Source organism: Limimaricola variabilis (assembly GCF_034371605.1).
GTDB classification, from domain to species: domain Bacteria; phylum Pseudomonadota; class Alphaproteobacteria; order Rhodobacterales; family Rhodobacteraceae; genus Limimaricola; species Limimaricola variabilis.
The window spans coordinates 1436378-1493029 of record NZ_CP139691.1; the positions used below are offsets into that span (position 1 = coordinate 1436378).

General features: G+C 68.0%; 55 protein-coding genes and 1 tRNA gene (2 of these 56 only partly in view). 26 read left to right on the forward strand and 30 right to left on the reverse strand.

All coding sequences use genetic code 11. The features are described 5' to 3' along the window. Positions 1–419, reverse strand: the beginning of a protein-coding gene (coxB, locus tag T8T21_RS07055) for a cytochrome c oxidase subunit II (protein ID WP_322337333.1). 439 nt of this gene lie to the left of the window's left edge; the window shows 419 of its 858 coding nt (coding positions 1–419); the start codon lies at positions 417–419; the stop codon falls past the left edge of the window. A gap of 180 nt (positions 420–599) precedes the next feature. Between coxB and tldD the strand changes: the two genes are divergently transcribed. From tldD to T8T21_RS07085, 6 genes are all read left to right on the forward strand, one after another. Beyond that, positions 600–2033 (forward strand): metalloprotease TldD, encoded by a 1434-nt coding sequence (gene tldD, locus T8T21_RS07060; protein WP_322337334.1) that lies wholly within the window; start codon positions 600–602, stop codon positions 2031–2033. A 69-nt stretch (positions 2034–2102) separates the two neighbouring features. After that, positions 2103–3245 (forward strand): DNA-processing protein DprA, encoded by a 1143-nt coding sequence (gene dprA / locus T8T21_RS07065; protein ID WP_322337335.1) that lies wholly within the window; start codon positions 2103–2105, stop codon positions 3243–3245. 91 nt (positions 3246–3336) lie between these two features. Next, positions 3337–6012 (forward strand): type I DNA topoisomerase, encoded by a 2676-nt coding sequence (gene topA / locus T8T21_RS07070; protein ID WP_322337336.1) that lies wholly within the window; start codon positions 3337–3339, stop codon positions 6010–6012. A 95-nt stretch (positions 6013–6107) separates the two neighbouring features. Then, entirely contained in the window at positions 6108–6803 is a 696-nt protein-coding gene (locus tag T8T21_RS07075) for a CoA transferase subunit A (RefSeq protein WP_183473961.1), read from the forward strand. A gap of 2 nt (positions 6804–6805) precedes the next feature. Next, on the forward strand, positions 6806–7432 hold the full coding sequence (locus T8T21_RS07080; protein WP_322337337.1) for a 3-oxoacid CoA-transferase subunit B: 627 nt from the start codon (positions 6806–6808) through the stop codon (positions 7430–7432). Continuing rightward, the gene (locus T8T21_RS07085; protein ID WP_322337338.1) at positions 7425–7712 is read left to right on the forward strand and encodes a GNAT family N-acetyltransferase; all 288 of its coding nucleotides are present in this window, start codon (positions 7425–7427) and stop codon (positions 7710–7712) included. Before T8T21_RS07080 ends, T8T21_RS07085 begins: the two co-directional genes overlap by 8 nt. Here T8T21_RS07085 and T8T21_RS07090 read toward each other — a convergent pair. Beyond that, a complete protein-coding gene (locus tag T8T21_RS07090; protein WP_407660121.1) occupies positions 7709–8551 on the reverse strand; it encodes a lytic transglycosylase domain-containing protein in 843 nt (280 codons plus the stop codon). The two genes, T8T21_RS07085 and T8T21_RS07090, sit on opposite strands and share 4 nt — an antisense overlap. Positions 8552–8831: 280 nt before the next feature. Here T8T21_RS07090 and T8T21_RS07095 point away from each other — a divergent pair, with 280 nt between their 5' ends. The 15 genes from T8T21_RS07095 (at position 8832) to pdeM (ending at position 24270) form a co-directional block, all read left to right on the forward strand. Then, a complete protein-coding gene (locus tag T8T21_RS07095) occupies positions 8832–9035 on the forward strand; it encodes a hypothetical protein (protein WP_322337339.1) in 204 nt (67 codons plus the stop codon). A 223-nt stretch (positions 9036–9258) separates the two neighbouring features. Then, the gene (locus T8T21_RS07100) at positions 9259–9453 is read left to right on the forward strand and encodes a hypothetical protein (RefSeq protein ID WP_183473946.1); all 195 of its coding nucleotides are present in this window, start codon (positions 9259–9261) and stop codon (positions 9451–9453) included. A 25-nt stretch (positions 9454–9478) separates the two neighbouring features. Further along, positions 9479–10348 (forward strand): Flp pilus assembly protein CpaB, encoded by an 870-nt coding sequence (gene cpaB, locus T8T21_RS07105; RefSeq protein WP_183473943.1) that lies wholly within the window; start codon positions 9479–9481, stop codon positions 10346–10348. Positions 10349–10508: 160 nt separating this feature from the next. Then, positions 10509–11930 carry a type II and III secretion system protein family protein gene (locus tag T8T21_RS07110; RefSeq protein WP_322337340.1) on the forward strand — a complete coding sequence of 474 codons (1422 nt, stop codon included), beginning with the start codon at positions 10509–10511 and terminating at the stop codon, positions 11928–11930. A 13-nt stretch (positions 11931–11943) separates the two neighbouring features. Next, the gene (locus T8T21_RS07115; protein WP_322337341.1) at positions 11944–12594 is read left to right on the forward strand and encodes an OmpA family protein; all 651 of its coding nucleotides are present in this window, start codon (positions 11944–11946) and stop codon (positions 12592–12594) included. 194 nt (positions 12595–12788) lie between these two features. Then, on the forward strand, positions 12789–14030 hold the full coding sequence (locus T8T21_RS07120) for an AAA family ATPase (protein ID WP_183473934.1): 1242 nt from the start codon (positions 12789–12791) through the stop codon (positions 14028–14030). A gap of 22 nt (positions 14031–14052) precedes the next feature. Further along, positions 14053–15528 carry a CpaF family protein gene (locus tag T8T21_RS07125; RefSeq protein WP_322337342.1) on the forward strand — a complete coding sequence of 492 codons (1476 nt, stop codon included), beginning with the start codon at positions 14053–14055 and terminating at the stop codon, positions 15526–15528. 3 nt (positions 15529–15531) lie between these two features. Further along, entirely contained in the window at positions 15532–16500 is a 969-nt protein-coding gene (locus T8T21_RS07130; RefSeq protein WP_322337343.1) for a type II secretion system F family protein, read from the forward strand. A 3-nt stretch (positions 16501–16503) separates the two neighbouring features. Next, complete coding sequence (locus T8T21_RS07135; protein WP_322337344.1) at positions 16504–17493, forward strand: type II secretion system F family protein; 990 nt, start codon at positions 16504–16506, stop codon at positions 17491–17493. Between the two features lie 10 nt (positions 17494–17503). Continuing rightward, complete coding sequence (locus tag T8T21_RS07140) at positions 17504–18061, forward strand: tetratricopeptide repeat protein (RefSeq protein ID WP_322337345.1); 558 nt, start codon at positions 17504–17506, stop codon at positions 18059–18061. Between the two features lie 26 nt (positions 18062–18087). After that, the gene (locus tag T8T21_RS07145; protein ID WP_322337346.1) at positions 18088–18930 is read left to right on the forward strand and encodes a tetratricopeptide repeat protein; all 843 of its coding nucleotides are present in this window, start codon (positions 18088–18090) and stop codon (positions 18928–18930) included. A gap of 99 nt (positions 18931–19029) precedes the next feature. Then, positions 19030–20340: an ATPase gene (locus tag T8T21_RS07150; RefSeq protein ID WP_183473903.1), complete on the forward strand. Its 1311-nt coding sequence runs from the start codon at positions 19030–19032 to the stop codon at positions 20338–20340. A 121-nt stretch (positions 20341–20461) separates the two neighbouring features. After that, positions 20462–21067, forward strand: a complete 606-nt coding sequence (locus tag T8T21_RS07155; protein WP_183473900.1) for a MarR family winged helix-turn-helix transcriptional regulator — start codon at positions 20462–20464, stop codon at positions 21065–21067. A gap of 31 nt (positions 21068–21098) precedes the next feature. Beyond that, positions 21099–23531, forward strand: a complete 2433-nt coding sequence (locus tag T8T21_RS07160) for a ligase-associated DNA damage response DEXH box helicase (RefSeq protein ID WP_322337347.1) — start codon at positions 21099–21101, stop codon at positions 23529–23531. A gap of 49 nt (positions 23532–23580) precedes the next feature. Continuing rightward, positions 23581–24270 carry a ligase-associated DNA damage response endonuclease PdeM gene (gene pdeM / locus T8T21_RS07165; RefSeq protein ID WP_322337348.1) on the forward strand — a complete coding sequence of 230 codons (690 nt, stop codon included), beginning with the start codon at positions 23581–23583 and terminating at the stop codon, positions 24268–24270. Here pdeM and folD read toward each other — a convergent pair. From folD to T8T21_RS07265, 20 genes are all read right to left on the reverse strand, one after another. After that, positions 24267–25160 (reverse strand): bifunctional methylenetetrahydrofolate dehydrogenase/methenyltetrahydrofolate cyclohydrolase FolD, encoded by an 894-nt coding sequence (gene folD / locus T8T21_RS07170; protein WP_322337349.1) that lies wholly within the window; start codon positions 25158–25160, stop codon positions 24267–24269. The genes pdeM and folD overlap by 4 nt on opposite strands. Next, the gene (locus T8T21_RS07175) at positions 25157–25462 is read right to left on the reverse strand and encodes a chorismate mutase (protein WP_322337350.1); all 306 of its coding nucleotides are present in this window, start codon (positions 25460–25462) and stop codon (positions 25157–25159) included. The genes folD and T8T21_RS07175 overlap by 4 nt, the downstream gene beginning before the upstream one ends. Before the next feature lie 51 nt (positions 25463–25513). Then, complete coding sequence (locus T8T21_RS07180; RefSeq protein ID WP_322337351.1) at positions 25514–27190, reverse strand: formate--tetrahydrofolate ligase; 1677 nt, start codon at positions 27188–27190, stop codon at positions 25514–25516. Positions 27191–27271: 81 nt separating this feature from the next. Then, entirely contained in the window at positions 27272–27871 is a 600-nt protein-coding gene (locus tag T8T21_RS07185) for an MOSC domain-containing protein (RefSeq protein ID WP_322337352.1), read from the reverse strand. Positions 27872–27992: 121 nt separating this feature from the next. Beyond that, positions 27993–29909, reverse strand: a complete 1917-nt coding sequence (ftsH, locus tag T8T21_RS07190) for an ATP-dependent zinc metalloprotease FtsH (protein WP_183473879.1) — start codon at positions 29907–29909, stop codon at positions 27993–27995. Between the two features lie 82 nt (positions 29910–29991). Beyond that, complete coding sequence (gene tilS / locus T8T21_RS07195; protein ID WP_322337353.1) at positions 29992–31245, reverse strand: tRNA lysidine(34) synthetase TilS; 1254 nt, start codon at positions 31243–31245, stop codon at positions 29992–29994. Further along, positions 31242–32075, reverse strand: coding sequence for a tol-pal system protein YbgF (ybgF, locus tag T8T21_RS07200; RefSeq protein WP_322337354.1), 834 nt, complete (start codon positions 32073–32075; stop codon positions 31242–31244). Before ybgF ends, tilS begins: the two co-directional genes overlap by 4 nt. After that, on the reverse strand, positions 32075–32626 hold the full coding sequence (gene pal / locus T8T21_RS07205) for a peptidoglycan-associated lipoprotein Pal (protein ID WP_183473859.1): 552 nt from the start codon (positions 32624–32626) through the stop codon (positions 32075–32077). Before pal ends, ybgF begins: the two co-directional genes overlap by 1 nt. A gap of 76 nt (positions 32627–32702) precedes the next feature. Beyond that, on the reverse strand, positions 32703–34034 hold the full coding sequence (tolB, locus tag T8T21_RS07210) for a Tol-Pal system beta propeller repeat protein TolB (RefSeq protein WP_322337355.1): 1332 nt from the start codon (positions 34032–34034) through the stop codon (positions 32703–32705). Between the two features lie 119 nt (positions 34035–34153). Beyond that, the gene (locus T8T21_RS07215; protein WP_322337356.1) at positions 34154–35353 is read right to left on the reverse strand and encodes a hypothetical protein; all 1200 of its coding nucleotides are present in this window, start codon (positions 35351–35353) and stop codon (positions 34154–34156) included. 10 nt (positions 35354–35363) lie between these two features. Then, complete coding sequence (locus T8T21_RS07220; RefSeq protein ID WP_183473850.1) at positions 35364–35858, reverse strand: ExbD/TolR family protein; 495 nt, start codon at positions 35856–35858, stop codon at positions 35364–35366. A 1-nt stretch (position 35859) separates the two neighbouring features. Beyond that, a complete protein-coding gene (tolQ, locus tag T8T21_RS07225; RefSeq protein WP_407660130.1) occupies positions 35860–36510 on the reverse strand; it encodes a protein TolQ in 651 nt (216 codons plus the stop codon). Positions 36511–36693: 183 nt separating this feature from the next. Then, positions 36694–37089: a tol-pal system-associated acyl-CoA thioesterase gene (gene ybgC / locus T8T21_RS07230; RefSeq protein WP_322337357.1), complete on the reverse strand. Its 396-nt coding sequence runs from the start codon at positions 37087–37089 to the stop codon at positions 36694–36696. Positions 37090–37141: 52 nt separating this feature from the next. Further along, positions 37142–37801 carry a hypothetical protein gene (locus T8T21_RS07235; protein ID WP_322337358.1) on the reverse strand — a complete coding sequence of 220 codons (660 nt, stop codon included), beginning with the start codon at positions 37799–37801 and terminating at the stop codon, positions 37142–37144. 61 nt (positions 37802–37862) lie between these two features. Then, positions 37863–38897 carry a Holliday junction branch migration DNA helicase RuvB gene (ruvB, locus tag T8T21_RS07240; protein ID WP_322337359.1) on the reverse strand — a complete coding sequence of 345 codons (1035 nt, stop codon included), beginning with the start codon at positions 38895–38897 and terminating at the stop codon, positions 37863–37865. A gap of 48 nt (positions 38898–38945) precedes the next feature. After that, the gene (gene ruvA, locus T8T21_RS07245; RefSeq protein ID WP_322337360.1) at positions 38946–39635 is read right to left on the reverse strand and encodes a Holliday junction branch migration protein RuvA; all 690 of its coding nucleotides are present in this window, start codon (positions 39633–39635) and stop codon (positions 38946–38948) included. Beyond that, complete coding sequence (gene ruvC / locus T8T21_RS07250) at positions 39632–40153, reverse strand: crossover junction endodeoxyribonuclease RuvC (RefSeq protein ID WP_183473832.1); 522 nt, start codon at positions 40151–40153, stop codon at positions 39632–39634. Before ruvC ends, ruvA begins: the two co-directional genes overlap by 4 nt. A 141-nt stretch (positions 40154–40294) precedes the next feature. Next, positions 40295–42325, reverse strand: a complete 2031-nt coding sequence (locus T8T21_RS07255; protein WP_322337361.1) for an ATP-binding protein — start codon at positions 42323–42325, stop codon at positions 40295–40297. Then, positions 42312–43811, reverse strand: coding sequence for an ATPase domain-containing protein (locus tag T8T21_RS07260; protein WP_322337362.1), 1500 nt, complete (start codon positions 43809–43811; stop codon positions 42312–42314). Before T8T21_RS07260 ends, T8T21_RS07255 begins: the two co-directional genes overlap by 14 nt. A 107-nt stretch (positions 43812–43918) precedes the next feature. After that, complete coding sequence (locus T8T21_RS07265; protein WP_322337363.1) at positions 43919–45508, reverse strand: alpha-amylase family glycosyl hydrolase; 1590 nt, start codon at positions 45506–45508, stop codon at positions 43919–43921. Between the two features lie 99 nt (positions 45509–45607). Between T8T21_RS07265 and T8T21_RS07270 the strand changes: the two genes are divergently transcribed. Then, positions 45608–46639 (forward strand): substrate-binding domain-containing protein, encoded by a 1032-nt coding sequence (locus tag T8T21_RS07270; protein WP_322337364.1) that lies wholly within the window; start codon positions 45608–45610, stop codon positions 46637–46639. A 174-nt stretch (positions 46640–46813) separates the two neighbouring features. Further along, positions 46814–47014, forward strand: a complete 201-nt coding sequence (locus T8T21_RS07275; protein ID WP_183473818.1) for a DUF1127 domain-containing protein — start codon at positions 46814–46816, stop codon at positions 47012–47014. Between the two features lie 145 nt (positions 47015–47159). Here the strand turns inward: T8T21_RS07275 and T8T21_RS07280 are convergent, their stop codons facing one another. The 7 genes from T8T21_RS07280 to T8T21_RS07310 all read right to left on the reverse strand — a co-directional run bounded on the left by T8T21_RS07280 (position 47160) and on the right by T8T21_RS07310 (position 53156). Continuing rightward, positions 47160–48326 carry a sensor histidine kinase gene (locus T8T21_RS07280; RefSeq protein WP_322337365.1) on the reverse strand — a complete coding sequence of 389 codons (1167 nt, stop codon included), beginning with the start codon at positions 48324–48326 and terminating at the stop codon, positions 47160–47162. Beyond that, positions 48323–49321, reverse strand: coding sequence for a SpoIIE family protein phosphatase (locus tag T8T21_RS07285; RefSeq protein WP_322337366.1), 999 nt, complete (start codon positions 49319–49321; stop codon positions 48323–48325). The genes T8T21_RS07280 and T8T21_RS07285 overlap by 4 nt, the downstream gene beginning before the upstream one ends. Then, positions 49318–49725 (reverse strand): ATP-binding protein, encoded by a 408-nt coding sequence (locus T8T21_RS07290; protein ID WP_183473809.1) that lies wholly within the window; start codon positions 49723–49725, stop codon positions 49318–49320. Before T8T21_RS07290 ends, T8T21_RS07285 begins: the two co-directional genes overlap by 4 nt. Next, a complete protein-coding gene (locus tag T8T21_RS07295) occupies positions 49722–50084 on the reverse strand; it encodes an STAS domain-containing protein (RefSeq protein WP_322337367.1) in 363 nt (120 codons plus the stop codon). Before T8T21_RS07295 ends, T8T21_RS07290 begins: the two co-directional genes overlap by 4 nt. Then, positions 50077–50955 (reverse strand): STAS domain-containing protein, encoded by an 879-nt coding sequence (locus T8T21_RS07300; protein ID WP_322337368.1) that lies wholly within the window; start codon positions 50953–50955, stop codon positions 50077–50079. The genes T8T21_RS07295 and T8T21_RS07300 overlap by 8 nt, the downstream gene beginning before the upstream one ends. A gap of 96 nt (positions 50956–51051) precedes the next feature. Beyond that, on the reverse strand, positions 51052–52218 hold the full coding sequence (locus T8T21_RS07305; RefSeq protein ID WP_322337369.1) for a hypothetical protein: 1167 nt from the start codon (positions 52216–52218) through the stop codon (positions 51052–51054). Positions 52219–52376: 158 nt separating this feature from the next. After that, positions 52377–53156 carry a heparin lyase I family protein gene (locus T8T21_RS07310; RefSeq protein ID WP_322337370.1) on the reverse strand — a complete coding sequence of 260 codons (780 nt, stop codon included), beginning with the start codon at positions 53154–53156 and terminating at the stop codon, positions 52377–52379. A 563-nt stretch (positions 53157–53719) separates the two neighbouring features. Here T8T21_RS07310 and T8T21_RS07315 point away from each other — a divergent pair. Continuing rightward, complete coding sequence (locus tag T8T21_RS07315) at positions 53720–54097, forward strand: septal ring lytic transglycosylase RlpA family protein (RefSeq protein ID WP_322337470.1); 378 nt, start codon at positions 53720–53722, stop codon at positions 54095–54097. A 589-nt stretch (positions 54098–54686) separates the two neighbouring features. Here the strand turns inward: T8T21_RS07315 and T8T21_RS07320 are convergent. Further along, positions 54687–54776 (reverse strand) — tRNA-Ser (locus tag T8T21_RS07320). A gap of 206 nt (positions 54777–54982) precedes the next feature. Here T8T21_RS07320 and T8T21_RS07325 point away from each other — a divergent pair. Continuing rightward, positions 54983–55792: an SPOR domain-containing protein gene (locus T8T21_RS07325; RefSeq protein ID WP_322337371.1), complete on the forward strand. Its 810-nt coding sequence runs from the start codon at positions 54983–54985 to the stop codon at positions 55790–55792. Positions 55793–55876: 84 nt separating this feature from the next. Then, positions 55877–56652: the 5' portion of a D-alanyl-D-alanine carboxypeptidase family protein gene (locus T8T21_RS07330; protein ID WP_322337372.1), read on the forward strand. 478 nt of this gene lie beyond the right edge of the window; the window shows 776 of its 1254 coding nt (coding positions 1–776); its start codon is at positions 55877–55879; the stop codon falls past the right edge of the window.

Consider the following 56652-nt stretch of genomic DNA (forward strand, 5'->3'; position numbering starts at 1 on the left):
GTCACCTTGATCCGGACATCACCCTCGGGGATCTCCTGCTGGTCGAACAGCACCGGCAGGGAGAAGGCGCCGATGAAGATCAGGATCACGATCGGCACAACGGTCCAGGCGATCTCGAGCGGCGAGTTGTGGGTGAAGGTCGCGGGCTTCGGATTGGATTTGCGGTTGTAGCGCAGGATCACGAAGGCCAGCAGGCCGGTGACGAAGAGCGTGATCGCGGTGATGATCACCAGCAGCATGCCGTCGAGCCAGTGGATGTCGCGCGCCAGCTTGGTCGCGGCGGGTTGCCAGCCCACGGCCCCGTCAACCGGACGGCCGATGATCGGCAGCTCGGCGATCGTCTCCTGTGCCGAAACCGCGCCCGCCGTCAGGCTGGCGGCGATGGTCCCGAGCATGGCGAGGGGCTTTGTGAGGTGCATGTCTCTACCTTGCATGTGTGGCGTAATCCGGCGCCCCGAGGCCCCCGCGCGGGCGGAATCCCCTGTCGTCCGCGGGTCTATTCCCATAAACTGTCGCGCAGAACAAGCTGTCGGGTTGCGGCAAAGGGACGCTCGCCCTACCTGCCCCGGCGCCCCTTTCCCACCCGCCGAGGACGCCAGATGACCGCACGCCAGGCCGAACCCGCCTTCGACCCCTTTGCCACACATCTCGACCGCGCCGCGGCGTTGCGGCTCCTGCGCGAGGCGGTGGCGGGCGCCGATGATGGCGAGGTGTTTCTCGAGCGGCGCCGTTCCGAGGTGCTGGGCTTCGACGACGGGCGGCTCAAGCACGCCAATTTCGACGCGGCCGAGGGCTTCGGGCTGCGCGCGGTGCGCGGCGAGACCGCCGGTTACGCCCATTCGACCACGATCGACGAAGCGGCGGTGGCCCGCGCCGTCGCCACGGCCCGGCTCGCTGTGGGCGATGGCGGCGGCACGCTGGCCGAGGCGCCGGCGCGCACCAACCGCCACCTTTATACGGATGCCGACCCGATCATGGGCGCGAGCTTCGGCGCCAAGGTCGACATCCTGCGCGAGATCGACGCGGTGGCGCGCGCGCTCGACCCGCGGGTGGTGCAGGTGACCGCCAGCCTCGCCGCCTCGCATCAGGAGGTGGCGATCCTGCGGCCCGAGGACGCGCTCTATACCGACATCCGCCCGATGGCTCGGATCTCGATCGGCGTGATCGTCGAGAAGGACGGGCGCCGCGAGAGCGGCCACATGGGCGGCGGCGGACGTTTCGGCCTCGACGGGCTGATGGCGCGCGACCACTGGGAGCCGGTGCTGCGCGAGGCACTGAGGATCGCGCTGGTCAATCTCGACGCCGAGGCAGCGCCCGCCGGCGTCATGGACGTGGTGCTCGGGCCGGGCTGGCCCGGCATCCTGCTGCACGAGGCGGTGGGCCACGGCCTCGAGGGCGATTTCAACCGCAAGGGTTCCTCGGCCTTTTCGGGGCTGATGGGGAGCGAGGTCGCCGCGCGCGGCGTCACAGTGCTCGATGACGGTACGATTCCGGATCGCCGCGGCTCGATCACTTTCGACGACGAGGGCACGCCCTCGAACCGCACCACGCTGATCGAGGATGGCAAGCTGGTGGGCTACATGCAGGACCGGCAGAACGCGCGGCTGATGGGCGTCGCGCCGACCGGCAATGGCCGGCGCGAGAGCTTTGCCCACACGCCGATGCCGCGCATGACCAACACCTACATGCTGGCGGGCAATGACGATCCCGAAGCCATGGTCGCCGACCTCAAGGACGGGATCTGGGCGGTGGGCTTCGGTGGCGGGCAGGTCGACATCACCTCCGGCAAGTTCGTCTTCTCCTGCACCGAGGCCTACCGGGTGAAGAACGGCAAGGTCGGCGCGCCGGTCAAGGGCGCGACCCTGATCGGCGACGGCGCCACTGCACTCAAGAAGATCCGCGCCATCGGCAATGACCTCGCGCTCGACCCCGGCATCGGCAATTGCGGCAAGGCGGGCCAATGGGTGCCGGTCGGCGTGGGCCAGCCTTCCCTGATGATCGGAGGCCTGACGGTGGGCGGATCGGGCAGCTGATACGCCTTTCGATTTACGCGCTGTTAACCGAGTCGCCCTAGTTCTGGTCGGGCAACAGGCGAGGCGCGGATGGCCCAGAACCCGACTTCTTCCGCTCACCCCCCACTCCCACCCACCTCGGAAGAAGACACGCTGTCCCGCCTGCGCCTGTTGCGCTCCCGCCGCGTGGGGATCGTCACCTACTGGCGCCTGATCGCCGAGCATCGTTGCGCGCGCGACGCGCTCGCGGCGCTGCCCGACATTGCCCGTGCCGCCGGGATCGAGAATTACGTCCCCTGCCCGCCCGAGGCCGCGCGGGCCGAAATGGCGGCCGCCGCGCGGCTCGGGGCGCGGTTGCTGGCGCATGGCGATCCCCTCTACCCCTCTGACCTTGCTGCCCTGCCCGACGCGCCTCCGCTGCTGTGGATGCGCGGTCGCGCGGCACTGTTGCGCCGTCCGCTGCTGGCCGTGGTCGGCGCGCGCAACGCCTCGTCTCTCGGGTTGCGCATGGCGCGGCGCATGGCGGCGGATCTGTCGGAGGCGGGCTGGGTCGTGGTATCGGGGCTGGCGCGCGGCATCGACGCCCAGGCGCATGAGGCCGCACTCGGCGGCGGCACGATCGCGGTGACCGCTGGTGGCGTCGACGTGACCTATCCGCCCGAAAACGCGAAGCTGTACGACCGCATCGCCCATGACGGGCTGATCCTGTCGGAGCAACCCATGGGCCTCGCACCGCAGGGACGGCACTTCCCGGCCCGCAACCGCATCGTCGCCGGACTCGCACGTGCCACCATCGTGGTCGAGGCCGCGCCCCGCTCCGGCAGCCTGATCACCGCCCGAGCAGCACTCGAGGCGGGGCGCGAGGTGATGGCCGTCCCCGGACACCCCTTCGACGCCCGCGCCGGCGGCTGCAACGCGCTGATCCGCGACGGCGCGACGCTGATGCGCGGTGCGCGTGACGTGCTGGACATCCTCGGAACACCCGCCGCGCCTGCGCCGACCATCGCCGAGCGTCCGACGCCCCGGCCGCCGGATGCTCCGGTCGAGGAGCTGGAGCGGCGCATCCTCTCGGCCCTTTCGGCCGCGCCGCTGGCCGAGGACCAGCTGCTGCGCGATCTCGGCCTTCCGGCGGCGCAGGTGGCCCCGGCGCTGGTCGACCTCGAGCTCTCGGGCCGGGTCGAGCGGCAGCCCGGGGGGCTGCTGGTGCGCCGGGACCTTGCCCGGACCGGCTGAGACCAAGCGACAGAGGGCGGATTGACATTGCGGCGGCGGCCGCCACATGTTGCGCGCCCAAAGCGCCCCTCCCCTGTCCCGAGGATTCCCCATGCCCGTCGTCGTCGTCGAATCTCCGGCCAAGGCCAAGACGATCAACACTTATCTCGGGTCGGACTACACCGTCCTCGCCTCCTACGGGCATGTGCGCGACCTGCCGCCAAAGGACGGCTCGGTCGACACCGAGAACGATTTCGACATGCGCTGGGAGGTCGGAGCCGACAGCCGCAAGCACGTCAAGGCGATCGCCGACGCACTCAAGAACGACCCGAACCTGATCCTCGCCACCGACCCTGATCGCGAAGGCGAGGCGATCTCTTGGCACCTTCAGGAGGCGCTGACCGCGCGCAAGGTGCTCAAGAAGGACACACCGGTGTCGCGCGTCGTGTTCAACGCGATAACCAAGGCCGCCGTGACCGAGGCGATGAAGAACCCGCGCGAGGTCGACGCGCCCTTGGTGCACGCCTATCTGGCGCGCCGCGCGCTCGACTACCTGGTGGGTTTCAACCTGTCGCCCGTGCTGTGGCGCAAGCTGCCCGGCGCGAAATCTGCCGGCCGGGTGCAGTCGGTCTGCCTGCGGCTCATCGTCGAGCGCGAGATGGAGATCGAGGCGTTCAAGCCCCGCGAATACTGGAGCGTGAAGGCGCAGCTGGTCACGCCGCGTGGCCAGGAATACGAAGCGCGCCTCACCGTGCTGGCCGGCAAGAAGCTCGACCGCTTCGACATCGCCGACCGGACCCAGGCCGAAATGGCCGTGCAGGCCGTGGCCTCGCGCGATCTCACGGTATCTTCGGTCGAGGCGAAGCCGGCGTCGCGCAACCCCTCCGCACCCTTCATGACCTCGACGCTGCAGCAGGAAGCCAGCCGCAAGTTCGGCATGGGCGCGCGCGCCACGATGTCGGCCGCCCAGCGCCTCTACGAGGCGGGCTACATCACCTACATGCGGACCGACGGCATCGACATGGCGCCCGAGGCAGTGATGGCCGCCCGCGACGAGATCAAGTCGCGCTACGGCGAGGCCTACGTGCCCAAGAGCCCGCGCATGTACAAGAACAAGGCCAAGAACGCGCAGGAAGCCCACGAGTGCATCCGGCCTACCGACATGTCGCGCGACGCGTCGAAACTGGCGCGGCTGGAGGCGGACCAGCGCAAGCTCTACGACCTGATCTGGAAGCGCACCCTCGCCTGCCAGATGGAAGCCGCGCGGATGGAGCGCACCACCGTCGACATCGCCAGCCGGGACGAGCAGGTCGTGCTGCGTGCCACCGGCCAGGTCGTGCTCTTCGACGGCTTCCTCAAGGTCTATGAAGAGGGCCGCGACGACGTCGAGAGCGATGACGACCGCCGCCTGCCGCAGATCCATCAGGGCGAGGCCGCCAAGTTCGCCTCCGGCACGCTCAAGGGTGCCTTCGCCAAGGCGACCGAGGAGAACAAGGACGCGGCTGTTCTCGGCGGCCCCGATGCCGTGCTGGCACTGCAGCACCACACCCAGCCGCCGCCGCGCTACACCGAGGCGACGCTGGTGAAGCGTATGGAAGAGCTCGGCATCGGCCGTCCCTCGACCTATGCCAGCGTCATCGGCACGATCCAGGACCGCGAATACGTCACCAAGGACAAGAACCGGCTGATCCCGCAGGACAAGGGGCGGATCGTCACGATCTTCCTGCTCAACTTCTTCAAGCGCTACGTCGAATACGACTTCACCGCCGAACTCGAAGAACAGCTCGACGACGTCTCGGCCGGCAAGGCGGACTACAAGGAGCTGCTGGCCCAGTTCTGGCGCGATTTCTCGGCGGCCATCGCCGAAACCTCGGAACTGCGCATCACCGAGGTTCTCGACGTGCTCGACGAGGCATTGGCGCCGCAGCTCTATCCGCCGCGCGAGGATGGCTCCGATCCGCGCATCTGCCCGCAATGCGGCACCGGCAAGCTGCATCTGAAGACCTCGCGCACCGGCGGCTTCGTCGGCTGCGGCAACTATCCCGAATGCCGCTACACCCGCCCGATCGGCGGTGACGGCGCCGACACCGGCGCCGACCGGGTTCTGGGCGAGGATGGCGGCGACGAGATCTGGCTCAAGACCGGGCGCTTCGGTCCCTATGTCCAGCGTGGCGAGCCGACCGAGGACCAGCCCAAGCCCCCGCGCGCCTCGCTGCCGAAGGGGTGGCAGGCCGATGCGATGGATCTCGACAAGGCGCTGACGCTTCTGTCGCTGCCGCGCCTTGTCGGTCACCACCCGGAGGATGGCGAGCCGGTCGAGGCTGGGCTTGGTCGCTTCGGGCCCTTCGTCAAGCACGGCAAGCTCTATGCCAACCTCAAGGAGGTTGACGAGGTCTTCGAGATCGGCATGAACCGGGCGGTCGAGGTACTGGCCCAGAAAGCCGCCGGGCGCGGTGGCCGCGGCGCGGCCGCCAAGGCGCTCAAGGAGCTGGGCGAGCACCCTTCGGGCGGCGCGATCTCGGTGATGCCGGGGCGTTACGGGCCCTATGTGAAATGGGAAAAGGTCAACGCCACCCTGCCCAAGGACGTGGAGCCCGAGACGGTGACGCTGGAGCAGGCGATCGCCTTGGTCGATGCGAAGGCCGCCAAGGGCGGCAAGAAGGCCCCGGCCAAGAAGGCGGCGGCGAAGAAGCCCGCCGCCAAGAAGACCACGGCCAAGGCCAAGACCGCGACCAAGAAGGCCCCGGCCAAGAAAACTACGAAAAAGGCCGCCGACGCGGCCGAATGAGGCTGGAAGCCGCGCCGCCCGCTGCGGCGCGGCATTTCCATTGACTTCGCGCCCGCTCGGCGCAAGGCTCCCCCCGTGACAACAGGGGGAGAGCGATGAAAAAGACCTATCCGGACGCGGCTGCCGCGCTCGACGGGCTTCTGTCCGACGGGATGCTGATCGCCGCCGGAGGCTTCGGCCTGTGCGGCATTCCCGAGCTGCTGATCGCCGCCATTCGCGATGCGGGCGTCAAGGATCTCACCTTCGCCTCGAACAACGCCGGCGTCGACGATTTCGGCCTCGGGCTGCTGCTGCAGACCCGGCAGGTGAAGAAGATGATCTCGTCCTATGTGGGCGAGAACGCCGAGTTCATGCGCCAGTATCTGAGCGGAGAACTCGAGCTGGAATTCACGCCGCAGGGCACGCTCGCGGAGCGCATGCGTGCAGGCGGCTCGGGCATCCCGGGCTTCTACACCAAGACCGGCGTCGGCACCAAGGTGGCCGAGGGCAAGGAGGAGAAGGTCTTCGACGGCGAGACCTACATCCTCGAGCGAGGCATCGTCGCCGACCTGTCGATCGTCAAGGCCTGGAAGGCCGACGAGACCGGAAACCTTGTGTTCCGCAAAACGGCGCGCAACTTCAACCCGCCGGCGGCGATGTGCGGCCGGATCTGCGTGGCCGAGGTCGAGGAGATCGTTCCGGCCGGCAGCCTCGATCCCGACCATATCCACCTGCCCGGCATCTACGTGCACCGGCTGATCCAGGGCGAGCACGAGAAGCGCATCGAGCAACGCACCGTGAGGGAGGGCTGAACATGGGCTGGGACCGCAAGCAGATGGCGGCACGCGCGGCGCGCGAGCTCGAGGACGGCACCTATGTCAATCTGGGGATCGGCATTCCGACCCTGGTGCCGAACTACATCCCTGAAGGCGTTCACGTGACGCTCCAGTCCGAGAACGGGATGCTGGGCATGGGCCCCTTCCCGACCGAAGATGAGATCGACCCCGACCTCATCAACGCGGGCAAGCAAACCATCACGGAGCTGCCGCACACCGCCTATTTCGACAGCGCCACCAGCTTCGGGATGATCCGTGGCGGCAAGATCGCGATGGCGATCCTCGGCGCGATGGAAGTGGCCGAGAACGGCGACCTCGCGAACTGGATGATCCCGGGCAAGCTGGTCAAGGGCATGGGCGGCGCCATGGACCTCGTCGCGGGCGTCGGTCGCGTCGTCGTGGTCATGGACCACACCTCCAAGCATGGCGAGAGCAAGCTGCTGAAGGAATGCACCCTGCCGCTTACCGGCAAGGGCGTGGTCGACCGGGTGATCACCAATCTCGGCGTTCTCGACGTGGTCGAGGGCGGGCTCAGGATCGTCGAATGCGCCCCGGGCGTGACCGAGCAGGAAATCCGCGACGCGACCGAGGCGACCATTGTCTGATCGCGAGATCCGTCGCGAAGGCGGCCCCGACAGGGGCCGCTACGCGCTCGATCTCGGCGGTGGGGCGGAGGCGGAGCTCACCTGGGTGGCGCGGGGCGACACCCGCATCGCCACCCATACCGGCGTGCCGCGCGCATTCGAGGGGCGCGGTCACGCCGCGGCCCTCGTCGCGGCTATGGTCGAGGATGCGAAATCCGAAGGCTTTCGCATCGTTCCCGCCTGCTCCTACGTCGCGCTCTGGGCGCGCAGGCACCCCGAGGCGGCGACGCATTTCGTCTAGAGATTGTTGACGCCGAAGACACAGCCGTCGCTCATCAACACGGGCGGCGTGATGCACAGCCCCCGCGCCACCCCCCAGGCCGCGAGCACCTTGGGCACGTAGGCGCGGGTTTCCGCATAGGGCGGCACCCCGCCATTGTCGCGCACCGCCCCTTCGCCCGCGTTGTAGCCCGCGAGCGCCAGAATGGGGTCGCGGTTGAAATGTCCCATCAACCAGTCGAGATAGGCGATGCCGCCGCGGATGTTGTCGGGAGCCACGGCCCGGTCGCGTACGCCGAAACGGGCGGCGGTGGCGGGCATGAGCTGCATCAGCCCCTGCGCCCCCGCCGAGCTTACCGCGTCGGCGCGCCCCGCGCTTTCGACCGAGATCACCGCCAGCGCCAGAGCTGGCGAGACGCGTGTGCCGATGGTGGCGCGCATGATGTCGGGGCCGTGGATGCGGGCGATTTCCTGCAGCTGCTGCAGCCGTGGCGCGACGGCCGCCCCCGGCGGTGCCGCACGAAGCGCGGCCAGCGCCGGTTCGAGCCGGCCCGGACCGCCATCGGCGAGCCGGGGCGACACCGTCTCCCAGAACCAGGCCGCCGTCGTCGCACCTTGTGACTTACCCGAAGAAGCCGCGCCTGTAGGCTGGCCGCCCTGCCCCGCCGCCGGGGGCGCGGCCGGCGCACGCGGCGCCGCGGGGTCGATCTGCACGGTGATCCGACGCGCGCCGGGCTTGGGGACCGCGATCCGGCGATAGGTGAAGTCGGTGCCGATCCGCTCCGCCATCACCGGCATCGCAGGGCCGAGAATCAGGGCGGCCAGCAACACCGTGCCGGCGATTCTCCTGCCCAACGCCATGCCTCACCGCCCGTTTTCGTCCGATTCCCTGTCGAGAGTAGCGATGCCGATCGCGCAACGATGCCCCCCTGCGGCGAGGATTTTGCAGATGGTGAGAATGCGCCACTTCCTTTCGTATAGCGGCCGGCGTCAGCCGCTGTGAAATCGCTCCAACCGGGACAAACTCCCGCCCCATTCCGACGGCCATATGGGTTCATCCACTGCGATGGACGAGTACACAGCCAACACACGGACCCGCAGAGGCAAGCGTATACCTACCACCCCCCAGGAGGGATCTGACATGCTGAACTTCATCAAGACCTTCGCCCGTGACGAAGCTGGCGCCGTGACCGTTGACTGGGTCGTCCTGACCGCCGCTGTGGTGGGCCTCGGCGTCGCCATCATGGGCCAGGTTGCCAGCGGCACCAAGACGATGGCCGGCAAGATCGGTTCTGAGCTTTCGACGACTACCATCATGGGCGCAGGCGATGGCGGCACCTACTAAAGGTACGTGATTTTCTAAGCTCCCGGGGGCCGCATTCTAGTGCGGCCCCCGCTTTGTTTTTGGGCGGGCGGCAGTAGCAATGGCCAATCCATCGTCTTGCACCTTCGGCGCCAGACAGACGCCCCGCCCTTGACGCCACGCATCCATGGCCGCGCCACAATCGGCCGACAGTGTCGAAGCAACATGAAAACGCGGGCCTCGTGCCCACAACAGGGTCGACCGGATGAAGCGTCGTAAATTCAGGATCCAGTCCGATCAGGATGGGTCCGTCACCGAATGGAGCGCATTGCTGGCTGGCTCCGTTGCGCTGGCACTTCTCGCGGGCGCGGCCTTCAGCGAGGTCGCGACCAAGATGCTGGCGGATCTGAAGAGCACGGTCGAGACCGAGTTGCGGGACGATACCGCCCCGACCCCATGACGCCCGTCGCGCAAGGAGACACGAGATGAGAGCAGTATTCGGACTGGTTTTCGCCCTGGGCCTCGGGCTCGCTGGCTTCGCCGTCTACATGGTCAAAGGCTATTTCGACCAGCAGCAGGCCGCGCTCGCCGCCGAACGCGCAGCGGCCGCGCAGAGGCTCCCCACGGTCGAGGTGGTGGGCGTGAAGAACCCTCTGCCTTACGGCACGGTGATCACCCGCGCCGATCTCAAGCCGATCCAGTACACCGAAGCCTTCCTGCCGGAGGGCACCTTCCCCGGCCTCGAGGAGCTGTTCCCCGAAGGCGAGGACGTGCCCCGCATCGTGCTGCGGCCGATGGAGCCGAACGAGCCGGTGCTGGCTTCCAAGATCACCGCGCCGGGCGGCGATGCGGGCATCAGCACGCGGCTCGATGCCGGCATGCGGGCCTTTGCGATCTCCGTCAACGCCACCAGCGGCGTCTCGGGCTTCCTGCGGCCGGGCGACCGGGTCGACGTCTACTGGACCGGCTCGGTCTCGATGAAGGGCGAGGCTCGCGAGGTGACCAAGCTGATCGAAACCGGGCTGGAGCTCGTCGGCGTCGACCAGACCGCCGACAAGGGTCGGTCCGAGGCGATGATCGCGCGCACCGTGACGGTGCAGGCCACGCCGCAGCAGGTCGCCAAGCTGGCGCAGGCACAGTCGACCGGAACGCTTGCCCTGTCGCTGGTGGGCCTTAGCGACGACGCCGTGGCCGGTGCGGTTCAGGTCGACCAGCGCAGCCTGCTCGGCATCGTCGAGGAGGAGGCACCCGAACCGCAAGTGGTCGCGGCCCCTGCCCCCGCGCCGCAGGTCTGTTCGGTCCGCACCCGTCGCGGAGCCGAGGTGGTCGAGATCCCGATTCCCTGCACGAACTGAACCGACTGGGCGCGCGGCCTGTGGCCGGGCGCCCACAAACGAGGTCCGGGGGTCGGGCCGCATGGGACACGCGCGTTGCATTGCCTGCCCCCGTCGGGCAGGCTTCGGCCGGACGGGGCGTTGCAAGACCCCGATGCAGGACCTGCAGCGAGGCGGCACGATGAACATCCCAAGCATCTTCCGGGTCGGGCTGGCCGGGCTCGCCTTCGGGCTCGCCCTGCCGGGCGCCGCGACGGCCCAACCGCTGCGCATCCTCGCCGGGTCGCCCTCGGCGGCGCTGCAGGTGCCGATGAACCGCGCCGTTGTGGTCGAGAGCGACATTCCCTTCGTCGAACTGTCGATCGCCAATCCCGGCATCGCCGACATCTCGTCGCTCACCGACCGGACCATCTATGTGCTGGGCAAAGCGCCGGGGCGCACGACACTGACCGTGCTGGGCGAGAACGGACGGCTGATCAGCAATGTCGAGGTGCAGGTCACCCCCGACATCGCCGAATTCAAGGAACGGCTTGAGCAGATCCTGCCGGGCGAGCCGATCGAGGTGCGGACCGCCAATGACGGCATCGTGCTGTCGGGCGTGGTCAGCTCGATCGCCAAGCTCGACCGCGCGCTGGAGCTTGCGCAGCGCTACGCGCCCGAACGCGTGTCGAACCTGATGAGCGTCGGTGGGACCCAGCAGGTGATGCTCAAGGTCCGCTTCTCGGAGATGCAGCGCTCGGTGAGCAAGTCGCTCTCGGCCTCGCTCGGCGCGCGCGGCACGGCGCTGGGCAACGATCTCGGCCTGGCCATCGGCACCAACTCCCTGAACAACTCCGGTGGCCTGGGCACCGCTTTGAGCGGCTCGCTGCCCGCCGCCGGCACCGCCAATGCCTCGACGCTGTTCGGCTTCAACGCCGGCGGGGTCGAGGTCGGTCTGCTGCTCGAGGCGCTGGAGAGCCGCGGCGTGGTACGCACCCTGGCCGAACCCAACCTGACCGCTTTGTCGGGGCAGGAAGCGAGCTTTTTGGCGGGTGGCGAATACCCGGTCCCGGTGAGCCAGGAGAACGGCAACATCTCGATCGACTACAAGCCGTTTGGGGTCGAGCTTCAATTCGTGCCCCGAGTGGTCGAGGGCGACCTGATCAATCTCGAACTCAAGGCCGCCGTCAGCTCGATCGATCCGACCAATGGCTTCACCTCGAACGGCTTCACCGTCGACGCCTTCAGCCGCCGCGAGACATCGACCACGGTCGAGATGCGCGACGGCGAAAGCTTTGCCATCGCCGGGCTGCTCTCGGATGACTTCCGTGACCTCAAGGGCCAGGTGCCGTGGCTCGGCGACGTTCCGGTGCTGGGCGCGCTGTTCCGGTCGGCCGAGTATTCCCGCCAGCAGACCGAGTTGGTGATCATCATCACGCCGCACCTGGTGACGCCGACGCGCGGCGAGACGCTGGCCATGCCGACCGACCGGGTCCGCCCGCCCTCCGAGCGCGAGCTGTTCCTGTTCGGCCGCGTCGCCGCCGACCGCGCGCCCCAGAGCGGAAGCGCCGGGGAAATCGCGCGCCAGGACTTCTCGGGCTCCTACGGCTACGTGATGGACTGAGAGGAGATCCGAGATGCGCCGCCTTCTGACCTCATGCGGCTGCGCGCTCGCGCTCGCGGCCTGCACCGCCCCGCCCGGCTTCGATCAGGAGGCAGGGCTGGTCCATCCGAGCTTCGGCACCGCGACCCGGACCAACACCCTCGCCCAAAGCGGGGCCTCGGAAGGGCTGCGCGTGGATCTCGCCCGGCAATTCGCGGCCGAGGTCGACACCACGATCACCTTCGCCTTTGATTCGGATGCGCTCGACACCGCCGCCCGCGCCGCCCTGCAGCGCCAGGCCGCCTGGATCCGCCGTTACCCGGAATTGCGGTTCCGCGTCTATGGTCACACCGACCTCGTCGGCTCCGAAGCCTACAACCAGGCGCTCGGCCTGCGCCGGGCCCGCGCCGCGGTCGCCTATCTGGTCTCTCAGGGTCTCGACGCGCGCCGTCTCGAGGCGGTGGCCTCCTTCGGCGAGACTCGGCCGCTCATCGCCACCACCGACCCGGAGCGTGCCAACCGCCGCACCGTCACAGAGGTGTCGGGCTTCGTTCAGGGCCATCCCAACCTGCTCAATGGAAAATACGCGGCGGTCGTGTTCTCGGGCTACGTCGCCAGCGCCGCCCCGGACAGCGCCGTCGCGGCAGGCCAGAGCGCGCTTGGTGGCGGCACCGCGGAGCCCTGAGTCGCGTGGCGACAAAGCGTCGAACCATGCCTTGATCGTTGCCACCGTTCCAACAATTTCAGCTTTTCAGCCCCATTGCAGCCATCATTGAACGGCAAGACTCGTAGTGTGGAGGAGCGGCCCCGAGGGTTCGTCCCACGGATCGCACGCTTCGCCCCGGCGAGGCCCTCCCGCATGACAGAGGATTGGAAGGCATGAACAGCACGGCCCCCCTGCAACCCGAGCCCCAGCCGATCGCAGCCTGCACGATCAGTCGTGACGTGCAGGAATTCGACCTGCTGATCGAGGACATGGAGGCCGCGATGGGCGAGAACTGGGGCGATCTCGGCTTTGCCGACGCCCTGGCCTTTCTCGAGCAGCCCGAGGCGGAGGAGCTGGAATTCATCGCCGTCGCGCTGAGCAAGGAAGACGAGCGCGACCTGCCGCTGATCGCCGACATCATCGCCCATGCCAAGCGACGCGGCATCAAGGTGGTGCTGATCGCCGACGAGGTCAGCCCCGGCGCACTGCACCAGCTGCTGCGCGAGGGCGGCGACGAGTTCGTCCCCTACCCGCTGCCCGAAGGCGAACTGGCGCAGGCCATCGAGCGGCTTCGCTCGGGGGCCGGACCGATCCTGCCCGAGCAGCAAGCCGCGCCGCCCAAGGTCACCAATGACCGCTCGGGCGTGGTGATCCCGGTCCAAGGTCTGTCCGGCGGCAGCGGCGCGACGACGCTCGCGGTCAACCTCGCTTGGGAGCTGGCCAATGTCGACCGCAAGGCGCCGCCGAAGGTCTGCCTGATCGATCTCGACCTGCAGTTCGGCTCGGTCGCCACCTATCTCGACCTGCCGCGCCGCGAGGCGGTGCTGGAGTTCCTGAGCGACCTCGCCACCGCCGAGGGCGAACGGCTGATGACCGCCATGGTCCCCTACCAGGATCGGCTGCAGGTGCTCACCTCGCCGGCCGAGCTGGTGCCGCTCGACCTGATCGGCCCCTCGGAGGTGGAGCGGCTGATCGAGATGGCCCGGGTCAACTTCGACTACGTCGTGATCGACATGCCCTCGAGCCTCGTCGACTGGTCCGCGACGGTGCTGCAGGCGGCACATGTCTACTTCTCGACCCTCGAACTCGACATGCGCTCGGCCCAGAACACGATGCGGATGAAGCGGGCGCTGCAATCCGAGGAGCTGCCCTTCGAGAAGCTGCGCTTCGTGCTCAACCGCGCGCCGGGCTTCACCGACCTGTCCGGCAAGAGCCGGGCCAAGCGGCTCGCGGATTCGCTCGGGATCTCGATCGAGCTGCAGATGCCCGATGGCGGCCGCGCGGTGACCCAGAGCGCCGATCACGGCACGCCGCTGGCCGAGGGTGCGGGCAAGAACGCGCTGCGCCGCGAGATCGCCAAGCTCGCCCGCTCGGTCCACAAGGTCAACATGTCCGAGGCGCGGGCCCCCGCCTGACGCCCCGAAGGGAGCGCAACCCATGTTCTCGAAGTTCCGAAAGCCAGAGCCAGGCCAGCCCGTGGCCGCCCCGCAGACCGCTCCTGCCAACGCGCCGGCCTCCCCGGCCACAGCTGCGGCCGCCCTGCCCCCGCCGACCGCCGCCGCGCGCCGAGCTGCGACGGCCACCGCGGAGACCGCGCGCCGCGCCGCCGAAGCAGGGCCCGCCGAGAAGGAGCGGCGCCGCAAGGAGCGCCTCGCCGAGATCAAGCTCGAGGTGCACAAGGCGCTGCTCGACACCCTCAACCTCGCCGCGCTCGACAAGGCCAGCGAGCAGGATCTCCGCAACGAGATCAATGCCATCGCCAGCGAGACGCTGGACCAGATGGGGGTGTCGCTCACCCGCGAGGAACGCGCCGGCCTTGGGCAGGATCTGTATTTCGAGGTGACCGGCCTCGGCCCGCTCGAAACCCTGCTCAAGGATGACAGCGTCAACGACATCCTCGTCAACGGCCCGCACCAGATCTTCGTGGAGCGCGACGGCAAGCTGCAACTCACGGACATCACTTTCAAGGACGAGCGCCACCTGCTCCGGATCATCGACAAGATCGTCTCGGCCGTGGGTCGGCGTGTCGACGAATCGAACCCCTATGTCGACGCCCGCCTCGCCGACGGCTCGCGCTTCAACGCCATGGTTGGGCCGATCGCAGTGGATGGTAGCCTGGTCTCGATCCGCAAGTTCAAGAAGGACAAGCTCGGCATCGACGACCTGATCCGCTTCGGCGCGATGTCCGAGGAAATGGCCGCTTATCTCGAGGCGGCGGTGGCGACGCGGCTGAACATCATCGTGTCGGGCGGCACCGGCTCGGGCAAGACCACCACGCTCAACGCGCTGTCCTCCTTCATCGCCGACAACGAACGGATCCTGACCATCGAGGATACCGCGGAACTGCAGCTGCAGCAGACCCATGTCGGTCGCATGGAGAGCCGCCCCCCCAACGTCGAGGGCAAGGGGGCGGTGAGCCAGCGCGACTGCCTCAAGAACGCGCTGCGGATGCGGCCCGACCGGATCATCGTCGGCGAAACCCGCGGCGAGGAAGTGATCGACATGCTGCAGGCGATGAACACCGGCCATGACGGCTCGATGACCACGATTCACGCCAACTCGGCCCGCGACGGCGTGAGCCGACTCGAGAACATGATCGCCATGGCCGGGCTCGAAATGCCGATCAAGGCGGTACGCAGCCAGATCGCCAGCGCCGTCCACCTGATCGTCCAGGCCAGCCGCCTTCAGGACGGCTCCCGCCGGATGACCTCGATCACCGAGATCACCGGCATGGAGGGCGACGTGATCTCGATGCAGGAGATCTTCCGTTACCGCCGGGTCGGACTGAATCCCGACAACAGCATCATCGGCCACTTCACCGCGACCGGCGTCCGCAGCCATTTCTCCGAGCGGTTCCGGCTTTGGGGCTACGACCTGCCCGCCTCGGTGTTCGAACCCGTGGGAGGGAAGTGACGCATGAACCTCAGCGCCGAACCGGTCATCTACGGCCTCGTCTTCATCGCCGTCCTCGTGCTGGTCGAAGGGGTGTATCTCACCATCTTCGGCCGCTCGATCAGCCTCAACAGCCGGGTCAACCGCCGACTCACTCTGCTCGAGAAGGGCACGCGGCGCGAGGAGGTGCTCGAGCAGCTGCGCAAGGAGATGACGCAGCATCTTAAGGCCCGCCGGGTTCCGCTCTATGCCCTGCTGGCGCACAAGGCACAGAAGGCCAACATCGCCTTCAGCCCGGCCCAGCTCGTCATGCTGATGGCGGGGCTGGGCTGCGTGGCCTTCGCCGGGCTGACGCTCGGAACCGGGGCCGGTCTGCCGATCCGCATCGCGGTCGCCGCCGCAATGGGGGTCGGCGGCGTCTATGTCTGGGTTAGCAACAAGGCCAAGAAACGGATCGACCTGATCGAGGCGCAACTGCCCGAGGCGATCGAATTGATGGTGCGCTCGCTGCGCGTCGGCCACCCGTTTTCCTCGGCGATCGGCATCGTCGCGCGCGAGGTCCCCGACCCGCTGGGCTCCGAGATGGGGGTGATCGCAGACGAGGCCGCCTATGGCCGTGACATGAGCGAGAGCCTCAAATCGATGGCCGAGCGGCTCGACATGCAGGATCTGCGCTTCCTGGCGGTGGCGGTGACGATCCAGCGCCAGTCGGGCGGCAACTTGGCCGAAATCCTCGACGGCCTGGCAAAAGTGGTGCGGGCGCGGTTCCGGCTGTTCAGGCGGGTCAAGGCGATCACCGCCGAGGCCAAGTGGTCGGGCATGTTCCTGTCGGGATTTCCGATCGCGGCATTGATCGGCATCAACCTGATGGACCCGAACTACTACGATGAAGTCAGCCAGACGTCGGTGTTCATTCCGGCCTGCTTCGCCGTCGCGGCCTTTCTGATCATCAACATCATCGTCATGCGCGCCCTCGTCAACATCAAGGTCTGACCGATGCTCCAACTGCAACAGATCCAGGCCATGCTCGTCGAGCGCTTCGGACCCGCGGGACCGGTTCTCGCCCTCGGGCTGATCGGGATCGTGCTGATCCTGCTGACGTTGCCTTCGCTGCTCCACCGCCGCGAGGACCCGCTCGACAAGCTCAAGGCGCAGAACGGCCACGGCCCGGTCGCACCAGCCGATGCCGCCAAGTCCGCGCGGCTGCGCACCCCCTCGGCCGCCGACAAGCTGGAACGCTACGCCACCTTCCTCGAGCCACAGAACGCCAAGGAGTTCTCGGCGATCCGGCTGCAGTTAATGCAGGCCGGCTACCGGTCGCGCCATGCCGTCCGGATCTTCCACTTCTCACAGTTCGCGCTGGGCATCGTGTCGCTGATCGGCGGGCTGACCTATGTGCTGAGCCAAGGCGCCGAGGGGGCCACCGACCAGATCGCGCCGACCCTGATTCCGGCGGCAATCGGCTATCTGCTGCCGCGCTACTGGGTAACCCGGCGGCGCGAAGCGCGGCGCCAGCAGATCACCGACGGCTTTCCCGACAGCCTGGACATGATGTTGGTCTGCGTCGAGGCGGGCCAGTCGCTCGACCAATCGATCATCCGCGTCAGCCACGAGCTGCGCGCGGGCTATCCTGACTTGGCTTGGGAATACGGCCAGGTGGCGCATGAGATGAAGGCGGGCAAGGAAAAGACGCAGGTGCTGCGCGACCTGTCCGAGCGCTGCGGCGTGACCGACATCTCGAGCTTCGTGACCGTGCTGGTGCAGAGCCAGCAATTCGGCACCTCGATCGCCGACGCGCTGCGGGTCTTCTCGGCCGAGATGCGCGACAAGCGGGTGATGCGAGCCGAAGAAAAGGCCAACACCTTGCCGACGAAGATGACGCTGGCGACGATGATGTTGACGGTGCCGCCGCTGCTCATCATCCTGATCGGGCCGTCGCTTCTCGACATCTACATGACCCTTGGCGGCGGGGCTTCAGGGAACTGACGCGACCGACATGCGCCCACCGCTCCTGCCTTTCGTGGTCCTGCTCGCGGCCGCCTGCTCCGACGCGGGCGGCCTGTCTGAATCCGCGGGTGGGGTCTATGCGCCCGGCCCGTCCGGTGCCCCCGATGTCGATGGTCTGATCGTCGGTCACCGGCTGATGGCCGCGAACGAAGCCGAGCTGGCGCTTGCCGCCTATGGCCGCGCGGCGGCAGAGCAGGGCATGGATGTCGACACGCTCTCGGCGATGGGATCGGCCAATCTGCGGCTCGGGCGACTGGGTCAGGCCGAACGGCTGCTGCGCCGCGCGGTTGAACTCGACCCCGAATTCGCGCCGGCCTGGAACAACCTCGGCGTGGTGCTGATGGAGACCGACCGCGCCCCCGAGGCGGCCGAGAGCTTCCTGCGCGCCTTTGCGCTGGTGGATGGCAATGATGACAGCGTCCGCGACAACCTCCGCCGGGCTATCGCCAAGCGCGATGCCGCCCTCTATGCTGGCGAGGAGGAACCACAAGAGTTCCAACTGGTGCGGCGCGGACCGAGTGAATACGCGATCCTGACCGCGCTTTGAGGATGACGAGCAGCAAAGGACCCCTCATGCGCCTTCCGGCCCGTTATTGCGTCTTCGCGGCCGCGCTCGCGCTCGCGGCCTGCAGCACGTCCGACGGCAAGGTGTCGCGCGCGGTCGACGACCTGCGCGAGGCGCGTGATGCCGATCTCAACGAGATCATGCTGACCGTGGCCGAACCCGCCGAGAGCGTCGCCTATTTCGAACGGCTCGCCACCGCCGAACCGGAAGCCATCACGCCGCAGCGCGGTCTCGCCACCTCGCTGGTGCGCGCCAAGCGCGGCGCCGAAGGCGTGGCCGCCTGGCGCAAGGTGACGGCGCATCCCGAGGCGGGGCCCGAAGATTCGGTCGAGCTGGCCGACGCGCTGATCCGGGTCAACGAATGGGACGAGGCCGAGCGCGTGCTCGATGCCATTCCGCCCACCTACGAGACCTTCCAGCGCTACCGGCTCGAGGCGATGGTCGCCGACAGCAACGAGGAATGGGCCCGAGCCGACAGTTTCTACGAAACCGCCGCGGGGCTGACGACAACGCCGGGCGGCGTGCTCAACAACTGGGGCTACTCCAAGCTGACCCGCGGCGATTACCGCGCCGCCGAGCGGCTCTTCACCGACGCGCTGCGCCAGCAGCCGGGGCTGTTCACCGCCAAGAACAACCTCGTCCTCGCCCGTGGCGCCCAGCGCAACTACAAGCTGCCGGTCATGCCGATGACCCAGACCGAACGAGCGCAGCTGCTCTACACGCTGGCGCTCACGGCGATCAAGCAGAACGACGTGACGATCGGCAAGGAGCTTCTGCGCGACGCCGTTGATACCCATCCCCAGCATTTCAAGGAAGCGGCGCGCGCCTTGCGCGCACTCGACGGCGGTTGACGCCGTACTGCCGGGCTCGCTCCCACTTGCCGCCACAATGATCGTGCAACTTGGCCGCGTCAGGTCGGGAGGACACCGATCGCCGTAGCGGAGTGATCCATGAACATGCAGGTCGGCACGGCCGCGCCGCAGGTCCCGCGCAGCCTCGAGGCGGCGGGGCTGCCGCCGGTCATGATGCGTGACATCGCGCTCAAGACCATCTTTCGCACCAATGTCCGGCTGCCGAGCGAGATCGGCCGGGCACTGTGCCTGCCGGTCAATGTCGCGCAGGAGCTGATCGACGCGCTTCGCGGCCAGAAGCTGCTCGAGGCGATGGGCACGCTGAACGGCATCGATCCCGGCACCGAGATGCCCTACCAGCTCACCGATACCGGCCGGGCGCGGGCGCTCGATGCGCTGGCGCAGTCCGAATATTTCGGCGCGATGCCGGTGCCGCTTGCCACCTATCGCGAGCAGGTGGCCCGCCAATCGGTGCGCAACCTGACCATGACCCGCGACCGGCTGGACGCGGCGATGGGGCATCTCGTGCTGCCCAACGCCTTGCTCGGCCAGCTTGGCCCGGCCATCGGCGCCGGCCGTTCGATCCTCATGTATGGCCCGCCCGGCAACGGCAAATCCTCGATCTCCAACGGCATCCGCGACGCCTTGGGCGATCTGGTCTACGTGCCCCGCGCGCTCGAATATGGCGGTCAGGTGATCACGGTCTACGACCCGATCATCCATGCCAGCGTCGAGGACAACGAGGACGCGCCCAGCGCGCTGCGCCGCGCCGGGATGCGGTTCGATCCACGCTACGTGCGCTGCGAACGCCCGACCGTGGTGACCGGGGGCGAGCTGTCGCTCGACATGCTCGACCTGGTCTACAACCCAGTGGCCCGGACCTATCAGGCGCCGCTTCAGCTCAAGGCGACCGGCGGCATCTTCATCGTCGACGACCTCGGCCGCCAGGCGGAGCCCCCCCAGAAGCTCGTCAACCGCTGGATCGTGCCGCTCGAGGAAAACCGCGACATCCTCTCACTGCAGTCGGGCGAGAAGTTCGAGGTGCCCTTCGATACGCTGGTGATCTTCTCTACCAACTTCCACCCGAACGAGATCTTCGACCAGGCCGCGCTGCGCCGGATCTTCTACAAGATCCGGATCGACGGGCCGAGTCAGGAGGATTTCCTGAAGATCTTCGCCATGGTCGCCCGCAAGAGGAAGATGCCGCTCGACCAGGCGGCGATGCTTCACCTGCTCAAGGTCAAATATCCGAGCATCGGCAACGTCTTCGCCAACTACCAGCCGATCTTCCTGATCGACCAGATGATCGCGATCTGCGAGTTCGAAGGCATCCCCTACCAGATGACCCCCGAACTGGTCGATCGCGCCTGGGACAACATGTTCGTGCGCGACGGCATGGTGGTCCACTAGGCGCGACCGCGACGGAACGTCCTTCCTCATCCGCTGTGGCAATCTCGTGGCCGCATGGGCTATCAGGTCGAACGGCGGGCCGATGGCCCGGCGGCACGACACGCGAACCGAAGGGCGGAACATGGCCGAACGCGACGAGGAGCTGATCGGAGACATGGCGCGGGCCGGGATCGCGCCGGAGGTCACCCGCGCGGCGCTGGCATTCGACGCGGTGCTGCAGCGCTGGCGGCGACGCGTGCGCACCCGCGAGCTCGGACATCGGGCGCTCGACGAGCTCGGGCTGCCGCTCGATCTCGCCCAGCTCGACGTGATGATCGCGATCCACGCCCCAGCCAACGAGTTCGCCGACGACCCGGCCGAGGAGACCATGGTCTCCACCGTAGCGCAGCGCCTCAACATCGACCCGTCGCGGGCCAGCCGGATCGTCACCGACCTGATCGGCCGCGGCCTCGCCGCGCGCGCCACCAGCCGCGCCGATGCGCGCCGCAGCATCGTGACGCTGACGCCGTCGGGACAGGCCATGGTCGAGGCGGTGCGACGCTACAAGTTTCTGCTGCTGGGCGGTTTCCTGTCGGACTGGACGCCGGACGAGCGCGAGACGCTGCTGCCGCTTCTGGAGCGGTTCTCGCACTGGTCCGAGAGCGGCGCCACCGCCGACGAGGCGGGGCTTGAGGACCGGATCGCCCGGCTGCGCGACGAACTGGCGCAGCACCTCGCCACGCTTTGAAACGGGGGGCCGGTCGCCCTAGATCAAGCGGATGACCGCGCTGCCCCCCCTCTTCGACGACTGGTTCGCCAAGCGCGGCTGGTGCATCCATCCGCATCAGCGCGAGATGCTCGCACGCGCCGATGCTCCAGCCCTGATGCTGATCGCGCCTACCGGGGGCGGCAAGACCCTCGCCGGGTTCCTGCCGACGCTGGCCGAGCTGGCGGATGGCAGCCACAAGGGATTGCACACGCTCTACGTCTCGCCCCTGAAGGCGCTGGCCACCGACATCCGGCGCAACCTCACCATCCCGGTCGAGGAGATGGGCCTGCCGATCCGGATCGAGGACCGTACCGGCGACACCAAGCAGACGGCCAAGAAGCGCCAGCGTGCCGATCCGCCGCATATCCTGCTGACCACGCCCGAAAGCCTCGCCTTGATGGTCTCCTACGAGGATGCACCGCGCATTTTCGCGGGGCTCAAGCGCATCGTGGTGGACGAGATCCACGCGCTGATGGAGGGCAAGCGCGGCGATCAGCTGATGCTGAGCCTCGGACGGCTGGAAACCCTCGCGCCCGGCCTGCGCCGGGTCGGCCTTTCGGCCACGGTCGAGGACCCCGAGGCGCTGGCCTCTCTACTCGCGAAGCATCCCGAGCCTTGCGAGATCATCGAGGCCGATCCCGGTCCCGATCCCGACATCTCCATGCTGCGCACTGAGGCTCCGCCGCCCTGGGCGGGGGCCGGCGGCGGCTACGCCGTCCGCGAGGTGCTCGAGCAGGTCAAGAAGCACAAGACGACGCTGATCTTTCACAACACCCGTGCGCAGGCCGAGATCTTCTTTCACAAGCTCTGGCTCGCCAACGAGGATGACCTGCCGATCGGCATCCATCACGGCAGCCTGAGCCGACAGGTCCGTGCCAATGTCGAGGCTGCGATGGTGGCGGGCGAGCTCAAGGCCATCGTCTGCACCGGCAGCCTCGATCTGGGCATCGACTGGGGCGACGTCGATCTCGTGATCCAGATCGGCGCGCCCAAGAACGTGAAACGGCTCGTGCAGCGGATCGGCCGGGCCAACCACCGCTACAACGCCCCCTCCAAGGCGCTTCTGGTGCCCGCCAACCGTTTCGAGGTGGTCGAATGCATGGCCGCGCTGGAGGCAGTGAAGGCGCACGAGCTCGACGGCTCGCCCCGCGGGCCCGGACCGCTCGACGTGTTGTGCCAGCACATCATGATCACCGCCTGTGCCGGACCCTTCGACGAGGATGCGCTCTTCACCGAGGTGAAGACCGTCGGCCCCTATGCCGGGATCAGTCGGGCGCAGTTCGACGACTGCCTCGATTTCGTCGCCACGGGCGGCTACGCGCTGCGCGCCTATGACAAGTGGAAACGGCTGCTGCGGCGCCCCGACGGGCTATGGCAGCTGCGTGATCCGCGCTCTGCCCTAAGGATTCGCATGAATATCGGCACGATCCAGGATGCCGACATGCTCAAGGTGCGTATGCGCGGTGGCGGCGGCCGGCCATTGGGCGAGGTCGAGGAGGGCTTCGCCTCCTCACTCACCCCCGGCGACACCTTCCTCATCGGCGGGCAGGTGGTGCGTTACGAAACCCTGCGCGAGATGACGGTCGAAGTGACCCGCCGCGCCGACCGCGAGCCGCGCATCGCCACCTATGCGGGCGCCAAGATGCCGACCTCGGCGCAGCTCGCGCATCGCATCCTCGACGATCTGCAACGCCCCGACTGGCCCGAGCTGCCGCGCCATACGCGCGACTGGCTGCATCTCCAGCGCGAAGTGTCGAAGATGCCTGAGCGTGGCCGCATCCTCGTCGAGACCTTTGAGCATGACGGGCGTCACCATGCCTGCTTCCACACCTTCGCGGGCCGGCACGCCCAGCAGACGCTCGGCCTGCTGCTTACCCGCAGGATGGAGACGCTCGGCTTGCACCCGCTGGGCTTCGTCGGCACGGACTACGCGACATTGGTCTGGGGGCTCAACGAACTCACCGATCCGGCGCCGTTGTTCGAGGCGCATGAGTTGCGCGAGGGACTGGAAGGGTGGTTGACCTCGAACGCGGTGATGAAGCGGACCTTCAGGGGGGTCGCCAGCATCGCCGGGCTGATCGAGAAGAACCTGCCGCAGGTTCGCAAGACTGGCAAGCAGGCGACGTTCTCGTCCGACATCCTCTATGACACGCTGGCGAAATACGATCCCGACCACCTGATCCTGCGCGTGACCCGCGATGAGGCGATGCGCGGCCTCGTCGATTTCGCCCGGGTCGAGGAGATGCTCGAGCGTACCAAGGGCCGGGTCGATTTGGTCCGCGCCGCTCGCCCCACCCCGCTTGCCGCGGCGATGCTGCTGGAGCGGGACCGAGTGCCTGTGGCGGGCGCCGGGCGCGAACGGCTGGCCGAGCAGGAGGCGGCGCGCCTGTTGAAGGAGTCAGGCCTTGCGGCCTTCGGTGCGCCCACCGTCGCGGGGGTGTGAGGGACCGCCCGCTTGCATGACGCGACCGGCGCGGGCATGGGGACGTTCCATGAACGCCATCGAGATTCCCTTCCAAGGCGAGACGCTTTGCGCGTTGGCCTCGGGCGCGCTGCTTTGGCGCGCGCGCGACCTGTTGATCGTGTCGGACCTGCACTTGGGCAAGTCCGAGCGCATCGCGCGACGGCGCGGCACCATGCTGCCGCCCTACGAGACCCGCGCGACGCTGGAGCGGCTGGAATTAGATCTCGCCGCGACGGGCGCGAATGGCGTGCTTTGCCTGGGCGACAGTTTCGACGATCTCGACGCGGCGACCGGTCTGGAGCCGCAGGACCGCGCGCATCTGGTCTCGTTGATCGAGGGGCGGACATGGCACTGGGTCGAGGGAAACCACGATCCCGGCCCGGCGGGGCTGCCTGGCGCGCATCATGCCGAGCTGGTCTTAGGGCCGCTCACCTTCCGCCATATCGCCGAGCCGGGCGCGCAGGGCGAGTTGTCAGGGCATTACCACCCCAAGCTCGGCCTGCCCGGCTGCGGCGGAGCGCGGGCCTGTTTGCTCTTCGACGCGACCCGGATGATCCTGCCCGCTTACGGGGCCTATACCGGCGGCATGCCTGCCACCGCGCCGGAACTGCGCGCCTTGATCGGTAGCCCTGCCTTCGCGGTGCTGACAGGATCGAAGCCTTTGCTCATCCCCTACCCCGCGCGCGCAGGCGCGGGGCGAGGTCGCAGGCGGTTCTAGACGGTGAGCCCTTCGGGCTCGGCCAGACCATTGGCGCGGCAGGCAGCCGTTAGCGTGTTGGCCAGCAGGCAGGCGATGGTCATCGGGCCGACGCCGCCGGGCACCGGGGTGATCGCGCCCGCGACCTCCTTCGCCGCGTCGAAATCGACATCACCCACCAGCCGCGTCTTGCCGCCCTCGGCCTCGACCCGGTTGATGCCGACGTCGATCACGGTCGCGCCGGGCTTGATCCAGTCGCCCCTGACCATCTTCGAACGACCCACCGCGGCGACCACGATATCGGCGCGGCGCACGACATCGGCGATGTCTTTGGTGCGGCTATGGGCGATGCTCACTGTGCAGCTCTCGCCCAGCAGCAGATGCGCCATCGGCTTGCCGACGATGTTGGAGCGGCCGATCACCACCGCTTCCTTTCCGGACATGTCGCCGAGATGGTCGCGCAGCATCATCAGACAGCCCAGCGGCGTGCAGGGCACCATCGCCTTCTGTCCGGTGCCCAGAAGGCCGACATTGGAGATATGAAAGCCGTCCACGTCCTTGGCCGGATCGATGGCGTTGATGACAGCGTCGGAGTTCATGTGCTTGGGCAGCGGCAGCTGCACGAGGATGCCATGCACCTTCGGGTCGGCATTGAGCTTGTTCACCAGCGCCAGCAGATCGGCCTCGGAGGTGTCTTCGGACAGGCGGTGCTCGAAGCTCTCCATCCCGACCTCGACCGTCATCCGCCCCTTGGAGCGCACATAGACCTCGGAGGCCGGGTCGGCGCCGACCAGCACCACGGCAAGGCCGGGGGTGATGCCATGCGCTTCCTTCAGGATCGCGACCTGCTCGGCCACACGGCCGCGAATGTCGGCGGCAAACGCCTTGCCGTCGATGATGGTGGCGCTCATTCGGCGTCTCCCTTGCCCAGAACCTCTTCTTCTCGCGCGATGAAATGCTCCATCATCTCGCGCCACAGCCGCTCGGTCAGGCCGGTGTCGAGGCCTTCGGCATGGGCGCGGGCGATCACCTTGTCGAGCACGTCCTGCACCCGGCTTTCGATCCGGGCGGGCAGCCCCTCGCGCGGCTTCAGCTCGATCGCGCGTTCGATCATCGTCGAGCGGTGCGCCAGAAGCCGCACCAGCTCCGCGTCGATCGCGTCAATCTCGCGCCTGAGCGCCGCCATGTCGCCGATTTCGGCCGCTGCCGTCATTCGAAACCCTCCGAAAGCTCGTTCGGGGGCCTTTTCCCACAAGGCGGCGGCCTAGAACAGACCCTCGACATGACCGGCATCGCATAGCCGAATCTTCTCTGCTGCAGGACGGCTCGGCAGGCCGGGCATGGTCATGATCTCCCCGCAGACCGCGACGACGAAGCCCGCCCCAGCCGACAGCCGGACCTCGCGGACCGGCACGTCGTGGCCGGTAGGCGCGCCGCGCCGGGTCGGATCGGTGGTGAAGGAATACTGCGTCTTGGCCATGCAGACCGGCAGATGGCCGTAGCCTTGTGCCTCCCAGGCGTGGAGCTGGTCGCGGATCTTGGCATCCGCGATCGCCTGATCGGCGTGGTAGATGCGCCGGGCGATGGTGTCGATCTTGTCGAAGAGGCCCATCTCGTCCTCGTAGAGCGGCGCGAAGGAGGAGGCGCCGCTCTCGGCCAGCTTCACGACCCGCTCGGCCAACGCCTCGGCGCCCTTGCCGCCCACGGCCCAATGCCGGCACAGCACCGCCTCGGAGCCGTGCTGGTGGACATAGTCCGTCACGGCGGCGATCTCGGCCTCGCTGTCACCTGCGAAATGATTGATCGCGACGATTACCGGCACGCCGAAGCCCTTGAGATTGGCGAGGTGCCGCCCAAGATTGGCGCAACCGCGCGAGACGGCCTCGGCATCCGGGGTGCCGAGATCCTCCTTGGCGGTGCCGCCATTCATCTTCAACGCCCGGATCGTCGCCACCAGCACCGCCGCATCGGGGTGCAGCCCGGCTTTGCGGCACTTGATGTCGAAGAACTTCTCGGCGCCCAGATCGGCGCCAAAACCGGCTTCTGTCACCACGAAATCTGCAAGCTTGAGCGCCGTGGTAGTGGCGATGACCGAGTTGCAGCCATGTGCGATGTTGGCGAAAGGGCCGCCATGGACGAAGGCGGGGTTGTTCTCGAGCGTCTGCACGAGATTGGGCTGCATTGCGTCGCGCAGCAGCACCGTCATCGCGCCATCCGCCTTGAGATCGCGAGCAAAGACCGGCGACCTGTCTCGCCTGTAGGCCACGATCATGTCGCCCAGCCGCCTTTGCAGATCGCGCAGATCGGTAGCGAGGCAGAGGATTGCCATGACTTCGGACGCGACGGTGATGTCGAACCCCGCTTCGCGCGGAAAGCCGTTGGTCACGCCGCCCAAGCTCGCGGTGATCTGCCGCAGCGCCCGGTCGTTCATGTCGATCACCCGGCGCCATGTGATGCGGCGGGTGTCGATGTCGAGCTCGTTGCCCCAGTAGATGTGGTTGTCGATCATCGCGGCGAGCAGGTTGTGGGCACTGGTGATCGCGTGGAAATCGCCGGTGAAATGGAGGTTCATCTCCTCCATCGGCACGATCTGCGCATAGCCGCCGCCGGCGGCGCCGCCCTTCATGCCGAAATTCGGTCCGAGGGACGCCTCGCGGATGCAGATCGCGGCCTTGCGGCCGATCCGGTTAATCGCATCGCCCAGCCCCACGGTCGTCGTGGTCTTACCCTCGCCGGCCGGGGTCGGGTTGATGGCGGTGACGAGGATCAGCCTGCCCGAAGGGCGGTCCTTCAGCCCGTCGATGAAGCGTTGGGAGATCTTGGCCTTGTCGTGCCCGTAGGGCAGCAGGTCGGCTTCGGGAATGCCCAGCCGTGCGCCGATCTCGCGGATCGGCAGCTTATCCGCCGCGCGGGCGATCTCGATGTCGGATTTCTGTGCCATGCGCTTAGTTCCCCCCTGTCCTGACCCCAGCCTCACCCGCCCGGCCGCGCTGTCCCGCGCCCAGGCGACCCATCGCGGCCCTTATGCGTCGCCTGCGGCAATGGGACGCCACGCCCGTTGATCCGGCAGATGCAGGCGAAGCGTATCGCCCGGCCGCAATGTGCCGGGGCGTTCGACCCAAGCCGTTACACCGCGCAGCCCCTCGGACGCCGATTTGAACGCCTTGCCATGGCCCGGCCGTGCCGTCTCGATGGTCATGGCGGGGAACTGGCAGGGCCGGTTCTGCATATCGATGACAAGGGTGCAGCCGTCTGGCCCCTGCAGGCGCGCCGAGGGCGGCAGGTGGCTGAAATCCGGCAGACCAGCGATCACCACCGAGGCGCCGAGCCAAGCGGGATCGACCGCCTCGAGGTCGAGCCGTTTCGCGATCTCGTCGAGCTCCTCTGCGCCCACAAGGCTGAGCTGACGGGTGTTACGGATCTCGGTCCCCTTGGGATGCTGCGAGGTGACGCGCGAGCAGGAGGGACGGGTCAGATCGGCATGAACCTCACCATCCATGCCACCGAAACCGAGCTCCATCTTCTCGAGTGCCAGCGTTTCGATCGGCGCTTCGTTGCGGTGCGGAACACGGCCGAGCCAAGTGATGCGTCCAGTGAATTCGGTAGGGGCAAGCGCGGGCATGGCGATTCCTGCATTGATTGCACTCCTCATGCCAGCAGGTTCCGCCTCGCTCAAGCGCACACGAAAAGCCCCGGCGCCTTGCGGGGCCGGGGCTCATATCGATTCACGTGGAACGTGGCGCTCAGGCGCTGGGCTCGGGCAGCCCGCCATCGGGCGCCTTGGGCTTGCGCGTCTTGGGGATCGCGGTGATCGACGCGCCGCCGCCCTGCTCGGGCTTCTGATGGTCGTCATCGTCGCCCCTGTTGAGCGGCTCGCCGGCGATCACGCGGGTGATCTCGTTGCCGGTCAGCGTCTCGTACTCGAGGAGGCCCTGCGCCAGACGCTCGAGATCCTCGCGCCGCTCGGTCAGGATGCGCTTGGCGGTCTCGTAGCCCTCGTCGATGATCCGGCGGACTTCTTCATCGATGATCTTCTGGGTCTCGGCCGAGTGGCTCGCCCCGCCGGAATAGGAGCCGAGATAGCTCTGCTGCTCGTTGGCGTAGTCGATATGGCCGATCTTGTCCGAGAAGCCGAACTGCGTGACCATCGCGCGGGCGATCTTGGTCACCTGCTGGATGTCCGAGGTGGCGCCCGAGGTCACGTTTTCCTTGCCGAAGATCAGCTCCTCGGCGACCTTGCCCCCCATCGCCATGGCGATCTTGGACTTGTACTTGGTGTAGGTAACCGAGAGCTGGTCGCGCTCGGGCAAGCTCAGCACCAGACCGAGGGCACGGCCGCGCGGGATGATGGTCGCCTTGTGGATCGGGTCATGCTGCGGAACGTTGAGGCCGACGATGGCGTGACCGGCCTCGTGATAGGCGGTCAGCTTCTTCTCGTCCTCGGTCATGACCATGGAGCGACGCTCCGAGCCCATCATGACCTTGTCCTTGGCGTTCTCGAAATCGATCATCGTCACGAACCGGCGGCCGACGCGCGCGGCCATCAGCGCCGCCTCGTTGACGAGGTTGGCGAGATCCGCGCCCGAGAAGCCGGGGGTGCCACGCGCGATGATGCGCAGATCGACATCCGGGCCAAGCGGCACCTTGCGGGCATGCACGCCGAGGATCTTCTCGCGGCCCTTGATGTCCGGGTTCGGCACCTGCACCTGGCGGTCGAAACGGCCCGGGCGCAGCAGCGCGGGGTCGAGCACGTCGGGACGGTTGGTCGCCGCCACGATGATGATGCCCTCGTTCGCCTCGAAGCCGTCCATCTCGACCAGAAGCTGGTTCAGCGTCTGCTCGCGCTCGTCGTTGCCGCCGCCATAGCCCACGCCACGCGACCGGCCCACGGCATCGATCTCGTCGATGAAGACGATGCAGGGTGCGTTCTTCTTGGCCTGCTCGAACATGTCGCGCACGCGGCTGGCGCCGACGCCCACGAACATCTCGACGAAGTCGGAGCCCGAGATGGTGAAGAAGGGCACGCCCGCTTCGCCCGCGATGGCACGTGCCAGCAGCGTCTTACCGGTGCCAGGAGGGCCCACGAGCAGCGCGCCCTTGGGGATCTTGCCGCCGAGGCGCGAGAACTTCTGCGGATTGCGCAGGAATTCGACGATCTCCTCGAGCTCGTCCTTGGCCTCGTCGATGCCGGCGACGTCGTCGAAAGTGACGCGGCCATGCTTTTCCGTCAGCAGCTTGGCCCGGCTCTTGCCGAAGCCCATGGCGCCGCCGCGTCCGCCGCCCTGCATCCGGTTCATGAAATAGATCCAGACACCGATCAGCAGCAGGAAGGGCAACAGCGACAGCAGGAAGGTGGTGAAACCCGACTGCTCCTGGCTGCGCGCGCTCACGGGAATGTCGCGTTCGATCAGCAGCTGCGTGACCTCGGCATCCTCGGGCTTGATGGTGACATAGTCACGGCCGTCGGTGCCGCGATAGCGGACCTCTTCGCCGTCGAGCGTCACCTGCGCGACATTGCCCGTCTCCACCGCCTCGACGAAGTCGGAATAATTGCGGGAATTCGACTGGAGCGTGGACTGCCCGCCGCTGAACAGGTTGAACAGCGCCAGGATCAGCAAGAAGAGCACGACCCAGAAGGCGATGTTGCGCGCGTTGCCCAAGGGATTTCCTCCGAAAAATAGATCAGTCCGCGCTTATCGGCGCGAGGACCGTGAAATCAAGATAGAGATTGCCGTGGCATCTTCAATGCGGAAGCGCCGGATAAGGGAACTCCGCGACAATCCGCGCGCCGGAATCGCTCCCAAATCCGGCGATCGGCGCCGCGAGGAGCGTTTCGCCGCGCCACAGCGCCGGGCTGGCGAGCAAGGCGGGTCGCGGCAGTCCGGTATCGCGCCAGTCCGGACAGTGCGTGAGTCCGGCCGTGCCCAGCGCCCCGAGTCGCAGCCCCACCTCCCGTGGCGGGGTCTCGAGCCGCCAGCGCCCGTCCCACACCGCATCAGGCGCCACATCCGGTCCGACCCGCGCGGGTTCTCGGCATAGCCACAGCTGCCCTGCCCTCTCGCCCAACAGCACCCCTGACAGGCTGCGCCAATGCCCAGCCGCCGCTTGGTCGAGCGCGCGGCGCAAGCTGTCGAGCCTTGGCCGGTAGGCCGCCCCGCCGATCCAGCGCAGCGCCGCCGATACCAGCCGCAGTCGCGTCTCCTCAGGGGCCTCGCGCATCGCGGTGGCGTCGATCCGGACCGCGCCGCCTGCAAGCCGCAGCGCGCGGGCAGAGAGATCCCCGGCAAGGTGATCCAGCGCCGCACGCGCCATCGCCATGCGCTCCGCGGTTTCGGCCAACCCCTGCGTATCGATGCCGACCGGCTCGAGCTGCGCAAGCGCGTCCCGGGCGCGAACCCGCTGGAACCGTGGGTCGGCGTTGGAGGGATCCTCATCCCACGCGATACCCCGTTCCTGCATCCAGTCACGTAACGCGTCGCGACGCAGACCGAGCAGCGGCCGCAGCCATGCGAGACCGCCTTCGCGCCGCGCCTGAGCCATCCCCGAGAGCCCGTCGACGCCGGAGCCGCGCGCCAGCCGCATCAGCACCGTTTCGGCCTGATCATCCAGCGTGTGTCCCAGTGCCACCGTGCCGAGCCCATGGCACGCGGCCCAGTTCCCGAGCAGGCGTTGCCGCGCGTGGCGGGCGGCGTCCTGCAGATTCCCCCTGCGGTCCCAACCGGTCCAGTGGAGAATCTCGTGCGGCACGCCCAATTCCATACAGGCACTGGCCACGCGCATCGCCTCGGCCCTGGCCTCGGGGCGCAGCCCGTGATCGACCGTGGCCGCGCGGCAAGGGATACCACGGGCCTGCGCCTCACGCGTCATGAGATGCAGCAGCGCCATGGAATCCCCGCCCCCCGACACGGCGAGACCGAGCCCATTTCGGAGCTCGGTCTCGAACGTCTCGAAGAAACTCGCGACCACGGCGCCCGGCGGATCGGGCCGCGTGGTCACTGGCAGGACAGGTTTCGCATCGCGGTCTGCGCCTCGGTCGCTGCCGGGTCGCCCGGAAAGCGGGTCCCGACCTCGCCCAGCGTCACGCAAGCGTCGGGCACCTGGCCCAGCGCCGCGAGCGACTGGCCGAGCTTGAGCAGCGCCTGCGGTGCGACCTTGCCGTCGGGATCGCCGGAGAAGCTGTCGAGATAGGCCCGCGCCGCGCCGGCGTTGTCACCCAGCCCGGTCAACGCTTCGCCGCGACCGAACAGTGCTTCGGAACTCAGCGCGCCGCCTGGGTAGGCCTGGAGATAGGCCGCAAACTGGTCAGCGGCGCTGCGAAAGTCACCTTGGGCGAGCACCTCCGACGCCCGCTCGAAATCCGCCTTCTCGCCGACGGCGAGAGCGGGGCCGGACCCGGTCGGAGCCGGGGCCGCAGGGGTGGGTACGGAAGACGCGCTGTCGACGCCGCCGAGGCTCGGCGTGTCGCCGAGCTGGCTGATGTCGCAATCGGGCTCCAGCTCGCAGATCCGGAATTCAAGATCGCCGACCCGGTTGGTGCCGTCGGTGGTGATCCGGTTGATCCGGAACTCCAGTTCCTCGGTCTTGGAGGTCAGGCCCTGAAGCTGTGCTTCGATGGCGTTGAGCCGCTCCAGCGCCGAGTTTCCGCCGACCGCCTGCGGTGTGGCGCCGGTGGTGTCGAGCTCGCGGCGGAGCGACTGGATGTCGCCATAGAGCACCGACAGCTCCTGCCGGATGTCGGCCAGGGTCTGGGACTGCCCCTGCGCATTGCCCACGGCCGGAGCCGCAAGGGCGCACAGGAGCGCGAGGCTGCGCAGGGGGGCCTTCATCAGCTCAGCGCCCCGGCCGCGATCACGGTGACGGCGCGACGGTTCTGCGCGTAGCAGCTCGGGTCGGAGCAGGTCGCGATCGGACGCTCCTTGCCGTAGGAGATGGTGCGCAGACGGTTCGCCGGCACGCCGCGCGAGATCAGGTATTCGCGCGCCGCGTTGGCCCGCCGCGCGCCCAGCGCGACGTTGTATTCGCGGGTGCCCTGCTCGTCGGCATGGCCTTCGATCACCGCGAGGTAATCGCTGTTGGCCTGCAGCCACTGCGCCTGCCCGTCCAGCGTCGCCATCGCCTCCGCGCTCAGCGTCGACTGGTCGACCGCGAAGAGCACGCGGTCACCGATGGTCTGCTGGAAGTATTCGGGGCTGTTGGGGTTGCCGGCGCCAAGGCCGCTCTGGCCGATACCGGCCTGATCGAAGCCTGCGCCAGCGCCCGCGCCGACGCCCATGCCGTCCGCGCCAGCACCGGCACCCGCGCCGAAGCGGTCAGGCCTGGTACAGGCGGAGAGCGCCAGCGCGCCGACGAGGATGGATACGGTGAGATACTTGTTCATGAAATTGGTCCTGCCCCTCGAGGAGTGTTCGTGAAAATGCCTAGCACGGGGTCGCCCCCGTGCAAACGCCGGGTCCTTACTGTTGCAGCGGTCCCCAGGACGGATCCGAGGCAAAGCCACCGGTCGGCACCTGCTTGAGATTGCGACCAGAGATGTCGACCGAGTAGATCTGCGGGCCGCCCGAGGCGCCCTGCGTCTCGCGGGTGAACATCAGCACGCGGCCGTTCGGCGCCCAGGTGGGGCTTTCGTCCAGGAAGGACGAGGTGAGCAGCCGCTCCTCGGAACCGTCGGTGCGCATCACGCCGATGTGGAAACGGCCCGCATTCTGCTTGGTGAAGGCGATCAGGTCGCCGCGCGGCGACCACACCGGCGAGCCGTAGCGGCCCTCGCCGAAGGAAATGCGCTGCGGCTCACCGCCGGAGGCGGACATGACGTAGAGCTGCTGGGTGCCGGAACGGTCGCTCTCGAAAACGATGCGGCTGCCATCGGGCGACAGCGAGGGCGAGGTCTCGATCGAGGGCGCCGAGGTCAGGCGGCTATGCGAACCGGAGCCGAGATCGGTGCGGTAGATGTCGGTGTTGCCGCCGGTGGAGACCGAGTAGATCACCGCGCTGCCATCCTTGGAGAAGCGCGGCGAAAAAGCCATTTCGCCCTCGACGGTAGTGATCTGCCGCCGGCCGACGCTGGCGACGTCGAGCAGGCTGATCCGCGGGAAGCCGCTCTCGTAGCTGGTGTAGAGCACCCGGTCGCCATTGGGCGAGAAGCGCGGGGCGAGGACGAGGCTGTTGCTGTCGGTCAGGAACTGCCGGTTCTCGCCGTCGTAATCCATGATGCCCAGACGACGGGCGCGGTTGTCCTTGGGGCCGCTTTCCGAGACGAACACGACGCGGCTGTCGAAATAGCCGCTTTCGCCGGTGATGCGGGAATAGACCGCGTCGGCCACCTTGTGACCCATGCGGCGCCAGCCGCCGGTGGTGCCGGCGAATTGGAGCCCCTCGCCCAGCTCGGCGCCGGTGAAGACGTCGAACAGGCGGAACTTCACGGTGAGCTGGTTGCCGTTCACGGCGACCGCGCCGGTGATCAGCGCCTGCGCGTTGATCGCGCGCCAGTCCGGGTAGGCCACGGGGCTGGCAAAGCTCGCGGGGGTCGAGATGAAGGACGAGGCCGGGATCTCGCGGAACAGGCCGGTGCCAGTCAGGTCCTGCGCCACCACGCGGGTGATGTCGGCGGCGATCTGCTCGGCGCCGCCGGTCTCGGCCTGGAACATCGGCACGGCGAAGGGCAGCGGCTCGATCACGCCTTCGGAGATGGTGATCCGCAACGGGCCGCTCTGGGCGGTCACCGGGGCGGGAAGCAGGGTCGCCGCGACGAGCGGCGCCAGCAGAAGCGCGATGGTTCTGGTCAGCATCTTGGTCCTCGTTCCGTCAGGCCGCGGGGGTCTGGCGCCCCTTTGTGCGCAGCGGCGTGTGTTTGGGCAACGCCCCTTCGGGCGCGCGGGTTCAACGGTTTCGTGAGCGCGCCGAAACATCAGCGCATCCTCATGCCCGAGGGGTCGAAGGTCATCTCGACCTCCTTCCACTGCTCGTACTTGTCGGCGGGCAGCACGTAGCCGTCGCGCTGGCAGCGCAGGATCGCGCGCCGGGCCGCCTGGAAGGCCGCCTCGATCGCGCCGTCGCTGCCGCCTTCACCGGAGATCCGCCGCACGTCGCCCTGCACCCGGCCCTGCGGGTCGAGATCGAAAGCCACGGTCAGCGTCACCCGTGCCGCCTCGGAGCCGACATCGACGTTCCAGCACTGCTGCACCGCGACACGGAAGGCGTCCTGCTCGGCGCCGGTCATCGGCGGGCCGGGATTGGCGGCGGGCGCCGCCGGAGCAGGCGTGGAGGCCAGCGCAGCGGCCAGCGCATCGGCCACGGCGTCGCTGGTGTCGACCGGCGCGGGCGTGGGCTCGGCCTCCTGCGATGAAGCGCTCTGCGTCTCGGCAGGCGTTTCGGGGGCGGGCGCCGGAGCTGGATCGCGGCGGGCCGGACGCGATGGCGGACGTGGCGCCGAGGGCGGCGCCAGCGCCGCGACCTGCGGGGCGGGCGGTGTCTCGGGCGCGCTGGCGGGCTCCTCAGCCTCGGTCACGATCTCGGTCGTGGCCTCCTCGGGGGCGGTTGCCTCCTCCTCGATCTCGGCCACCTCGGCGCTTTCAGCATCGGGCGTCGCGGCCTCGCGCACGGCATCGGCCACCTGCGCGTCAGGCGGCGGCGGCGCAACGGCCTCCGGCGCCACGCGGGGCGCGGGGCGGGGCACGGGGCGCTCGGAGATGTTCGGCAGCTCCGGCACCGGCGGCGGCGCAGCGGCAGGGGGCGCCGGCGGCGTTGCGATCTCCTCGACCGCCTCGGCGGGCGGTTCGGGCAACGGCTCCGGGGTAGGCGGCGGCGGGGTTTCCTCGGCCGGGGCCGCCGGGGCGGGCGGCGGCGGGGCCGGCTCGGCCGGGGTCTCCTGCGGCGTCTCGGGCGCGGGCGGGGTCTCTTCGACCACGGGCGTCTCGGGCGCGGGCGGCTGCTCGGTCTGCGGCTGCGGCGAGGTCGCGGCGACGAGCGCGGCATATTCCTCGCCGGATACGACGGACACCGGCGCGATCTCGAAATCCAGCGGTTCGGCGTCGAAACCCCAGCCCATGACGAGCCAGAGCAGCAGGCCGGCGTGGCCGATGCCCGAAATGTAGCCGCCGGTGCTCATAGCAAGGGCCTCAGCCGCCCGAGGGCAGCGCGGTCGGCGCGCCCGCCCCGAAATCCGACCCGCCCACATCCGTGACCAGGCCGATATTCGAGAAGCCGCCAGCGTTGAGCGCGCCCATCACCTCGGCGACCCGGTTCCAGGCATTGGCGCCGTCAGCGCGCAGGAAGATGCGGTTCGAGCTGCGCTCGGACGCGATCGCCTGCAGCCGGCCGATCAGCTCGCCCTGCGGCACCTCGGTGGTCTGAATCATCAGCCCGCCCTCGGCGGTCACGGTCACGGTCAGCGGTTCCTCCTCGTCGGAGGGCAGTGCCGCGGCCGCGGTCTGCGGCAACTCCACCGGGATGCCCACGGTCATCAGCGGCGCCGCGACCATGAAGATGATCAGCAGCACCAGCATCACGTCCACGAAGGGCGTGATGTTGATCTCGGCCATCGGCTGCGCCCGGCCCCGGCGGCGTCCGCGGCGATTGCCGCCTCCGCCCGATTTCATGACCCCAGCGCCCATCTCAGCTATCCAGCTGGCGCGACAGGATGGTCGAGAATTCGTCGGCGAAGGCCTCGTAGCCGCCGATTAGCCGGTCGGCATCGGCCGACAGCTTGTTGTAGAAGATCACGGCCGGGATAGCAGCCATGAGGCCGAGACCCGTGGCGAGCAGCGCCTCGGCGATGCCCGGCGCCACGACGGCGAGGTTGGTGTTCTGCGCCTCGGCGATTTCGATGAAGGCGTTCATGATGCCGAATACGGTGCCGAACAGGCCGACGAAGGGCGCGGTCGATCCGGTCGTCGCCAGCACCGGCAGGCCGCGTTGCAGCCGCGATGCCTCCTTGGCGATGGCCACGTCCATGCCCCGGTCGATCCGTGCCTGAGCACCGGCGATCAGCCCGCCATCCTGACGATGCGACCGGCGCCATTCGGTCATGCCGGCGGCGAAGATCCTCTCGGAGGCGCCGCGCGGGTTGGCACCGATCTCGTCGAAGAGCTGATCGAGCGGTTCGCCGGACCAGAAAGCGCGGTCGAATCGCGCGGCCTCGCTGCGAGCGGCCCGGTACTGGATGACCTTGTCGACGATCACGGCCCAGCACCAGATCGAAGCCAGGATCAGAGCGATCATGACGAATTTGACGGTGATCGTCGCGCGGGCGAACAACCCCCACATCGAGAAGTCTACTACCTGATCCATCTGCCTGCTCTTTGTGACGCGCGCGCGGCCTCTGCCGGGCCGCTAGGGGGGCGCATACCCGATCCTCAAGGCGAAATCCACTTCGCGCTTTGCACGGTGCGGTGAGAGGGGACAGCCCCGCCGACACCCCCATGGCGTCGTCGGCGGAACTCCGCCGCCCTACCCTGCCGCCAGCGCGGCGCGCAGCCCGGCTGGCAGTCGGATTGGCCGCCCCGCTTGCGACAGCGCCACGAGTTGCACCTGCGCCGCGAAGCATGCCGTCTCGCCCCGCCGCACCGCCTGGGACAGAGTGATCCGTGCGCCGCCAAGCTCTTCGAGATTGGTCTCCACCGTCAGAACGTCATCGAAGCGTGCAGGAACGAGGTAGTCGGCCTCGACCCGCCGGACCGCGAAGACGATGCCATCCTCCGCCTTGAGACGGGCTTGATCGACGCCCAGGCCCCGCACCCATTCGGTGCGGGCCCTTTCGATGAATTTCAGGTAGTTGGCGTAATAGACGATCCCGGCGAGATCGGTGTCCTCATAGTAGACACGGATGTCGAAACGATGCGTCATACGTGGCCTTCGGCGCGATAGAGCACGAGTGACATTTCGGACACGACGCCGTTCATGCCTCGTCAGGAGCCGCCGCCGCGCTGCCTTCTCCCGCACGGATTCGCGCGGCGAGCCGCAACGCCGTGGCCGGGTCGTCCGAAGCCGCCGGCAGAACCGGGTCATAGGCGGCGCGTATCAGCGCTGCGATCTCGGGCTTGAGCACGACCGTGCCATCCGGGGCAGAGGCGAGCGGCGAGGTCGCGTCGAAAGCGCTCTCCGACCAAGTCAGCATGGACAGCACCGCCTGGCTCAGCGCCAACACGTCTGCGGGCACCTCGGCCGCTTCGCCCTTCATGCGCAGAAAGACGATGCCGGCCCGGATCGCGCCGTCCGGCTCGAAGCGGAAGGCGCGGTACTGGCTGGCATCGTTCTCCGCCAGCTTCGCCAGCAGTTCCTGCAGGCCCGGCACCAGCTTGTCGAGATCGGGCACGGCTGCGAGCTCGTCCCATTCGCGACAGAAGAAAACCAGCAGGTTCACGCCCAGCTCGGGATCGGTTTCGGCCATGTCGTGATCGGCGAGGCGGCACAGCGCCTGCAGCGCCGCTTTCATCACGCCGAGCGTTTCGTCCTCGACCCCGAACACCACCGGCACGATCGGCCGGCCCCAGCGCGCGCACATATAGCCGCCATCGCCCCGGGTGAACATCGCCTCGACGGCTTTTGCATCCAACATCGCCGGTCCTCCTGTTTGGGCCGGGATACGCGTCGCGGCCCTGTCGGGCAAGCGCGGGGGATCAATCGAACAAGACGCCCTGCCCCGATTCGGGCGCGCGCGGCGCGGCGAGGCCGAGATGCCGCCATGCAGCATGGGCCAGCATCCGTCCGCGCGGCGTGCGCTGGATCAGCCCTTGCTGCAGCAGGAAGGGCTCAATCACCTCCTCCAGCGCATCCCGGCTTTCCGACAGCGCCGCCGACAGTGTCTCGATCCCCACCGGCCCGCCGCCATAGGCCTCTGCGATGAGCCGCAGGTAGCGCCGGTCGGCCCCGTCGAGGCCGAGATCGTCGACGCCGAGCCGGGTCAGCGCACTGTCCGCGATCTCGCGTGTCACGCGCCCATCGCCTTCGACCACCGCGAAATCGACGACCCGGCGCAGCAGCCGCCCGGCAATACGGGGGGTGCCGCGCGCCCGACGCGCGATCTCGCGCGCGCCATCATCATCGGCGGGGGTGCCCAGCAGCCGGGCATTGCGGGTGACGATCTCGTGCAGCTCGTCAACGGTATAGAATTGCAGCCGCGTCGGAATGCCGAAGCGGTCGCGCAGCGGCGTGGTGAGCAGGCCGAGCCGGGTCGTCGCGCCGACCAGCGTGAAGGGCTGCAGCTCGATCCGCACGGTGCGCGCGGCCGGACCCTCGCCGATCACCAGATCGAGCGCGTAATCCTCGAGCGCAGGGTAGAGCACCTCCTCGACCGCCGGGTTCAGACGGTGGATCTCGTCGATGAAGAGCACGTCGCGCGGTTCGAGATTGGTGAGAATGGCGGCGAGATCGCCCGCCTTGGCCAGCACTGGCCCGGAGGTCATGCGGAATCCCACGCCCAGCTCGCGAGAGATGATCTGCGCCAGCGTCGTCTTGCCGAGACCCGGCGGGCCATGGAACAGCGTGTGGTCCATCGCCTCGCCACGGATCCGGGCGCTTTCGATGAAGATGCGCAGGTTGGCGCGGGCCTCGGCCTGGCCGATGAACTCGTCGAGACCCTGAGGCCGCAACGCGCGGTCGTGGTCCTCGGGAAGCCGCTCGGGGCGCAGCGCGGGATCGGGAGCGTCGGTCATCGTCCAGTCCTAGCATCGCGGGGCAACATTGTAAGGCAGCGCGGCATCTCACCGCTCCTTGGGGGCGAGCTTGCGCAGCGCCGCGCGGATCAGCACCGCCGTGTCAGCCTCGGGCGTCTCATGCGCGGCCTCTGCCACGGCGCCCGCGGCTTCCGACAGGCCATAACCGAGATTGCCCAGGGCCGAGAGCGCCTCGGCCTGCGCCGCGGCATTGCCCTCGTCCTTCTTCCTGGCAGCCTGCCGTTTCGGCGCGGGCGCGGCGGCAGGCGCATCCTCGAGCACCGCCTCGGCGTCGTCCATACGCATCGCGGCCGGCTGTGCGCCCATCGCCATGATCGAAGGCGCCTTGTCCTTGAGCTCGTTGACCACGCGCTGCGCCGTCTTGGGGCCGACTCCCTTGGCGCGGGCCACGGCCGACCAATCGGCAAGCGCGATGGCGCGGCTCAGCCCGTCCGCGCCGAGCGCGCCCAGGATCGCCAGGGACGCCTTGGCGCCGATGCCCTGCACGGTGAGCAACAGCCGGTGCCATTCCTTTTCCACCAGCGTCGGAAAGCCGAAGAGCTGAAGGATATCCTCGCGCACCAGAAGCTCGGTATAGAGCGCCACGGCCTCCCCCGGCCCCGGCAACTGCGCGAGCACCCGGTCGGAGACATAGACGACATAGCCCACGCCACGCACGTCGATCAGCACGTGATCGGTGGCCCGGTATTCGAGCCGTCCCGCGATGCGGCCGATCATGCCCGGGCCCTCGTCGTTTCGGCCCGCGCGACAGCGGCCGCAAGGTGGCCGGCGGATTGCAGGTGATGGGCATGGCAGATTGCGACAGCCAGCGCGTCGGCGGCGTCGGCACTGTCGAGCTTCACGCCGGGAAGCTGCAGCTTCACCATGTGCTGCACCTGCGCCTTGGCGGCGGCGCCGTTGCCGACCACGGCCTTCTTGATGGTCGAGGGCATGTATTCCCCCACCGCCAGCCCCGCCTCGGCCGGGATCATCAGCGCGATGCCGCGCGCCTGACCGAGCTTGAGCGTGCCGGCGCCGTCGGAGTTGACGAAGACGTGTTCCACGGCAGCCGCCTGCGGTGCATGCAGCGCGATCACCGCGCGCAGCTGGTGGGCCAGCGACAGCAGGCGCTCGGCCAGATCGTCCCCTTCGGAATGGCAGGTGCCGTTGGCGACATGGCGCAGGCGGGCGCCCTGCGCTTCGATCACGCCCCAGCCGAGATTCCGCAGACCCGGATCGATCCCGATGACTCGCATGTGCCCCCATTCGCCGATCGCGGCTGCTCTCCGCCCCGGCCCTTGTTCTACGTGGTTTTTCCGATCCCTAGCACAAAGCGCGAACGCAAGCCATGGCCGCGAGACATGCGTCGCCACCTGTCGCGCAACCGCCGCGGTCGTTCAGAGACCGAGCCGGGCGATCGCGTCTGAGAGCTGCCGCTGCATGTAGGGCTTGGCGAGGCGCGGCAGATCGAGCGCGTCGCCCTCGGGCAGCTCGGCATAGCCGGTAGCGAGCAGCACCGGCAGATCGGGCCGCAAAGCGCGTGCCCGGCGCGCCAACTCGCCGCCATTCATCCGCGGCATCGAGAAATCGGTGATCAGCAGATCGATTTCCGCCCCGCCTTCGAGCAGGCCCAGCGCTTGCGCCGCCGAATTGGCCTCGGTCACCTCGTGACCCAGATCCTCCAGCAACTCCACGCTACTCATCGCGATCAGCGCGTCGTCGTCGACAAACAGGATCCGCAGCGACGCGCCCGGCGTCGTACTGCTGGCCGGCGCTTCCATCGCCGCCATGGCCACGCCCGTCGCCACCGGCAGCCACAGCTCGGCCCGGGTGCCCTCTCCGACCTGGCTCGACAGCCGCAGCGCGCCGCCCAGCTGCTGCGCCAGCCCATGGATCATCGACAAGCCCAGGCCCGTGCCCTTGCCCAGCTCCTTGGTCGAGAAGAAAGGCTGCGTCGCCTGATCGAGCGTCGCGGCGTCCATGCCGATGCCGGTGTCGCCGACGATCAGCCGCAGGTACCGGCCATCCGCGAGGTCGGGCGCGTTCGCGGCCGCAGCTTCTTCGAGCGAAATGGCGATCCGGCCGCCGCCCGGCATCGCGTCGCGCGCGTTGACCACGAGGTTCAGCAGCGCGAGGTCGAACTGGGGACCGTCGACCTGCGCCGCGGGCAGACCTTCGGGCAGCGAAATCTGCAGCTCGATCCCGTCTCCCAGCGATCGGCGCAGCAGCTCCTCGGACTCGCGCACGAGCCCGGCTAGGTCGCGCGGCGCGACCTCCAGCTCCTGCTTGCGCGCGAAGGCGAGCAGGCGCTGGGTCAGCGCGGCACCGCGTTGCGCCCCTTGGATCGCGCCGTCGATCAGCCTGGCCGCGCGCGCATCACCCGCGACATGGCGCGACAGCAGGTCAAGATTGCTCAGTACCGCCATCAGCAGGTTGTTGAAGTCATGCGCCACGCCGCCGGTGAGCTGCCCGATCGCCTCCATCTTCTGGCTTTGCAGCAGCTGGCCCTCGGTCCGTTCGCGCTGGCGGATTTCCTCGAGCACGCGTGCATGCGCGCTTTCCAGCTCGGCGGTGCGCTGGGCCACGCGCCGTTCCAGTTCCTCGGTCTGTTCGCGCTGGTCGGCCTCGGCCCGCTTGCGGTCGGTGATGTCGGAGGTCACGCCAACGAGCTGGATTTCGCCGTCAGGCTCGCGCTCGGTCCGCGCCACCGCCTCGGCCCAGCGCTGGCTGCCATCGGGCCAGACAACTCGGAACTGGGCGCGATACTCGGTCCCGTCGCGGACCGCATCGGCGATGGTGGCGCTCACCCTTTCGACATCGTCGGGATGCAGGCCGGCGATGAATTCCTCATAGGTCAGCCCTTCGGCCTCTTGCCGGCCGAAGATCGCCCGCAGTAGCGGCGACGTAACCAGTTCGCCGGTCGAGGGCCGCAGCTTCCATGCTCCGAGCCGCCCGGCCGTCAGCGCGGTACGCAGCATCTCGTCGCTGCGATGGAGCTGCTCGACCGCAGCTCGCGCCTCGAACTGCCGCTCGCGGCCGCGCCGGGCGCTGCGCGCGACACTTGCAAAGGTGGTGGCGTGGAAGGGCCGCTCGAGAAAGGTGACGTTGCCCAGGATTTCGGAGAGCCGCGCCGCCTCCGGGTTACGCTCGGGCCCGCCGCCATGCCGGGTCAGGATGATGAAGGGCAACGCCGACCAGCTTGGCTGGGCCTCGACCGCCGTGGCCAAGGCCGCGAGATCGGCATGCTGGACCGTCTCCTCGGTCAGCAGACAGAAGGCCGTGCCCTCGCCCAGCGCCGTGACGAAGGAGGGCATGTCGTCGCAGATAATCGAAGGTTGGCCGATTTCCGCGAGCAATGCCGATGCGAGCCGCGCGTCCCGCCCGCCGGGCGCGAGGATTAGCGCGCGTGCCGGTTCAGCTCCCGGCATTGTCGGCATCCATCCCCATCAGCGGCCCGGCGGAGCCAATGAAGTCCGGCACGCCGCGCAACACGCCTTGGAAGCCACGCAGCGGTGCGCCGAGTTCGAGCCCTTCGCCGCCGATCCGGTATTCGCGGATGGTGTCCTCATGCGCGCCGGTTCGCTTCTTGATGATCGAGACCGCGCGGCGGACCTGTCCCATCGCCTCGAAATAGCGCAGCAGCACGACGGTATCGGCCAGGTAGGTCAGGTCGAGTGGCGACCGCATGTCGCCAACCAGCCCGTGCTGCGCCACGGTCAGGAAGGTCGAGGCGCCCTGCCGATTTAGGAACTGCAGGAGTTCATGGATGTGCAGGATCAGCGCGTTCTCGTGCGGCATCGCGGCCTGGTAACCGTTCATGCTGTCGATCACCACGGTGCGCACGCCCAGCGTCGCCACGCAGTCGCGGACCTTTTGCGAGAATTCGCCGGGCGACATCTCGGCGGCGTCGATCTGCTCGACCAGCAAGGCGCCGCTTTCGCGCAGCGACGGCAGGTCGATGCCCATCTTGACCAATCGCGCCTCGAGCTGGCTCAGCTCCTCGTCGAAGACAAAGAACGCGGCACGCTCGCCCCGCTCGATCGCGGCGAGCGCGAACTGCAAAGCGAACAGGCTCTTGCCGGTACCCGAGGGCCCGAGCACGAGCGTGCTCGACCCCTGCTCGACCCCGCCACCCAGCAGCTTGTCGAGCTCGGGGATGCCGCTGCCGCGCGGGCTGCGGTCGAAATCGGTGCGGTGCTCGAGCGCCACGAGGCGCGGGAACACCTCGATGCCGCCGGTCTTGATGGCGAAGTCGTGGTAGCCGCCGCGGTAGCGCTGCCCCCTATACTTGGTGACCCGAAGACGGCGCCGCTCGGCCCCGTATTCAGGCGCCAGCTCTTCGAGCTGGATCACCCCGTGCACGACGCTGTGCACGGTGCGGTCATGCGCCTCGGCGGTGAGATCGTCGAGCATCAGCACGGTGGCGTCCTGCCGCGCGAAGTAGTGCTTCATGGCGAGGATCTGGCGGCGGTAGCGCAGAGAGCCCTGCGCCAGCAGCCGGATCTCCGAGAGGCTGTCGATCACCACCCGCTGGGGGCGGATCCGCTCGAAGGCGTCGAAGATCTGGCGGGTCGCCTCGCCCAGCTCCAGATCCGATGAGTAGAGCAGGCTTTGCTGCTGATCTGCATCGAGCAGGCTTTCGGCGGGGACGACCTCGAAGACGGAAACGCGTTCGTCCAAGGTCCAGCCATGCGAGGCGGCGCTGTCGCGCAGCTCTTCCTCGGTCTCCGACAAGGTCACGTAGAGACAGGTCTCGCCGCGCTCGGCGCCTTCCAGGAGAAAGCGCATCGCGGTGGTGGTCTTGCCGGTGCCGGGCGCGCCCTCGAGCAGGAAGACATGGCGGCGGGTCAGCCCTCCTGCCAGAACATCGTCGAGCCCTGGCACCCCGGTACGGGCATACTCCTTGGGTCTCATGGGCTCCGCTCCTTCACGCCGGTCAGTGCCTCCTAGCAGCTTTGAGGGGGCACCAAAAGGCAGCTTGAAGGGGGGCGGCACGGCCCGGGGGCCGTGCCTGCAGAGTATCAGCCGAGCCGTGCGATCAGCGCGCCGTTCGGACCGAGCCAGACCTTGCCATCCGCGCTCTCGGCCGAGAGCGCGAAGAGGGTTTCGGTGATCCCCGGCAGCTCGATTTCCTGCGGCGTGGCCGAAAGATTGAAGGCGCAGACGGTCTTCTCGCCGCGATGGAAGGCCAGCACCGGCTCCTCGGTCTCGGCGAACATGGTGCGGCCCTCGCGCAGGTCCGGGGTTTCGCGCCGCAGCTTCAGAAGCGCGCGGTAGGTTTCGAGCACCGACCCCTCGACGCCTTTCTGGGTATCGACGGCACGCGCCGCCTGCGGTGCCTTGACCGGCAGCCACGACTTGTCGCTGTCGGAGAAGCCGGCATTGGGCGCGTTCCGCTCCCAGACCATCGGCGTGCGGCAGCCGTCGCGGCCCTTGTCGGCGGGCCAGAAGTTGATGCCCTGCGGGTCGGTCAGCTCCTCGAACTCCAGTTCGGTCTCGGTCTGACCCAGCTCCTCGCCCTGATAGACGCAGATCGAACCTTCCATCGACAGCAGCATCGCCGCGGCGAGCTTGGCCACCGCCTCCTGGTCGCCATGCTCGGCCCAGCGGGTCACGTGGCGCGGCACGTCGTGGTTCGAGAGCGCCCAGCACGGCCAGCCCTTCGGCGCGTGCTTGAAGAACTGGTCGATCTGGTGACGGAAATGCTCGGCGGTGAAGTTCGGCCCCAGCATCTCGAAGCTGTAGGCCATGTGCAGCCGGTTGGCCGAGGTGTACTCGCCCATGATCTCGATCGGGTGGTGGCTCTCGCCGACCTCGCCCACCAGAGTGCGATCGTCATACTCGTCCATCAGCCGGCGCATCTTCTCGAGGAAGGCGATGTTGTCCGGCTGGTTCTTCGAGAAGATGTGGTACTGCATGTCGTAGGGCTTGACCGCCTGGGTGCCGTTCAGACGGAAATCGGCCGGGTCGTCGCGCAGATGCTTGTCGTGGAAGTAAAAGTTCACGGTGTCGAGACGGAAGCCGTCAACGCCGCGATCGAGCCAGAAGCGCATCGTGCCCAGGAGCCAGTCCTGCACTTCCGGATTGTGGAAGTTGAAGTCGGGCTGCTCCTTCAGGAAGTTGTGGAAGTAGTACTGCCGACGGCGCGGCTCCCACTCCCAGGCGATGCCGCCGAAGATGGCCTGCCAGTTGTTGGGGGCAGATCCGTCATGCTTGGGATCGGCCCAGACGTACCAGTCGGACTTGGGGTTGTCGCGGCTCTGCCGGCTTTCCTCGAAGAAGGGATGCTTGTCGGAGCTGTGCGACAGCACCTGGTCGATCATCACCTTGAGCCCAAGCTCGTGCGCGCGGGCGACCATCTCGTCGAAATCCGCGAGCGTGCCGAAGGTCGGGTCGATGTCGGTGTAGTTCGACACGTCGTAACCCATGTCGGCCATGGGCGAGGTGAAGATCGGCGACAGCCAGACCGCGTCGACGCCGAGATCGGCGATATGGGGCAGCCGCGCCGTGATCCCCTTGAGGTCGCCGATGCCGTCGCCATTGCCGTCCTGATAGGAGCGCGGATAGATCTGGTAGATCACCGCACCCTTCCACCAATTCGCCTTGCTCATCCTCGAATCCTTTCGTCCCAGGGGTGCCATCGGGTCACGGGCAGGCTTGCCCGAAGCGTTTCGGTTTGACAAGGTGCCGCGGCAAACGCGGGAGAGATCATGTCGGCGACACTCAAGGACATCGCGGCCAGCACAGGGCTGTCGGTCACGCAGGTGAGCCGTGCGTTGAACGACCACGCCGATGTCAGCGCCGAAACCAAGATCCGGGTGAGAAAAGCAGCCAAGGCGTTGAACTACAGCCCGAATCTTTCGGCGCGCAAGCTGGCTTCCGGCCGCTCCCACATCGTCGGGCTGGTGCTGCCGCCGCTCGACCGGACACCGCGCGACAGTCTCTTCGTGGAAATGGTGCGGGGGCTGTCGGGGGCCTTCTCGCGGCGCGGCCGACTGTTCGTGCTGCACGCCGCCGAAGAGGGCGAGGACGTGGTGGCGGTGCATCGCAGGCTGATCGATGGCGGGTCGCTCGACGGCTTCGTGCTGATCGAGCCGGAACGGGACGACCGCCGCGTGACCTATCTGCAGGGGCGGGGCGTGCCGCTGGTGATGCATGGTCGTGGCAGCGACGCGCCCGACTATCCCTATTACGACATCGACAACCTGGCGGTCGGCAGGACGCTGACGGAGATGCTGCTGCGCGCCGGTCATCGCAAGATCGGCTTCATCAACGGGCTGGCCGAGATGTGCTATGCCGATCATCGCCGTCTCGGTTGGGAGCGGGCGCTGGAGGCGGCCGGGCTTCCGGCCGACCCTGCCCTCCACGAACACGGCCAGATGACCGAAAGCCACGGCGCCCTTGCCACGTTGAGAATGATGTCCAGCGATGGCCCCCGCCCGAGCGCGCTCATTGCCGGCAACATGCTGATCGCCAAGGGCATCCACAATGCGCTCGCGATGCTCGGCCTGCGGGTGCCGCATGATGTTTCGGTGGTGGCGCATGACGATGCGCTTCCGGGCGAGGACCTGCTGGCGCTACCGCCCTGTTCGGGCACCCGCTCGGCACTGTCCCTCAGCTGGGAGCCGCTGGCCCAAGGGCTGATCGGCGCGATCGAGGGGCAGCCGCTCGCGGATCTGCAGCGGCTGGGTGATTTCGAGGTGATCGAGGCGGGATCGGTGTCGTCGCCTTCGGTAGAGTGAAATCCCGAAACGGTTCGGCTATTATGGTGCCATGCGGTGGATGCAAGTCGCTGCGGCGCTTTCGGCCATGGTCACCGGTGCCGTGAAACGCCAGATGAGGCTCAACGGCGCCACAGGGTTGCCGCTCCGGTCGACGGCGTGCTGCCCGTCGCACAAGCCCAAGGACCAAAGCCAATGACCACGCTCGTCGCCACCCGCCCCACCTCTCCCCTCGCCCGTCTCATTGGCCGCCTGACCGCCTGGCGGGCCAGCGCCCGCGCCTACGGCACCACCCGCCGCGAACTCTCCGCGCTGAGCGAGCGCGAGCTGGCCGATCTGGGCATCCATCGTTCGATGATCGAAGAGATCGCCCGTCAGTCGGCGCGCCGCGGCTGAGTTTTTCGCCATCCGGCGCGGATCTTTTCCGAACCTAGGGGGTTGGGCGGTACATGACGGCCCTCCTCCCTCACCGTCCACATAACAAGGCGGCGGCACCTCTCCTCCCGGGCGCCGCCGCCTTTCTCTTTTCCGGGATACTGATTCAGTCCTCGCGCAGTCCCAGCTGCGCCTCGCCAAAGCCCAGCTCCACCGTCAGACCGGTCGTGCCGCCAGAGGTGCGCACAAAGCCGCCATGTTTCTGAACCATGGTGCGAATCATCCGCCAGCCCAGCGAGTCCGAGCGTTCGGGACGCTCCATCCCCGGCGCCAGACCGCAGCCGTCATCCGCGACGGTGAGCTTGAGCATCCCCTCCTCGCGCGCCAGCGCCACGTGCAGCCGGCCTTTGTCGCGACCGGCAAAGGCATGCTTGCATGCGTTGGTCATCAACTCGCCGGCCGCCAGTGCGAGATCGGTCGCGGCATTGCCCGACAGGCTCAGGGCCTCACCCGTCACCGCTACCGCGACCTCCTGATCCGGCGTCGAGAAGGCTTGCCGCGTCTGCTCCGCCACGTCGCGCAACAACGGCAGCAGCGGCGTGCTGTCCGCTCCGGCGGCGCGCTGCAGCCGGTCGTGCAGCGCCGTGATCGCCTTCACCCGCAGTTCGAGATCGCGCAGCACCTCGCGGGTTTCTTCGGTCTTGGCGGCGCTGCGCGACAGCCGCATCAGCCCGGTCACGAGGGCGAGGTTGTTCTTGGTGCGATGGTGCACCTCGGCCATCAGCAGATCGCGTTCCTCGAGCGCATCGAGGAGATCACGGTTCTGCTGGGCGAGCATCGCGGCCGGGTCGGCCCGTCGCAGCACCGCCAGCGCCTCGCCGATCTCGCTGCCCAGCGCGGCCGCCTCAGCTGCCCCGCACGAGGTGGCGAAGATCACCCGGATCCGCGTCCCTTCCGGACCGGTATCCACATCCATCCGGTCGGCGATCCGCCGGACACCGCGCAGTCCGAGGCCAAGGCCCGCAGCGGGTCCGCCATTGGTGCCCGGCAGCGGCCCGGCGGCCGAGAGCCGGGCGTCGAGATCGGAGATGCCCGGACCATGGTCGATCGCCTCGGCCACGAGGTCGAGGCCGGCGTCGCGCGGCTCGAGCGTCAGGATCATCCGGCCGCCACCGCCATGCTGAACGATGTTCCTGCCCAGCTCGAGCAGCGCGGTGACGATGCGGGTCTCGGCGAACTTGCCGAAACCACAGCGTCGCGCCACCTCCTGACCGACCATGCGCAGGCGCACGATGTCGTCATCGGCCTCGATCTTCAGCGTCGTGATCCTCATGCCGCCTCCTCCGGGGCAAGCCGGGCGACCAGCGCGCAGCAGTCGTCGCGCCCTTTCGCCCGGTCTCGAATGAGTTGCGCCGCGATCATCGCGCAGCTCATGCCTGCAAGCTCCGGCAGATCGGCCGGGCTGCGCAGCGTCGAAAGCCCGTCGCTGTGCAGGATCAGCACGTCACCCAGCGTCATCGTCTCGGTTTCGATCGGCGGCGTGCGCACCGCTCCGCCAAGCCGCCCCTCGCGGCTGATCAACCGCCGCATCCGCCCCCCGGGCCGCACCAACAGCGCCGAGATGTTGCCGATGCCCGCAAGGCTGAGCCGGCCATCCGCAGCCTCGATCTGCGCCAGGGCGGCGACAGAGCCGCGGCTCCCCGAAAGCCGCGCCGACAGCTCGGCCAGAAGGCGCGCGGGATCGTCGCCCCGCAACGCGGCGAAGCCGTCGAGCGCCTCGGTGGCGGCGACTTCAGCGCGGGCCCCATGGCCCAGCCCATCGATCGAGATGAGATCGACCCGACCGCCGACATTGCGCGCATGCAAGGCATCGCCGCAGGCCCGGTCACCGGGGTAGTTTGTCAGGAAACCGCCGATCTCGACCCCGGCCAGCACCGGCGATTCGCCGAAGCCGCAGACCGTGACGGTCCCCTGCGAGGGCGTCGACTGGATCTCGAAGCTGTCGGCCAGCCGCTTCATCGCACCGAGGCCGCCCCCCGCGCTCGATCCGGTCGAGAACCCGTCGGAGAGCGCCTGCTCGATATCGGGGATGCCGGGACCGCGGTCGATCGCCGCCAGCGCCACGCGCGGCCCTGCAACGGGCTGCGCCAGCAGCATCAACTGCCCGCCCTTGGCATGCCGCAGGAGGTTGGTTGCCATTTCGGTCACGACGATGGCCAGCGCGGCCGTGCGGGTCGCGTCCAGCCCCACGTTCTCGGCCAGATTGCGCCCCAGCCGCCGGGCTTCGGCCACGGCGCTGGGTTCGCTCACTTCGACGACATGCCTCATGGTCTGGCCTCCATTTCGACGGTGGTCCCGACCCCGGGCCGGCTGTCGATGCGGAACGCCTCGACCAGTCGTCTGGCTCCGCCCAGCCCCTTGCCCATGCTGCGCGCGGTCGAGAAGCCGTCGGTCATCGCCTGATCGATATCGGCGATGCCGGGTCCCTCGTCGCGGCAGCGGATCATGATTCGCGCGGGCCGGTCCAGCCGCCAGACCTCGATCACCCCGCCGCCGCCATGGTCGAGCGCGTTGCGGGCGATCTCGCTCACGGCGGTGACGAAACGGGTCTTGCGCAGCGCCCGGGCGCCCATCGCATCCATCACCCGCGATACGGCGAGCCGCGCCGCCGCCACGTCGCGCTCCTGGCGCAGCTCGACGCGGGCCGCCGGCTCGGCCGGCGGGCCGCTCACGCCAGCCCCTTGGCCTTCAGCGCGCGCAGCGCGTGACTGAGCGACAGCGCGGTCTTGGAGCCCGGCAGGTCCATGCCCAGCTCGACCAGCGTCATCGCCACCGCCGGGCGCATGCCGACGATGTATGTCTCGGCCGCCAGCAGCCGCGAGATCGCCGAGAGCTGCGCGAGGATGCGGCCGACAAAGGTGTCGACGATCTCCAGCGCCTCGATGTCGATCACGACACCACGCGCCTTTTCGCTGACGATCCGCTCGGACAGATCCTCCTGAAGATTGATGATGTCGGTGTCGGTGATGTTGTCGCGGATCGCGACCAGCAGCACCTTGTCGACCTTGTAGATCGAGGCCGCCTCAGACACGGGTGTCCTCGACCCGGGTGATGGCGAAGCCGACCCTGCGGAACGCCTCGGCCAGGGCCGCGCGGATCGAGGGCCGCGTAGTCACCTCGCCCACGTCGACGCCGAGCTCGACCATGGTCTGGGCGATCTTAGGCGAGATGCCCGAGATGATCGCCTCGGCACCCATCAGCCGCACCGCGGCGGCGGTGCGCAGCAGGTGCTGGGCGACCTGGGTATCCACCACCCGCACGCCGGTGATGTCGACGATCACCACTTCGGCCTGATGCTCGACGATGGCGTTGAGCAGGTTTTCCATCACTTCCTGGGCGCGCATCGAGTCGAGCGTGCCGATCAGCGGGATGGTCAGCACCCGCTCCCACAGCTGCACGACCGGGGTCGACAGCTCCATCATCTCGGCGCGCTGACGCTCGATGATCTCGTCGCGCTCGGCGATGAAGTGCTCGTTGATGTGCATCGCAAAGGCATCGACGATGCGCCCGAAATCGGCGGCCTCCTGCAACAGCCGATCGGGCGTGTCGCGCAGCCGCTCGTTCAGCTTGCCGAAAACCGGCTGCTTGAGCGCCAGAACGAAGGTCGTCATTTCCCAGGGCGCGACGCCGCGCTCGGCGCGCACAAGCGTGATCTCTGAGAGCGCGAGGCGCAGGTCCGACCACTCCTCGGCGTCGACGTCGACGCTCTGGCTCATATCGATCCGCCCCAGCGTATCGGCGAAGGCGCGCAGCAGATCCGAGAGCTGGCGGCGGCTCTCGCGATCGGAAAACAGATCGGGCCGGCGCACGCCCTCGCGCTTCTGCGTGGCGAACCAGGCGTCGACCACCTCTTCGAAATCCTCCTGCAGGAGGCGGCTTACCTCGGTCATCGCTGCGGTCATGATGGATCCTAACTGGTCACGGCGGCGCCATCGATAGGCGTTGACAGAGCAGAAGAAAAGCCTTGCCTGCCCCTGCCGGCACGGCACCGCCGGGGCTCAGCCGCCGCGACGGCGTCCCAGCAGCAAGTCGGCCCGGCCCAGCGCCGCGTCGAGATCAGCAAAGGCGCGTGCCATCGCCGCCCGGCCGGCTTGCGGATCAGGCGCGACGGTCTCAGTCGGCGGCCGGGTCGCCACCTTCCGCGGGCGCGCCGCGAGCCGTTCCGCCAGCCCCGGCACCGACCAGATCCGCGCTGTCCGCCGGCGGGTGATCTCGCGCAGCAGCCCCTCAGCCACCAGCGCGTCGATCAGGTTGGTTGCGCCACGCGGGGTCACGCCGATCCGGTCGGCGAGAAGCCCTGCCGTCAGGCAGGGCGCCGAGGCGAAGGCCTGCGCCGCGTCGCCCAGTCGCGAGCGGCCGTGCCGCCCCTCGCCGCAGGCCCGGGCGCGGCGCAGCCAGTCGCGGGCCCGGCCGACACGGCCAATCTCCATGCCCAGCACATGCCCCAGCCCCTCGAGCAGATCGGCGAGACCGGCAGGGCTCGCTGGCGACCACGGCTTGTAGCCATGGGTCGAAAGCGCCAGCGCCGGCGTCGCCACCCAGTCGGCATCGACCCGGCCCGAGAGCCCACGCAACGGATCCTCCTCATGTGTCACGGCGCCGCCGGGTCCGGGCACCTCCCGGCGCCGCGCGCCCTCCACCGCCATGAACAGCGCCCGTTCGACCATCGGCTGCGCGCGCTCGGTGGCGAATGCGTAGGCGGCACTGACCCGCAGCCCAGCCAGGATCGGGGGATCCCCGGGCCGCAAGGTCGCCAGAGCATCGCGCAGCGCGAAGAGCGAGGCATCGGCGTCCGGCTCCGTCTGATCGTCATTCCAGCCGCGCCCGCCCACCCGGCGTTCGAGCCGCTCCAGTGTCTCGGCCGGCTGCGCGATCGGATCGCCCGGCGCCTTCAGCGCCCGGATCAGCGCCAGCGCCTGTTCGCCCGCCACGGGGTCGCCGGCGACGGCGCCACCCGCAACGCGCGGCAGCAGGTCGGTCTCGCTCAGCCGCCGCCCTTCGAGCGCCACGGAAGCGACGGCCTCGGCCACTGCCATTTCCGAACGCCACAGATTGCCTGCATCCGGGTCGGCGCGCCCATGCGCCTCGATCCGTGCCGCGAGCACCTCGATCCGCAACAGGTCGAGCGCCCCGTTGCCATCGGCCTCCGCCACGGTCCTGCCCATTCCAGCCCCTTTCGGTTGCCGCCTCAGACTGGACCGGTGCAGTGGCGCTTGTCCATCGCGAGGCGCGCAATGTCTCGTTCAGGCCAGAGAAAGTGCCGGGCTGGGACATTTCCGCGCCGCATGGGCGACGGCCTGTCCTGCGCTCCGGACTGCCCCCCTCAATTGACCGGGGCCTGCTCGCGCACGACCACCTCTTCGCGCGACTGACCGAGGCGGACCTCGTCGAACACCACCCATTGCGTCGGGATGCGTCCGGGATAACGAGAGATGAAGGACCGGTAGAGGCCGTATTTGAAATAATAACGCTCCCCCATGTGCGGGTGGAAACCCTCGACGCGTTTGACGAGACGGCCATTCGCCCAGATCTCGATGCTGCCCCCCTGTCGACGCAGGTCGAGGCCAATCTGGATGTCCGTCCACCTCCCCCTCATCTGGCCAAGAGTGGCGATCTGCACATGCAGGCAATCGTCCTGCACCGCCTGTCGCGGTCCGCTCAGCCTGATGACGCAGGCGGTGTAGCCCGACTGGTTCAGATCCATGAGCAGAACCCCGGGCTGCGACGGATGTCCGCCGCGCATGTTGGTCGGTCCGCCCTGCATGTGGATCTGCCCCGCGACGGTTCCCAGCGGATCGATCTCGGGGAAATCCGGCGGAAGATAGATGCTGTACCCGATCCATTGCAGCGTGCCGGGCCCCCATTGATCGTCCGGCAGCCAAACCTCGGTACGCTCGCGATCGGTGGCGCAATCGCTATGCCAGCGATCCGCCCCGCAATCGCCGTGGCGTAGTTCGAAATACTGCGCGGTACGCCCGGCTCGTACCGGCGACGACACCCGCAAGAAGCCATGCGGTGTGTCGTTGAGGCTCCGCTCGACCCGAAGTTCGGCATGCGCGAGCGCCGGAAAAGACAACACCGCGATCGCGACGACACGGGTCATCAAATGACTGATTGAATAGGAAAAACGCATATTTACCCCTTAACTGGAAAACCGACGGCTTGATCGAGAGCGCTGCCAGAAATCGGAAATGAAGCGAAAACCAGACTATGGATCCGCTTGGCTGATATCGCCAAGGTATCACGATTTTGCCGGGGATGACCGCTTGAGAACTCATCGCAGGAGCAGATCGGCAGGCTCGATGCAGGTTCGGCCAGAGCATTTGAGGCAATCATTCTTGGAAGGGGTCTCTAGCTCGACCGCCAATCCCTCCGACGTACCAAGCGCTTCAGCCGAACGTAGGGGGCTCGATCCAGTAGCCGAAAAGACAAGCGCTCTGACATCGGGCACAACCGAGACACTTCAAGAGGCGCGCCGTTCAAAGGATGGGGAATGCTCGTTTCCGGCGGATATGCGCCACCCACGGGAAGGGCAATTGGCAGGCCCTCGCCGGCTTTTACCTCCGGTCGGAACCGCAAGCCAATCAACGTTGCGCATACGGCATGCGATAGGCAGGTAGGCTGCACGGCAAATGATTGGGACTGAAGGACGGGCCTGTGATCAAGATGACCAACATGCTTCGAACCGCTTTGACCGCCGGCTGCCTGCTTGCGACGACGCCCTTTGCATCCGCTCATGACGGCGGCGTTACCAAGGTCTTCGAGGGAACCGCTTCCTGGTACGGACCCGGCTTCCATGGCCGCCAGACCGCGAATGGCGAGACCTACGACATGAACGACCTCACCGCGGCCCACCCCAACCTGCCTTTCGGAACGCGAGTCCGCGTCACGAATGAAGCGACCGACGAGTCGGTCGTGGTGCGGATCAACGATCGTGGCCCCTATGCCAAGAACCGCGTCATCGACCTGTCGAAGGAAGCGGCGGCGGATATCGGCATCCTCGACACCGGCGTCGGCCGCGTGACCATCGAAGTGCTCGCCTGAGACGGTGGACGAATAAGAACAGGCTTGGGCGATGCAGATCGTCGCCTCAGCCCAGTCCCGGCACTACGCTTGAACCAGCGGCCGCTTGAGGGTGGCACCGGATGGCCGAGTATCGCCATTCACGCGATCTCGCCGCGTTTGAGCGTGTGATGCTGAGAAATGAGAGTGTCACTTTTTTTCGTATCTGAATCAAAGCTTGGCCCACACTAATTGCCAGGCCACATCGACTATACCCCTGAAAGATTGCCCTAGTTCTGATCGAGAAGGCTTTCCGTGGCGTGCACGACTGGAAGCTTTTTAGGGAGTCGTGGAACGTAGCGGTGAATGGCATTCACATAGAGAGGCTGTCGCCGGGGTCTAAGATGTTGGAATTCATGCCTTCAACCATCCCCTCGTCACGAGCAGGCTGAGCGCTTTGTCTTCTAGGCGAGACGCCAGCTCAAGGATGGCTAGGCCGCCCTCGCCCGCATCTCGATACGTCGAATGCAAAGGCTAGCTAAGCCGAACCCGAGTCGGAGGGCTGCAGGGGCAGTACACCCTTTCGGTACAAGCCTTAGCCACTGATGTTTTCGGGTGTGACGCACATCCTTGGCGGAGGAGGTGGGATTCGAACCCACGGTACGCTCTCACGCACGGCGGTTTTCAAGACCGCTGCAATCGACCACTCTGCCACTCCTCCGGCCGGCATCGCCTAAGCGCTGGAGCGCGATTCGGGAAGAGGCCCGTCTCCGCGAATTTCCGCAAGTCCGCGCAGCTACCGGCTTTCCATGCCGCGAGGCCGCCGATATGGTCGGCCCGCGCCGCCCGTTCCGGCCAGCCCGGCGGCGGCGCGCAGAAAACAGTCGGCCGGACAACGGCCCGATCGGGGCAAACGAGGAACGAGACATGCCAGCCACCATTCTCGCGCGGCCGGTCATCATGCTGACCGGCGCGCTGCTCACGCTTGGCGCCTGCGGCGAGACCGGTTCCGGTGGCGTGGCCTCGGACACGGCCCGCACCGAGATCGTCTCGCGCGATGTCGAAGCGCCGGGCGTGTTCCAGGTCACCGAGCCGGGCTTGTGGGATGGCCGCCCCTCCCTGGGCGGCGTCTGGGTCGCCTATCCCGAGGTCGACGTCGAGCAGATCGGTCAGGTGGTGATCCGCAATCAGGCCAATGGCCGCTTCGTGATCGGCGCGCTCTTCCGGCGCGAGCGTGAAACGCCGGGTCCGGCGCTGCAGGTCAGCTCCGAGGCCGCCGAAGCGCTGGGCATGCTGGCCGGCGCGCCCGCGACGCTCAACGTCACCGCGCTGCGCCGGGATGATTCCGGCACGCCGCAGGCCCCCGGCGCGATGACCGACTTCGACGCTGCCGAGCCGATCGCCGCGGTGCCGCTGCCGCCCGCCGAAGGCACCGCGCCTGAGACGACGTCCGAGCCTGCGCCGACCGCGGCCGCGGCGGCCCCCACCCCGGCCGCGAGCGATCTCGACCGGCCCTTCATCCAGCTCGGCATCTTCTCGGTCGAGGCCAATGCGCGCAACACCGCCACCGCGATGGAAGTCGAGGGGCTTACCGCCAAGGTCGTGGCCTCAGAGATCCAGGGCGCGCCCTACTGGCGGGTGGTGGTCGGCCCGGCCGCCGATGCGGCGGCGCGCGACGCCGCTCTCGCTCGCGTGAAGGCGCTGGGCTTCACCGACGCCTATTTCGTGCGAAACTGACGCGATCCGGGCCCCGACGGGCCCGGATCGCCCAACCCGACCGGCCGCCCCGGCGCGGCCCGCCAACCGACCGGAGCGACCCTGATGATCCGTGCCGTCTTCCTCGCTGCCGCGACGCTCGTGGCCCTCGTGCCGCTGGCCCGTGCCCAGAGCTTCGATACGCCCGCCCGCGCAGCTTACGTGCTCGACCACACCACCGGCACAGAGCTTCTGGCCAAGAACGCGGACGAGCCACTGCCGCCGGCCTCGATGTCCAAGCTGATGACCCTCTACATGGCGTTCGAGGCGGTGGCCTCGGGCCGGCTGTCGATCGACCAGCGCCTGCCGGTCTCCGAACATGCCGCCTCTTATGGCGGTTCCTCGATGTTCCTTGACACCACCGACCGCGTCCGGGTCGAGGACCTGCTGCGCGGCGTGATCGTGCTGTCAGGCAACGACGCCTCCGCCGTGCTGGCCGAGGCGCTCTCGCCCGACGGAACCGAGGCGGGCTTCGCGCAGCTGATGACCAAGCGGGCCCGCGAGATGGGCATGATGAACTCCACCTTCGCCAACTCCAACGGCTGGCCGGACCCGTCGCAGCGCATGTCGATGCGCGATCTTGGCATTCTCGCCAGCCACCTGATCTCGGACTTCCCGACCTTCTACCCGATGTTCGCCGAGCAGGAGTTTGAGTTCGACGGCCGGGTGCCCTCCAACAGCCAGAACCGCAACCCGATCCTTGGCTTGGGCATCGGGGCCGACGGGCTCAAGACCGGCCACACCTCTGAAGCCGGTTATGGCCTCGTTGGCTCGGCCAAGCAGGGCGAGCGGCGGGTGATCTTCGTGGTCACCGGTCTCGACAGCAACGAAGCGCGGCGGGT

Bases quoted from the DNA above. Each gene is read 5' to 3' on its own strand.
- tldD (WP_322337334.1), top strand. From the start codon at position 600: ATGACCGCACGCCAGGCCGAACCCGCCTTCGACCCCTTTGCCACACAT.
- dprA (WP_322337335.1), top strand. From the start codon at position 2,103: ATGGCCCAGAACCCGACTTCTTCCGCTCACCCCCCACTCCCACCCACC.
- topA (WP_322337336.1), top strand. From the start codon at position 3,337: ATGCCCGTCGTCGTCGTCGAATCTCCGGCCAAGGCCAAGACGATCAAC.
- T8T21_RS07075 (WP_183473961.1), top strand. From the start codon at position 6,108: ATGAAAAAGACCTATCCGGACGCGGCTGCCGCGCTCGACGGGCTTCTG.
- T8T21_RS07080 (WP_322337337.1), top strand. From the start codon at position 6,806: ATGGGCTGGGACCGCAAGCAGATGGCGGCACGCGCGGCGCGCGAGCTC.
- T8T21_RS07090 (WP_407660121.1), bottom strand. From the start codon at position 8,551: ATGGCGTTGGGCAGGAGAATCGCCGGCACGGTGTTGCTGGCCGCCCTG.
- T8T21_RS07095 (WP_322337339.1), top strand. From the start codon at position 8,832: ATGCTGAACTTCATCAAGACCTTCGCCCGTGACGAAGCTGGCGCCGTG.
- T8T21_RS07100 (WP_183473946.1), top strand. From the start codon at position 9,259: ATGAAGCGTCGTAAATTCAGGATCCAGTCCGATCAGGATGGGTCCGTC.
- cpaB (WP_183473943.1), top strand. From the start codon at position 9,479: ATGAGAGCAGTATTCGGACTGGTTTTCGCCCTGGGCCTCGGGCTCGCT.
- T8T21_RS07110 (WP_322337340.1), top strand. From the start codon at position 10,509: ATGAACATCCCAAGCATCTTCCGGGTCGGGCTGGCCGGGCTCGCCTTC.
- T8T21_RS07115 (WP_322337341.1), top strand. From the start codon at position 11,944: ATGCGCCGCCTTCTGACCTCATGCGGCTGCGCGCTCGCGCTCGCGGCC.
- T8T21_RS07120 (WP_183473934.1), top strand. From the start codon at position 12,789: ATGAACAGCACGGCCCCCCTGCAACCCGAGCCCCAGCCGATCGCAGCC.
- T8T21_RS07125 (WP_322337342.1), top strand. From the start codon at position 14,053: ATGTTCTCGAAGTTCCGAAAGCCAGAGCCAGGCCAGCCCGTGGCCGCC.
- T8T21_RS07130 (WP_322337343.1), top strand. From the start codon at position 15,532: ATGAACCTCAGCGCCGAACCGGTCATCTACGGCCTCGTCTTCATCGCC.
- T8T21_RS07135 (WP_322337344.1), top strand. From the start codon at position 16,504: ATGCTCCAACTGCAACAGATCCAGGCCATGCTCGTCGAGCGCTTCGGA.
- T8T21_RS07140 (WP_322337345.1), top strand. From the start codon at position 17,504: ATGCGCCCACCGCTCCTGCCTTTCGTGGTCCTGCTCGCGGCCGCCTGC.
- T8T21_RS07145 (WP_322337346.1), top strand. From the start codon at position 18,088: ATGCGCCTTCCGGCCCGTTATTGCGTCTTCGCGGCCGCGCTCGCGCTC.
- T8T21_RS07150 (WP_183473903.1), top strand. From the start codon at position 19,030: ATGAACATGCAGGTCGGCACGGCCGCGCCGCAGGTCCCGCGCAGCCTC.
- T8T21_RS07155 (WP_183473900.1), top strand. From the start codon at position 20,462: ATGGCCGAACGCGACGAGGAGCTGATCGGAGACATGGCGCGGGCCGGG.
- T8T21_RS07160 (WP_322337347.1), top strand. From the start codon at position 21,099: ATGACCGCGCTGCCCCCCCTCTTCGACGACTGGTTCGCCAAGCGCGGC.
- pdeM (WP_322337348.1), top strand. From the start codon at position 23,581: ATGAACGCCATCGAGATTCCCTTCCAAGGCGAGACGCTTTGCGCGTTG.
- folD (WP_322337349.1), bottom strand. From the start codon at position 25,160: ATGAGCGCCACCATCATCGACGGCAAGGCGTTTGCCGCCGACATTCGC.
- T8T21_RS07175 (WP_322337350.1), bottom strand. From the start codon at position 25,462: ATGACGGCAGCGGCCGAAATCGGCGACATGGCGGCGCTCAGGCGCGAG.
- T8T21_RS07180 (WP_322337351.1), bottom strand. From the start codon at position 27,190: ATGGCACAGAAATCCGACATCGAGATCGCCCGCGCGGCGGATAAGCTG.
- T8T21_RS07185 (WP_322337352.1), bottom strand. From the start codon at position 27,871: ATGCCCGCGCTTGCCCCTACCGAATTCACTGGACGCATCACTTGGCTC.
- ybgF (WP_322337354.1), bottom strand. From the start codon at position 32,075: ATGAAGGCCCCCCTGCGCAGCCTCGCGCTCCTGTGCGCCCTTGCGGCT.
- pal (WP_183473859.1), bottom strand. From the start codon at position 32,626: ATGAACAAGTATCTCACCGTATCCATCCTCGTCGGCGCGCTGGCGCTC.
- tolB (WP_322337355.1), bottom strand. From the start codon at position 34,034: ATGCTGACCAGAACCATCGCGCTTCTGCTGGCGCCGCTCGTCGCGGCG.
- T8T21_RS07215 (WP_322337356.1), bottom strand. From the start codon at position 35,353: ATGAGCACCGGCGGCTACATTTCGGGCATCGGCCACGCCGGCCTGCTG.
- T8T21_RS07220 (WP_183473850.1), bottom strand. From the start codon at position 35,858: ATGGGCGCTGGGGTCATGAAATCGGGCGGAGGCGGCAATCGCCGCGGA.
- tolQ (WP_407660130.1), bottom strand. From the start codon at position 36,510: ATGTGGGGGTTGTTCGCCCGCGCGACGATCACCGTCAAATTCGTCATG.
- ybgC (WP_322337357.1), bottom strand. From the start codon at position 37,089: ATGACGCATCGTTTCGACATCCGTGTCTACTATGAGGACACCGATCTC.
- T8T21_RS07235 (WP_322337358.1), bottom strand. From the start codon at position 37,801: ATGTTGGATGCAAAAGCCGTCGAGGCGATGTTCACCCGGGGCGATGGC.
- ruvB (WP_322337359.1), bottom strand. From the start codon at position 38,897: ATGACCGACGCTCCCGATCCCGCGCTGCGCCCCGAGCGGCTTCCCGAG.
- ruvA (WP_322337360.1), bottom strand. From the start codon at position 39,635: ATGATCGGCCGCATCGCGGGACGGCTCGAATACCGGGCCACCGATCAC.
- ruvC (WP_183473832.1), bottom strand. From the start codon at position 40,153: ATGCGAGTCATCGGGATCGATCCGGGTCTGCGGAATCTCGGCTGGGGC.
- T8T21_RS07255 (WP_322337361.1), bottom strand. From the start codon at position 42,325: ATGCCGGGAGCTGAACCGGCACGCGCGCTAATCCTCGCGCCCGGCGGG.
- T8T21_RS07260 (WP_322337362.1), bottom strand. From the start codon at position 43,811: ATGAGACCCAAGGAGTATGCCCGTACCGGGGTGCCAGGGCTCGACGAT.
- T8T21_RS07265 (WP_322337363.1), bottom strand. From the start codon at position 45,508: ATGAGCAAGGCGAATTGGTGGAAGGGTGCGGTGATCTACCAGATCTAT.
- T8T21_RS07270 (WP_322337364.1), top strand. From the start codon at position 45,608: ATGTCGGCGACACTCAAGGACATCGCGGCCAGCACAGGGCTGTCGGTC.
- T8T21_RS07275 (WP_183473818.1), top strand. From the start codon at position 46,814: ATGACCACGCTCGTCGCCACCCGCCCCACCTCTCCCCTCGCCCGTCTC.
- T8T21_RS07280 (WP_322337365.1), bottom strand. From the start codon at position 48,326: ATGAGGATCACGACGCTGAAGATCGAGGCCGATGACGACATCGTGCGC.
- T8T21_RS07285 (WP_322337366.1), bottom strand. From the start codon at position 49,321: ATGAGGCATGTCGTCGAAGTGAGCGAACCCAGCGCCGTGGCCGAAGCC.
- T8T21_RS07300 (WP_322337368.1), bottom strand. From the start codon at position 50,955: ATGACCGCAGCGATGACCGAGGTAAGCCGCCTCCTGCAGGAGGATTTC.
- T8T21_RS07305 (WP_322337369.1), bottom strand. From the start codon at position 52,218: ATGGGCAGGACCGTGGCGGAGGCCGATGGCAACGGGGCGCTCGACCTG.
- T8T21_RS07310 (WP_322337370.1), bottom strand. From the start codon at position 53,156: ATGACCCGTGTCGTCGCGATCGCGGTGTTGTCTTTTCCGGCGCTCGCG.
- T8T21_RS07315 (WP_322337470.1), top strand. From the start codon at position 53,720: ATGACCAACATGCTTCGAACCGCTTTGACCGCCGGCTGCCTGCTTGCG.
- T8T21_RS07325 (WP_322337371.1), top strand. From the start codon at position 54,983: ATGCCAGCCACCATTCTCGCGCGGCCGGTCATCATGCTGACCGGCGCG.